This window comes from Deltaproteobacteria bacterium (assembly GCA_029210625.1).
In the GTDB taxonomy this organism is placed as follows: domain Bacteria; phylum Myxococcota; class Myxococcia; order SLRQ01; family SLRQ01; genus JARGFU01.
The window spans coordinates 1-57,671 of record JARGFU010000008.1 but is presented as its reverse complement, the minus strand read 5'-3'; the positions used below and the strand labels follow the sequence as shown (position 1 = coordinate 57,671).

The window sequence follows — 57,671 nt, the reverse complement described above, 5'->3', positions numbered from 1 at the left end:
ACGAGCAGGCCAAGGCCTGGGAGGGCGCCGCCCGCTGCGCCGAGTTCCTCGGCAAGGAGGAGGAGGCGGTCGAGCACTACTACCGGGCGAACCTCCCGGATCAGGCCGAGCGGGTGAAGCTGCACGGCACCTGCCAGGGGCCGGGTGCCCCCGAGCCGCCTCCGGCGCCGGCGAAGCCGGAGGGCACGCCGGACGAGGGGGAGCCGCAGGCCAAGAAGAAGCGGCGGCGGTCGCGCTCCCGGAAGAAGAGGCCGGCCGGGGAGGCGAGCGCCACCGCCGAGGAGCGGCCCGCCCGCGAGGCGAAGCCCGCGGACGAGGGGAGGGTGACCCTGGGGGATGCGCTGGCCGGCAAGGTCGCCGTCGAGCCCGTGAAGGCTGACGAGGCACCCGCCGGTGAGTCCGATCCCTCGGGGGCGGCCGGAGACAGTGACGGGAACGGTGACGGTGCGCGCGAGAGCGAGGCCGACGCGTGAGCGAGATCCGGCACGACTGGCGGGTCTCGGAGATCCGCGCGATCCACGACCTGCCCCTGACCGAGCTGGTCTACCGGGCGCGCGAGATCCACCGGCGCTACCACGACGAGGATGCGGTGCAGCTCTGCTCCCTCCTCTCGGTGAAGACCGGCGGCTGTACCGAGGACTGCGGCTACTGCTCCCAGTCGATCCACCACGAGACGCCGGTGAAGCCGGAGCCCCTCCTGAAGGTGGACGAGGTGGTGGCCGCGGCCCGGGAGGCGAAGGAGCAGGGCGCGACCCGCTTCTGCATGGGCGCGGCCTGGCGCGAGGTGAAGGAGGGGGCGGCCTTCGATCGGGTGCTGGAGATGGTGCGGCAGGTGCGCGGCCTCGGGCTCGAGACCTGCGTGACCCTCGGGATGCTCAACGACGAGCAGGCGGCGCGCCTCGCCGAGGCCGGCCTGACCGCCTACAACCACAACCTCGACACCTCGCCGCAACACTACGACCGGGTGGTGACGACCCGCCGCTTCTCCGATCGCCTCGAGACCCTCGACGCGATCCGGGACGCGGGCATCCGGATCTGCAGCGGCGGCATCCTGGGCCTGGGCGAGTCGGTGGACGACCGCTGCGCCATGCTGGCGACCCTGGCCGCGCGGGATCCCCACCCCGAGTCGATCCCGGTGAACGCCCTGGTGGCGATCGAGGGGACGCCGATGGCCGGGCGGTCCCCGGTGGACACCGTGGCCATGGCCCGGATGATCGCCACCGCGCGGATCGTCTGCCCCACCTCGATGGTCCGCCTCTCCGCCGGCCGGCAGCAGATGAGCGAGGAGGGGCAGCTGCTCTGCATCCTCGCCGGCGCCAACTCGATCTTCTTCGGGGAGCGCCTGCTGACCACGGGCAACCCCGGCTTCGAGGCCGACAAGGCCCTGCTGGGCAAGGCGGGCCTCAAGCCCCTGGCGCCCGATCCGGGCGCCGTCGGCACCAGCGACGCGGCCTAGAGGACGTGGGCGGCGAGGCCCCGGAGCGCATGGCAGCGACGGTCCTCAAGTACGATCCCACCCGGAACTGGGGGGACGCCCTCGCGCCCTGGCTGATCGAGCGGCTCTCCGGGGTGGCGCCCGAGGTGGTGCCGCTGCGGGAGCCCTGCGAGCGGGCGAACCTCCTCACCGTCGGCAGCGTCCTGCGGATGGCGGACGCCCGGACCACGGTCTGGGGGAGCGGCTTCATCAGCGCCGACGACGGCCTGGGCCTGCAGGACTGGGGGGAGGCCCGGGGCGAGGTGCGGGCCCGGCCGGCCGCGGTGCGGGCGGTGCGGGGACCGCTGACCCGGGAGAAGCTGCGGGCGATGAGCGTGGACTGCCCCGAGGTCTACGGGGACCCGGCCCTCCTCTTGCCCCGGCTCGTGCAGCCCTCGGCGAAGCGAAGCTTCGCGCTGGGCGTGGTGCCGCATTACACGGACCGGCGCCACCCGGCCCTCGAGGAGCTGCGGGCGGATCCGGCGGTGCGGGTGATCGACGTGCGGCTCGGCAAGCTGGGCCTCCTCCTCGGCCGGCCGGATCTGGAGCGCTTCATCCGGGAGATCACCCGCTGCGAGCGCATCGTCTCGAGCTCGCTCCATGGGCTGGTCGTCGCCGAGGCCTACGGGATCCCCTCGCAGCGCGCCCGCCTCGGGGACGGGGTCGTCGGGGGCGACTTCAAGTTCGAGGACTTCCTGGCCTCGGTCGGGCGGGAGGGCGAGGCGGCCCTCACCCTGGATCGCACGACGACCCGGCAGGCGATCCTCGATCGCTTCCGGGGAGGGACCGGAACCTTCGATCCGGAGCCGCTCCTGGCTGCGGCGCCCTTCGAGATCGTGGTGTAGTCTCTCCCCATGTTCGTGCGTCGGGGAGCCTTTTTCGTCGCGCTGGGGCTGGCAGGCCTGCTCCTGCCCTCCCCGGCCGAGGCCGCGCCCGCCCTGCGCCTGGTCCCCGCGCTGCGCCTCGGCGCCTCGCCGGTGTCGCAGGCGCCGGACCTGCCCCCGCCGCCGGTGAAGATCCCCGAGGCGAGCCCGCCCCCGGCGCCGCCGCCGCCGGACGACCCCACCGCCCCGGTGGAGGCGCTCCCTCCCGGCAGCTTCGTCCCGGCGCCCCCCGCCCCTCCGCCGCCGGCCGTCGAGGAGGCCCGCCCCAGCCGCTGGGCCGAGGACGTCGACACCACCGCCCACGAGGCGCCGCCCCAGTGGGACGGAAAGGTGCTCGGCATGCAGCTCCTCTCCCAGCTGGTGGCCACGGCGATCACCGCCGTCGGCTCCTTCGGCTTCGGGATGCTCTACTCGACCCTGATCAGCAGCGGGTGGGACGCCCTCGGGGCGGTCGTCATCAGCGGCATGGTCCTCGGCGTGATCCTCCACCCCCTGGCTGCCCACCTCGCGGGGCGCTGGATGGGGGCGCGCGGCAAGATCTGGGGGACCCTGCTGGGCTTCCTCGCCGGGGCGGCCGGGGCGGTGCTCCTCGCGGCGCTCGCCGCCTCGACCTGGGGCATCGTCTCGACTGTCCTCACCGTCGGCGCCCTCGCCCTCTTCTACAGCGGCTCCATCGTCGGCTATCACCTCTCCTACCCGCGGGAGGCGGCCGGGCAGGCGCAGGGGAGGCCGCAGGGGCTGCCGCTGGCGGTCGTCCGCTTCTAAACCTTCGTCAGGAAGCGACCTCGGTAGTCGGCGAAGAGCGCGTCGACCTCGGCGGCCTCGAGGCCGCACTCCTCCAGGCTGTACTCGTGCCGGCCGAAGCGGTGCTGCTGGCGTCCCTCCAGGTGCTCCTGCAGGCGCGCCTCGTCCGCCTCGCGCCAGCCCAGCCCGTGGTGCTCGTGCACCCGGCGGACCGTGCCGATCGGATCGGCGAGGAGCGCGTCGTAGTCGACGTCGAGGATCCGGTCGGCGTGCCGCTCGCGGGCCTCGAGGTGCTTCTTCATCATCCGCCCGAGCATCTCGAGGTTCGTGCGGCCGGTGCGCCGATCATCCACCTCCTCGCTCATCACCGAGTGGATGGTGTGGATGAGGCTGTTGGTGCTGCCGACCACCGGCACCGGATCCCGGTGCGTCTGCACCAGCTTCGCCTCGGGCACGGCGGCGAGGAGGGCGTCGAGGTGGCCGGTGTGGACCGGCGCCTTCAGGGTGAGGCGCCGACCCGGCGTCTCCGCCTGGAAGAGCTGCAGGTGCTCCCGGTAGCCCTGGTAGGCGACGTGGTGGTCCTGCTCGAGGTACCACTCGAGGTAGGCGTGGACGGGCGCGAAGACCCAGTAGGAGAGGCTCACGAGCGTCGTGTTGAGCAGCCACATGCACTCCTCGGGCTCCTCGGCGCCGAGGAAGTGCTTCACGTCGAGCGACGGGGCCATGCTCTTCAGGCGGGCGAACTCGGCGTCGACGAGCTGACGGCGGCGATCCTTCCCTTCGGGCGGGAAGGGGTGCTGGAGCTCGAAGGTGCGCAGGGGCCGGGCGCCCTCGGTCTGGCAGAGGAGGCGGTGGAGGAAGGTGGTCCCGCTCCGGGGCAGGCCGATGACGATCAGCGGCGCCGGATCGAGGGGCGCCTCGAAGACATCGGGCCGCCGCTTCTTCGCCTCCACCCGTTGCAGCAGGTGCTGGAGGGCGCGCGAGACCATGTTCTGCATGCCGATGCGGCCGATGAGCGAGAGCCGCGCGTCCTCCTCGAAGGAGCGGCAGAGCACCTCGAGGCCCTCCTCGTGGGGCCCCGGCCCGAAGTCGGAGAGGCCGGTGGCCCGCGAGGCCTTCGCGCGCAGGCGCTCGGGCTCGAAGCGCAGGGGCGTGAGGCCCAGGTTCTCGAGGGCCGTGCCGGCGCCGTTGATCAGCCGGAAGGGCAGGGGTGGGTGGAGGCGCTCCAGCATCAGTAGCCGGTCAGCTCGATGTAGGCCCGGCCGGTGGCGTCGCCGCTGACCGTCGCGGCGCCCTCCCAGTACCAGAAGAACATGGCGTCGACCTCCTGCTCGTCCATCACCGGCTCCACCTCGAAGGTCTCGTCGAAGACCGTGATCGTCCAGCCCAGGGGGTAGGTCGCCTGGTCGCCGTTGGGGCTGGTCCACGTCCGCTTGGGGGTGATGCTGAAGTCGCTCGGCCCGATCTCGGTCGTCTCGCAGTCGGCGCCGGTGAGCGAGCCGCCCACCAGGAGATCGCCGCTGAGATCTCGCACCACGAAGATCATGATCTCGCGGTCGTCGTCGAGCTGGAGGGCGAACCAGTCCCAGCCCAGATCGATGGCGTCGCCCAGGGGGCCCCACTGGTGGTCGAACCAGCTGGTGCCGGTCACCGGCAGGACCGTGCCGTCGGGGAGGGTGACCGTGCCCGAGGCGCTCATCCGCTCGCGGGAGTAGTAGTAGGTGTAGCCACCGAAGGGGTAGTCGACGTAGCCGACCCCGTGCTGGAGCACCGGCCGCTTGATGGCGTCGACCCTGAGGTCGAGGAGGTAGCCGTCGACCTCGCCGTGGAGGACGTCGTGGCCGCCGCCGCCCACCATGGTCTGGCCGTTCAGGGCGAGGTCGAAGCCGCCGGGCACCTCGGGCGGCACGCCGAGCTCGAGACCCGAGGTGTGGTGGAAGGTGCCGTCCTCGAGGTCGGTGAGCGCGTGGTGGACCATCGAGCCGCGCCCGCCGGGGGTGTCCTGGAGGAAGAAGGCGAACTCGAAGCCGAAGTAGCGCCCCTCGGCCGTGTCGAGGTGGCCCGTCCAGTACCACCACTCCGTGGGCTCGGCATGGGAACCGTCGTCCTGCGGGAGGGTCACCCGGCCGGCCGGAACGGGATCGTCGCAGGCCGTCTCCGCGCCACCGTCGCTGCCGCCGTCAGGCAGGGCGCCGCCGTCGCTGCCGCCGTCACCGCCGCCTTCGCCCCCGGGGCCGGGGCAGGCCGGGGTCAGGAGGAGCAGGGCGAGCAGCGAGGAGAGCAGCGTGGACCTTCCCATGAGGGCGTCCTAAACCAGGGATCGGGGCTGGCGAAAAGCCCCACCGGCGTGGCCCTCAGGGGCTGACGCCGGGGAGGCACTCGCCGAAGCGCTCCTGGCACTCTCCGAGGACGCAGGGACCCTCGCAGTCGCTGTCGCTGTCGCAGGGGCGGCGCTCGCAGGCGCCCGCCTGGCAGACGTGGTTCAGGCCGCAGTCGCCGTCGAGGCGGCAGGGCGGCGGCAGGCAGCGGGGGTGATCGGAGCAGGAGCAGTCGAGGCCCGGCGGGCAGTGGTCGAGGAGCCCGCAGGCCTCCTCGGAGGGGCAGCTCTCCCGGTGGGGGATGCAGCCCCGGACGCAGCGGCGCGCTCCGGTGCAGGAGCAGGGGATGGGCTCGCAGACCTCGAAGAAGCGGCAGTCGGCGTCCTCCTCGCAGTCGCCCCGGCCGCCGTCGCAGCCCTCGCAGCGCTCCTGCGTCCGGGGCGGCGCGCAGACATCCTCGGGGTGGGGGCACTCGGAGGCGTCACGGCAGCAGTCGGGCTGGGCGCAGGGCAGCACCGGGCAGCGCGGGGGGGTGGACCAGAAGGGGCGGCAGGCCCGGAAGAAGGGGGTGCAGGAGCAGAGGAAGCAGGTGTCCACCACGCAGTCGGGACGGATCTCGCAGGAATAGGGGTCGAGGTGGCTGCAGTCACCGAGGCGCACGAAGGCCTGCGAAGGTGAGGTCTCCACCGGCGGACCCGGCTCGAGGCAGGCGGCCGAGAGGAGCAGGCAGCTTCCCAGGACGAGCATCGAGCGGCTGGTCATCATGACGTCCTCCAGCGATCGACGGTTCAGGGGCTACCTCCACCTTCGGCACCGGCGCGGGCGCCGTCAGCCGGTGCGCCTGACGGTCCCGCCGGGGTCCTCCTAGGGTGGGGACATGGCGGTCGTCGGAGACGAGCTGCGCAGGGCGGTGATCCGCCGGGCGGTCCAGGTGCTCCTCACGGCGAGCCTGTGGTTCGTCGCCTTCTTCCTCGCGGCCGGGACCCTCTCCTGGCGGCGGGTGTGGTGGTACGCGGCGCTCTCCCTCGTGCTGCTGCTGGTGAACTTCGTCTGGGTGATGCCCCGGAACCCGGAGGTGATCGCCGAGCGCGGCCGGCTGCACGAGGGGACCAAGGGCTTCGACAAGGTCTTCACGGTCGTCTTCTCCCTCGCCCTGCTGGCCGCGCCGGTGGTGGCGGGCCTCGATGCGGTGCGCTTCGGCTGGAGCGTCCTCTCCGAGGGCTGGGCCGGGGTGGGCCTGGTCGTCGTGGCCCTGGGCAACCTGCCCATCACCTGGGCGATGGGAGAGAACCCGCATCTCGAGACCACGGTGCGCATCCAGGAGGAGCGCGCGCACCGCGTGATCGACACCGGGCCCTACCGGCTGGTGCGCCACCCCATGTACACCGGCATCCTCCTCCAGCAGCTGGCCGTCCCGCTGGTCTGCGGCTCGCTCTGGGCCTATCTGCCCGCCGGGCTGATCGTGGGGGCGCTGGTGGTGCGCACCGCCCTCGAGGACCGCACCCTGCAGGCCGAGCTGCCCGGCTACCGCGAGTTCACCACCCGCACCCGCTACCGGCTGCTACCCGGGCTCTGGTAGCCGGGGGCTCAGGGCTGGAAGTCGGCCGCCCGCACCGTGCAGGGCTCGCCCCCCTCGACGCCGGTGAAGCAGCCGACGACGACCGCCTGGGCGTCGGGGCGCTGGATCAGGCTGCCGTGCCAGTCGGTGCCCGGCACCTCGGCGGGCTTGGGGTATTGCAGGAGCAGCCGGGTGCCCACGCCGGCCTCGGTGGCGAGGTTGTCCGCGGCGGGCAGGGAGGCGGCCTCCAGGCCCGCGACGGGGTGGTCCTGCGGCTGCGCGAGCGCGGCGCCGAAGCCCCGGGCCCAGGCCTCGGTGGCCTCGGGGATCACGATGGCGTCGTCGATGGCCTGGAAGAAGAGGGCCGGCCTCGGCGCGGTGAGGGGATCCTCGGCGTGGAGGGCGTAGGCGAAGGCGTCGCCGCCCTCGACCATCAGCTCCATCAGGCTCAAGGAGGCGGCCCGCTCGACCGGCGGCCGCTCGAGGACGTCGAGGAGGAAGTACTTGAAGAGCCCGTAGTCGGCGAGGTCGCCGAAGCCCGCGCCGCCGACGAAGAGGGCCGCGCTCTGGATCTCGGGCGTCACCGAGAAGGAGAGGCTGCCCGAGATCGCCCCCATGGAGTTGCCCATGAAGTAGACCCGCGAGGCGTCGAGGTGGGGGCCGGCCCCGAAGACCGGCTCGAGGGCGCCGTCGAGGAGGCCGAGGCCGGTGATCACGGTGATCTGATCCGCCGAGGCCTGGCGCAGGGCGTCGCGGGTGGCCAGCGGGTTGGCGAAGTCGATCATGCTCATCAGGCCCGAGCCGTCGCTGCGGTCGCCGTGGAAGGGCAGGTCGATGGCGACGAAGGCGAAGCCGGCGGCCGCGAGCGGCGCGGCCACCGAGAAGAGGTGGTACTTGTTGCCCTCGGCCCCGTGCTGGAAGAAGACGACGGGGTAGGGCGCCGTCCCGCGGGTGGGCAGGGTGACGATGAAGCCCGGCTCGCTCACCGTGGCCGCGATCGGCAGGCCCTCCGCGTCGAGCTCGAAGAAGCCCTCGCTGCCCGCGTAGTCGGGCACCGAGAGCAGGCCGTAGGCGGTGGTGGGCTGGACGGCGGCGGCCACCGCCGGATCGACGGGGCCGGCCAGGTAGTCGTCGAGGGGGCGGGCGGTCATGCTGGAGATCGCCAGGGCCGGCGAGGCGACCAGGTGATCGTGCAGGCGCTGCAGCTCCTGGTGGACGCCCGAGAGGGGCATCGGCAGGGCCAGGGCCGCCTCGGTCTTCCTCGGCAGGCGCTTCTTCGCCTCGACGTAGTCGACGTGGATCAGGCCCTCGGCGTCGCAGGCCGGGAGGGGATCGACCGCGAGGGCGCCGGGGGCGATGACCAGCACCAGCTCCACCAGGCCGGCGGGCGCGGGCTCACGCCCCTTGACGATCAGGCTGCGGCCCTCGTCCTCCAGGGTGGCCTCGAAGAGGAGCGCCACCTCCTCGAGCTCACCGCCGGGCTCCCGGGCGCCGAGGAAGGTGAGGGCGCTGGCGTCGACCTCGGTGGCGGCCCCCGAGAGGGGGACGACGACGAGGGGGCGGCGAGGCCAGCCCCGGGGCTCGCCGAGCTGGTCGTACCACTCGGGCCAGGGGTGCGTGCCGTCGAGGAGGAGCTCGGCCGCGGCGTCGTTCGCCGGCGGGCCGAAGGCCTCCCCCGCGCCCCAGAGCGGGGTCGGCAGGGCGATCACCGAGGCGGTGTCGGCGCAGGGCCCGTCGCGGCCGTCGCCGCAGGCGGAGAGGAGCAGGAGGGAGAGCGCCAGGAGCGGGAGCGATGCCGTGCGAGCCATCTTCGGGTTATACCGCGACCATGGAGCTACCCGAGAACGTCACCGAGATGGTCAACGCCCACATCATGGGCTTCGACGCCACCATGGGCATGCGCTACCTGAAGGTGAGCGCCGACGAGCTGATCGCCGAGCTCACCGTCGGTGAGCAACACCATCAGCCCTACGGGCTGGTCCACGGGGGGGTGCACGCCGGCCTCATCGAGGCGGTCTGCAGCACCGGCGCCGCCGTGAACGTCATGCCGGAGGGCAAGAGCGCGGTGGGCCTCGACAACATGACCTCCTTCCTGCGGGCCAGCCGCAGCGGCACGCTGCGCTGCCGGGCGACCCCCATCCACAAGGGCCGCCGCTCCCACGTCTGGCAGGCCGAGGTGCGCGACGGCGAGGATCGCCTCCTGGCCACCGGCCGGGTGCGCCTGATGATCCTCGACGCCGGGGCCGCGGCGGCCGGCGAGACCGTCGAGCTCCAGGGCGGCTGATCAGTCGCAGACGCAGGTGGGGCCGCCCTCGCCGAGCCCGCTGCGGCAGACGGCGGCGGCGCCCTTCGTGAGGGGAGCGCCCTTGCGCGACTTCAGGGTGCTCAGGGTGAGGATCCGCTCGAAGAGCGCCTCGTAGGTGTAGTCCGAGATCCACTGGTCGTCGCAGTAGCCCATCATGTCGGCGTAGAGCGCGGGATCGAGGAAGACGTCCCGCCGCCGGTCGTAGCCCCAGACCCCGAGGGTGCCGCCGGCGTGGGGGTAGTCGGCGTCCCAGCTGTCCACGCCGCAGGGGGCGTGGAAGCGGCCGTGCATGTGGCCGAGCTCGTGGACGAGGGTCCAGGCCCAGCGCTCACCGGAGTAGCCCATGCCGCCGCCCACCCGGTAGTTGCCGTTCTCGGGGTCGGTGACGGCGAAGGCCTGGCCGGTGGTGCAGGAGCGCCCGCAGTAGTCGGCGAAGGTCGCCGCCGGCTGGACCAGGGCGTAGTAGTAGGTCGTGCTCGGCGCGCCCTCCGCGATCTTGAGATCCTTCAGGTAGGTGTTCAGGTCGCCGAAGTCGAAGTTGCGCGTGAAGAGGGTGAGGGGGTCGCTCCAGTCGATCGGCGCGTGGACGTCGATGCTCACCGACTCGATCGGGTAGAGGGCCAGCAGCAGCTCCTCGATGATGGCGAGCTGCTCGGGGCTGGTGTCCGGCAGCCTCCCCGAGCCGTCGGCCTGGTAGCGCAGCGGCACCAGGACCAGGTCGACGCCGCCCTCGTCGCGCTCGGTGGGCAGGGGCAGGCTCGAGCCGTCCCGGGGATGGCGCCCGGGGTGATCGACGCCCGCCTCGGTGGGGGTGCCGGTCTCGGTGAGCAGGCGCAGGGCATAGTGGGCGTCGAGGCCCAGCTGCTCCGCCGGCACGGTGAGGTCGAAGGGGAGGGCGCGGTCGACCCCGAGAGTCAGGGAGAGCGGCTCGATCGTGCTCCCGGGAGGGCCGACCTCGAGCTCCAGGGTGACCGGCCCGGCGACCCAGCCGGCCTGCGGCTCGACCCAGATCCGCATCACGGACTCCCGGTCGGCGATCAGGGGGACGCCGGTCGGGGCGGCGGGGACGCCCTGGATCATCAGGGGGATCTGCAGGGTCTGGAAGATCTCCACCGAGGTGATCGCGAGGTCCTCGGCCAGGTGGGGGAGGAGGGGGAGGGGCTCGCCCGCGTCGCCGCCGCCGTCCTCTGCGCCACCATCGGGGAGCGCGCCCCCGTCGGTCACGGCGGAGCCATCGGGCAGCCCGCCGTCCTCCCCCGGGAGGCCGCCGCCCCCGCCGCCCTCTCCTCCCGGGCAGGCCGCGCAGAGGAGGAGGGTCAGGGAGAGGGTGAGGAGGCTTCGCATCGGGCGGGATCGTAGGGAGGCGCCCCCGCTCGAACAAGGTGCCGGGGGGACGTGTAAGGGCCAGCGGAGGCCTGCACCCTTTTGGGCCCTCCCGGGCTCCCACCCGCGATCCCAAAACCAACCGGCCGGTCCTTCCGGCCGCAACGAGAAGAGGAACGCACCATGCTCCACACCAACCTCCAGCACATCCTGAGCGACGAGGACTTCCAGGAGGTCCTGCAGAACAACGACGAGGTCATGATCTGCTGCGGCCGCATGGGCCCGATGTGCCTGCCGGTCTACGACGTCATGGAGAAGCTCGAGGAGAGCTACTCCCACGTCGCCTTCCGCGATCTCTGGTTCGACGGCCCGGCCTCCCACAACATCCGCTCCCTCCCCGAGACCCGGAACTTCATGGGCCTGCCCTTCGTCGTCTACTTCAAGGGCGGCAAGGTGGTCGCCGCCACCAGCGGCATCCAGAACAAGGCGCAGGTCAAGGAGATCCTCGACCGCGAGTTCGGCACCCCCGAGAGCAAGGTCGCCTAGCCCGCCCCGGGCGCTCCCACCCCGAGACAGGAGGTCGTCATGTCCGACACCGAGAAGAGAAGCAGCGAGTACGACGTCCTGATCCTGGGGGCGGGGGCCGCCGGCCTGACCGCCGCCATCTACCTCGCCCGCGCTCGCCGCCGGGTGCTGGTGGTCGACACCGGCACCGCCGGCGGGCAGATGGTCCTCTCCTACAAGGTCGCCAACTACCCCGGCGTGGAGGAGGCCTCGGGCCAGGAGATCGGCCTGACGATGCTGCGCCAGGCGCGCAGCTTCGGGGCCGAGGTGATCACCCAGGCCGAGGTCGTCTCCCTCGAGCTCGAGGGGGAGGTGAAGCGGATCGTGGTCGAGGACGAGGGCACCTTCACCGCCCCGGCCGTGATCCTCGCCGTGGGCGGCCTGCCCCGCCGCCTGGGCCTCCCGGGCGAGGCGGACTTCGAGGGGCGCGGGATCTCCTACTGCGCCACCTGCGACGGGGACTTCTTCACCGGCAAGGAGATCGCCGTCATCGGTGGCGGCAACTCGGCGCTGGAGGAGGCGGTGGCGCTGACCCGCTACGCCTCGAAGGTCACCGTCCTGCACGAGTTCCCGCACTTCCAGGCCCAGTCCTGGATCGTCGACGAGGCCCGCGCCAACCCGAAGATCGAGTTCCTGCTGGACCAGCGGGTCGAGGCCTTCGAGGGCGAGGGCAGCCTGCAGGCCGTCACCTCGGTGGACAAGGCCACCGGTCAGCGGCACCGGGTGCCGGTCGAGGGCTGCTTCGTCTTCGTGGGCTACGTGCCCAACACCGGGGCCTTCGCCGGTCAGCTCTCCCTGAGCGAGCGGGGCGAGGTGGTGACCGACGAGACCCTCCAGACCAGCCTCCCCGGCGTCTTCGCCGCGGGCGACGCCCGGCAGAAGCGCTACCGCCAGATCACCACCGCGGTGGCCGACGGCACCGTCGCCGCCCTCTCGGCGGTCGACTTCCTGGAGAGCCGGGCGAAGGTCTCCCACGACCAGGCCGCCTGATGAGGAATCCCCGATGAGCTTCGTCTACGTCGCCCTGGGAGTGGTGGCCCTCTTCTTCGGTCTGCAGATCTTCCTGGTCCTCAAGATGCGGGCGGCGAAGGGCAAGCCGGCCCCCGCGCTGCCGGGCAAGCTCGGTGAGCGCATCGCGAAGGGAGAGCGCCTGCTCTTCTACTTCTACAGCCCCACCTGCGGCGCCTGCCGGGCGATGACCCCGGTGGTGCAGCGGATGGGCAAGGCGAGCTCGAGGGTCCAGGCCATCGACATCAGCCAGGACATGGAGACCGCGCGGGCCTTCGGCATCATGGGCACCCCCGCCACCCTGGTGGTGGACGGGGGCACGGTGACGGAGCTGCTCATCGGCGCCCAGCCCCAGTCCCGCCTCGAGGCGCTGCTCGCGGGCTAGCCGCGCAGGGCGTCGAGGAGGATCGAGGAGAGCTTCGCCATCGTCGGGCGCCGGGTCATCTCGGCGAGCTTCGGCCCCAGGCGGTGGATCGTCTTGTGGTTGCAGAACCAGGCGGGCTTGGGGCTGACCCGGAAGGGTCCGCGCACCACTGACTTCTGGGGGCGATCGAAGAGGTAGGTGTTGTGCACCACGCCGCGGCCCGAGCGGATGTCGTGGTCCTCGTGGCCGGGGAAGGCGCCCCAGGTCGGGGAGGTGAAGGCGTAGGCCAGGGCCGGCCAGTGGTTCACCGCCACCGCGCCGGCGCGCAGGTCGGCCACCGCCTTCTCGACCGCGGCCTTCACCGCCGGGTCCTTCAGCGACTTGGGGTGGACGATGATCGCGGCGTTGAGGGTGCCCCAGAGGGTGTCGTTCACGAAGTCGACGGCCTTCTCGATGTACTCGACCACCGAGCCCGCCGAGAGGGCGGTCTCGGAGGTGACGGCGCAGAAGGCCTCGGTGGTGAAGCAGATGTCCTCGACCGCCTCGGGGGCGACGCCGGCGACCAGGGTCCAGGGCAGCTTGCCCTCCCCCTGCCGGCCGACCTGCCGGGCGTCGGGGTGGGCCTCGACGAAGGCAGCGTGGCGCTGGAGGGCGCCGGGGTAGTAGGGCTCGCGCTGGGGCGCCTGGGCGAGGCCCCGCTCGATGGCGTCGAGGAGGGCGTCGCGCTGCCCCCACTGCCGGTGCTGGATCACCACCCGCGTCGCGTTGCAGTTGAAGCCGGCGTTGTTGGTGAGGGAGGAGGCGAGGTTGAGGCCCTGGAAGTCGATGTCCGAGCGGCTCCAGGGGCCGGGGACGACGATGATGCCGCTGACGTTGCCCAGCTCGCTGGTGATCCGCCGCGCGTTCCGCCGCTCGCGCCGGGCCTTGCGCTCGGCGCCCTCGCTGCCGGTGCCGTAGACGATGGCGTCGTGGGTCTTGTCGGAGCCGGTGATGTGGATCTCCTCGACCTCGGGGTGGTTGCAGAGGTACTCGCCCTCGGCGGCGCCGCCCTGCACCACCCGCAGGAAGCCCCGGGAGATCAGCTCGGCGAAGCCCTCCTCGATGAAGGGGCCGAGGTAGGCGTTCACCGGGTTCATCTTGAGGACGGCCACCTGCCCCTCGACGAAGAGCTTGTAGAGGGCGTCCATCGGGCCGATCGAGGAGACGTTCCCCGCGCCCAGGACCAGGGCGACCTTCCCTCCCTCGGGCGGGTCCCGGTAGAAGGCCGCCTGGGTGGAGGGGAGCTCGGCCAGGCTCACCTCGGGGTCCATCCAGACCTCGGCGGTGAAGCCCTGGTACATCAGCTTGTCCCAGGTGTCGGTGGGGAAGACCGGGGCGACCACCTGCCCGTCGGGGCGCGCATACGCCTTGCCCGGCAGCTGCGGGTTGCCCTTGCGGGCGATGTCGGTGAGGGAGCGGATGAGCAGCATGATGTTGCGCATCAGCGGGACGGGGCCCGCGATCCACTCCTCGCCCTCACCCACGGTGCCGGGCGTGATGCCCTTCGCCTTCAGGGCGGCCTGCACCCAGCGCGGCGAGGCGGCCAGGGTGGCGTCGGCGAGGCGCTCCAGGATCCTCACCCGCTCGACGAGGGTCAGGGCGACCCAGTCGTCCTTCTTCGCCGAGAGCGCGGTGAGGGCGGCGTCGATCTCCTCGCGGGAGGTGGGCGGCAGCTGCCCCTCGGCCTCGGGGATCTTCGCGGAACCGGACAGGACGGCGGCGGGCTGGCTCATCTTCTCTCCCCCGAAAGGTGATGGTTCGGCCCCGAGGATGCCCGCCTTCAGTCGGGAGGGCCAGCCTCCCCGGCGACCGGCAGCCCCACGGCCTCCATCAGGGCCAGGGCGTTGCTGCGCTCGACGACGCCGGGGCGGCGCCGGTAGTCGAAGCGCAGCCGGCCCTCGACCAGCTCGTCCTCGAAGTGGACGTTGGTGGCGCCGGGCAGGGTCTCGGCGATCTCGGTGAGGGCCAGGTCGTGGGTGGTGCAGAGGCCCACCGCGCCGCGCTCGAGCAGGCCGCGCAGGAGGTGCCCGGCGCCGATGCGCCGGTCGTGGGAGTTGGTGCCCGAGAGCACCTCGTCCAGGAGGAAGAGGAGGCCGCCCTCTCCCTCGCAGAGATCGACCAGCGCCTTGAGGCGCTCGAGCTCGGCGTAGAAGCGCGAGGCGCCCTCCCGCAGGGAGTCCTGGATCCGCAGGGTGCCGCCGGGCAGCAGCGGCGAGACCTTCAGGGAGCGGGCGCGCACCGGGGCCCCGCAGCGGGCCAGCACGAGGTTGATGCCCACCGTGCGCAGGTAGGTGGTCTTGCCGCTCATGTTGGAGCCGCTGACCATGAGGAGGGGCCGCGCGCGATCGAGGTGGAGGTCGTTGGGGATGCAGACCTTCCGCGGCAGCAGGGGGTGGCCGAGCGCCTCGCCCTCGTAGAGGGGCCCCTCGCTCGCCTCCACCAGCTCGGGGAAGGGATCGCCGGGGTTCTCGAAGGCGTAGGCGGAGAGGGAGAGGATGGCCTCGAGCTCCCCGGTGGCCGTGAGCCACTCCGCGAGGCGGGGGCCGTGGCGCCGGCGCCAGGCCTCGATCGCCAGGGCCACCTGCGGGGTCCAGAGCAGGAGCAGGTCGAAGGGGACGAAGGCCTGGTTGTCCCGCGCCGCCGCCATGTCGACCAGGCGGCGCAGCTGGTGGATCCGCGCGGAGGCGGACTGGCCCTCGTCCTGGAGCCGGGCCTGCAGGTCCTTCAGGAAGGGGGCCTCGAAGGGCTCGCGCTCCAGGCGCTCGATGATCCGCGCCAGCAGATCGAGCTCCCGCCCCGGCCGGCTCACCGCGCCGAGCACGAGGCGCAGGCGCGGCTCGAGGCGGCCGCGCAGGGCGACGGCGAGGGCGCCGAGGGCGACGAAGACCCAGGGAGAGAGCGAGAGGAAGATCGCCGCGAGGCCCGCGAGCGCGACCGCGCCGGCCAGGCCGGGGAGGGCGAGGCGCAGGGCGCCGCTCACCGCCAGGGGCGGGCGGGCGGCCCAGGCCTCGAGGTGCTCGCGCTCCACCCCGGCGCGCACCTCCTGGCCGAGGCCGTCGAGGCCCTCTCGCAGGTCGAGGTTGCCGGCGAGCTCGCGCACCGCGGCCTGGCGGGCGCGGGCCGTCGCGGGATCCGCGGGGGTCTTCAGCCAGCGCGCCAGGGCCTCCTCGCCGGGGGCCGTGCGGGCGGTGCAGAGCAGCTCGAAGAGGGAGCCCTCCCCGAAGAGGTCCAGGTCGGCGGCGAAGGGGTGGGGCCCTTCCGCGAAGCGCTCGCCCGCCTCGCCCTGGCCGGCCCAGGCGTCGTCGAGGCGCGCGAGGCCGCGCTCGTAGTGGCGCGTTGCCCGCAGCGCCGCCAGTCGCCGGCGGTCGATCCCCTCGTGGAGGATCACCAGCGTCAGGAAGAGCCCGACCGGCAGCAGGGTCCAGAGGCCGCTCACGCCCTCGACGCTCAGGGCGGCGACGCCCACCGCGAGGAAGAGCACGAAGCACAAGCCCCGCAGGCTGCCGACGCGGGCGAAGGTGCGCTCCTCCCGGGCGTGCACCTGCCGGCGCTCCTCGAGGCGCCGCTCGTAGCTCTGGCGGGGGTCGGTCACGGGGGCGGCATCATCGCAGAGACCCCGGTGGGATTCGAGTCAGCTCCGGGTCGGGAAGGGCTGGCCCTTCAGCCAGCGGCGCACCATGCGGTCGGTCAGCAGCCTCCCCAGCACGTGGTAGTCCGAGAGCATCGCCGGATCCTTCGCGGCGTCGCGGCAGAGGGCGTGCCCCGGCGGGAGGACGGAGCTGTGGCACATCTCGATCTTGCCGCCGCGGTTCACCAGGAAGCCCACGTGGTAGTCGAGGCCGATGAGGTAGAGGCCCTCGCCCTCCTCGCGGACCCGGGCCAGGACCTCGCTCACCGGCCGCCGGCGGAAGCGCCAGATGTGGGCCTCGTCGGTGAGGGTCTGGATGATGCGCTCGGAGGCCTGGCGGGCCAGCGCCACCCGCTCGACCCCGAGGCCGGCGTCGCGCAGGACCGTGCTCACCAGGTAGCCGCAGGCGATCTCGCCCTCGCCCGGCGTCTCGCTGGTGCCGTGGAAGGCCCAGGGGGTGCCCTCCCAGGCGGGCAGCAGCTCGCCGGCGATGGTCTCCAGCAGGATCCTCCGGGCCAGCGCCAGCTCGGTGGGCCCCAGGCGCTCGGATCCAGCGAGCACCTGGCGGCGGGCCTCCAGGTCGGCCTGGGCCTTCCGGTAGCGGGCGAGCCCCTCGGCCCGGAGGAGGCCGGGCGCGGTCAGCAGGAGCGCGCCGAGGAGGAGGGCGAGGCGGCGGGGCATCGGTGGCGACAACCGCCGGCCGGCGCGCCTTCTTCCCCCCGGTGATCCTCAGGCCTCGGGCGGGGTCGAGGCCTGCTTCTGGCGGTTGCTCCTGGCCGCCCGGACCAGCAGGTCCTTGATCTCGTTGGCGCCCTCGCAGGCGAGCAGGGTCTGCACCAGCTCGGGCTGGCTCAGGATGACGCTCAACGAGGAGAGGAACTGGATGTGGGCCCCGGTGGCGTTCCGGGGCGAGAGGGTGAGGAAGAAGACCCGGGAGGGCTCGCCGTCGACCGAGTCGAAGTCCACGCCCTCCTGCTTGATGCCGATGGCCACCATCAGCTCCTTCACGCCGTTCGACTTGCCGTGGGGGATGGCGATGCCGTGCTGCATGCCGGTGCTCATGGAGGCCTCGCGCTCCATCACCGCCCCGACGCAGTCCTCGACGTCCTCGACCCGGCCGTCGGCGGCCAGCATGCCGATGAGCTCCTCGATGATCTCCTGCTTCGTCTCCCCCTTCAGGGCCAGGGAGATGCACCCCTCGGGGATCAGCTTGAAGAAGTTGCCCCGCACCTTGCCCTCGTCGATCTCGGCGAGCTCCTTCTTCATGGTCTCGGGCCGGGCCAGGGTGCGCAGCTTCTCCACCGTGTTGTTCAGGGCGAGGAGGGCCTCGTAGACCACCGTCTTCAGGTAGTGGACGTCCTGAGGATCGCAGACCACCTCGAAGTTCTCTTCGTACTCGTGGAAGGTGAAGAAGACCGACTCCTTGCGGGCCTGGTGGACGGGGTGGTCGAGCTCCATGTTGTGGATGTAGAAGCCCTCGGCCCGCAGCGCCGCGCCCACCTTGGAGAGCGCCAGCAGCTTCATCTCCGGAGAGGGGAAGGCGAAGTCGTTGACCACCAGGCTCGAGCCCCGCATCTCGGTGCGCGTGCCCCGGCGCTCGGAGCGCAGGAGGGCGGTGAGGATCGGGGGGGGCACCAGGGTGGAGACGAGGGTCATGAAGACCGCGACCCCGAACTGGGTGGAGTCGAGGATGCCCGCGGCGATGCCGATGCCGGCCATGATCAGGGCGACCTCGCCCCGGGGCACCATGCCCACCCCGATCCGGGTGGCGCCGAGGAGGTTGAAGTTCATCGCCAGGGAGGGGAGCCCACAGCCCGCCAGCTTGGAGACGATGCCGACCACGCTGAAGAGCAGCCCGGCCAGCAGCACCTCGGGGCGCAGGAAGTCGTTCACGTTCACCAGCATGCCCATCACGCAGAAGAAGACGGGCACGAAGAACTCCTGCAGGGGGTGGAGCTTGTCCTGGATCACGAAGGAGAGATCCGTCCGCGAGAGGGAGAGCCCCATCACGTAGGCGCCGATGATCATGGCGAGGCCGGCCATCTCGAAGATGCCGGAGAGGAGCAGGGCCAGGCCGAGGCTCATCACCGCGATGGAGGTCTGGCTGCCGAAGATCCGCAGCGCCTTGCCGATCTTCCGGGCGAAGATCAGGCCGAGGGCGGTGAAGCCCAGCCAGACGCCGACCGCCTTGAAGGCGATGCCGCCGATGGCGCCCCAGTCCACCGAGCCGCCGCCGGCCGAGAGCACCGAGACGATGCCCAGGACGATGGCCAGGACGATGATGCCCAGCACGTCGTCGATCACCGCGGCGGCGAGGATGGTCACGCCCTCGGGGGAGTCCATCCGGCGCTGGTCCGAGAGGATCCGGGCGGTGATCCCCACCGAGGTGGCGGTGCTGATCACGCCGAGGAAGAGGTTCACCGGGGCGTGGAGCGGCTGCTCGGTGAAGAGCGTGCCGGCCCAGGCTCCGGCCGCGAAGGAGGCGACGACGCCGCCCACCCCGATGACCGCGCCCTTGGCCGAGAAGCGCAGGAAGAGGGGCAGGTCGGTCTCGAGGCCGGCGTGGAAGAGCAGGATGATCGAGGCGAGGGTGGCGATGCCGTAGAGCTCGGGGGAGACCGGGAAGCCGGAAGGGGGCAGGGGGAAGAGGCCGCCCGCGAAGCCGGGAAGGTGGAGGCCGCCCAGGAGGTAGGGGCCGATGACGATGCCCATCATCAGCTCGCCGAGCACCGAGGGCATGTCGATCTTCTTCATCAGCCAGCCGCCGAGGCGTGCCGCGAAGAGGATGACGCCGATCTGGAACGCCAGCTCCATCATCCGGTGGGTCAGCGAGCCCTCACCGCCTCCAGAGGCGAGCGCGGGGGTGGGGAGGGCGAGGAGGAGAGCGAGGAGGGCGGGGTGTCTCATGATGTCGAGCCTGCTCGGGAGGTCGCGGCGCGCACCGACGGGGAGCCGGGGCACCGGTCGCATATCACGGGGGATGAGGGTTCCGGTATCCGGGGGGCAACCCTCGGTCCGGCCGCGGCGGGGAGAGCCTGCCGACGCGGTCGATGATAGGGTGCCGCTCCATGGAAATCCGATGCGACGCCGTCATCCCCTTTCCCCGAGACCTGGTCTACCGGACCTACCGTGACCGGCTCCCGGAGATGCTCCCCTACCTCCCCAACGTGAAGACCATCGAGGTCGAGAGCCGGAAGGAGGAGGGCGACCACGTCCACCTGGTCAACATCTGGAAGGGGGGCGGGGACCTCCCCAAGGCGGTGCAGGCCGTCCTCTCGGAGTCGGCCCTCTCCTGGACCGACCACGCCGACTGGTACGGGGACAAGTGGGAGTGCCACTGGCGGGTCGAGCCGCACACCTTCCGGGAGGCCGTCTCCAGCGAGGGCACCAACTTCTACACCGAGGTCGAGGGCGGCACCCGCCTCGAGATCCGCGGGGAGATGACCCTCGACGCGAAGAAGATCCGCGGCGTGCCCAGGCTCCTCGCCGGCAAGGTCGGCCGCCTGGCCGAGGAGTTCATCGTCAAGGCGGTGCAGAAGAACCTCGAGGACGTGAGCAAGAGCCTCACCCGCTTCCTCGAGGACGAGTCGAAGAAAGGCTAAGCACATGGCCATCGTCTTCCGCAGGACCCGACAGCTCGAGGCGCAGTTCGACAACTTCCTCGATCGTGTGCTCACCGGCGGGCTGCTCTTCCGGCAGGGCGTCGAGCACTACCTCCAGCATCGCTTCGAGGAGTGCCGGCACAGCATCGAGCAGCTCGACAAGGTCGAGGGCGAGGCGGACACCCTGCGCCGCGACATCGAGGCGAGCCTCTACACCGAGACCCTGATCCCCGAGTCCCGGGGCGACGTGCTCGGCCTCCTCGAGGCCACCGATGGGGTGCTCAACCGGGCCGAGGAGCTCCTCGACCGCTTCGCCGCCGAGCACCCGGAGATCCCCGTCGAGCTGCACGAGAAGCTGATCGCCCTGGCGGCCTCCTCGGCCAACGCGATGGAGGCGCTGGTCGGCGCCCTGCGGGCCTACTTCCGCGACCCGGCCGCGGTCCGGGACCACATCACCAAGGTCCTCTTCTACGAGCAGGAGGCGGACGACACGGGCAAGGCCATCGTGAAGACCCTCTTCGACTCCGACATCGAGCTGGCGAGGAAGCTCCACATCCGCTTCTTCGTCGAGCAGATGCTCTCGGTCTCCGACCGGGCCGAGGACGTCACCGATCGACTCTCGATCGCCGTGATCAAGCGATACGACTGAGGGGGCCCCCTAGCGCATGATCTGGTTCTTCCTCTCGAGCGGGCTCTTCCTGGGGTGGTCCCTGGGAGCCAACGACGCCGCCAACATCTTCGGCACCGCCGTGGGGACGCGGATGGTGCGCTTCCGCACCGCTGCCATCGTGACCTGCGTCTTCGTCACCCTCGGGGCGGTGATCAGCGGCGCGGGCGCGAGCCACACCCTGGGCAAGCTCGGCGCGGTCAACGCCCTGGCGGGCTCCTTCACCGTCGCGCTGGCGGCCGGCGCCACCGTCGCCTGGATGACCCGCGCGAGGCTGCCGGTCTCGACCTCCCAGGCGATCGTCGGCGCCATCGTCGGGTGGAACCTCTTCACCGGCTCGTCCACCGAGTGGAGCACCTTCTCGAAGATCGTCTCGACCTGGATCATCTGCCCGGTCCTGGCGGCGGTCTTCTCCTACCTGATCTACGGGGTGAGCCTGCGGGTGCTGCGCCGGGTGCACGTGCACCTCCTCAAGGAAGACGCCCTCGTCCGCTGGAGCCTGGTCGTGGCGGGGGCCTTCGGCGCCTACAGCCTGGGGGCGAACAACATCGCCAACGTGATGGGCGTCTTCGTCCCGGCGAGGCCCATCGACGACCTGAGCTTCGGGGACTTCACCTTCACCGGGACCCAGTCGCTCTTCGCGCTGGGGGCGATCGCCATCGGCTTCGGCGTGGTGACCTACTCGCGGCAGGTCATGTCGACGGTGGGCAGCGACCTGCTCAAGCTCTCGCCGGTCGCGGCCCTGGTGGTGGTGGTCTCCCAGTCCCTGGTGCTCTTCCTCTTCGCCTCCCGCGAGCTCGAGGCCTTCCTCGCCGGCCACGGCCTGCCGACCATCCCCCTGGTCCCGGTCTCCAGCTCCCAGGCGGTGATCGGCGCGGTGATCGGCATCGGCTTCACCAAGGGGATCCGGAACCTCGACTTGAAGGTGCTCGGCCGGATCGCCTCCGGCTGGATCACCACCCCGTTCTTCGCCGGCCTGCTCTCCTTCGTGGCCCTCTTCTTCGTGCAGAACGTCTTCCAGCAGCAGGTCGTGACCCCGGCTCCGGAGCCGGGCGCCGCCGTGGTGTCGGTGGAGCACGAGGCGCAGGAGGCCGTCGTGGTCCCACCCGCGCCGGAGGTCGAGCCGCAGGCCGAGCCTGAGGAGGAGGCCGTGGCCGAGCCTGCGCCGGAGGCTGAGGCTGACGCTGAGGCTGAGGCTGAGGCTGAGGCTGAGGCTGAGGCTGAGGCCGAGGAGCCGGGGGACTAGGGAGTCTTCGGCTCGACGCCGAGGTGGGCGAAGAAGAAGGCGAACTCGTCGACGTACTGGGCGATCTGCTCGTCGAGGGGGGTGCCCATGCCGTGCCCGGTGTCGAGGCTGGTGCGCAGCAGGATCGGCGCGTCGCCCGCGGTGGCGGCCTGCAGGCGCGCCGCCATCTTGCGGGAGTTCAGGGCGTCGACCCGGGGATCGTTCATCCCGGTGAGCAGCAGGGTGGCCGGGTAGGCCGTGCCGTCCACCACCCGGTGGTAGGGCGAGTAGGCGTGGAGGGCCCGGAACTGACCCTCGTCCTTCACCGTGCCGAACTCGGTGACGTTGAAGGCGCCGTTGGGGTGCAGCTCGACCCGCAGCATGTCGTAGATGCCGACGTGGGAGACGCACACCCGGGCGAGCTCCGGGTGCTGGGTGATCGTCGCGCCCATCAGCAGGCCGCCGTTGCTGCCGCCGCGGATGCCCAGGCGCTCGGAGGAGGTGTAGCCGCGGGTGACGAGGTGCCGGGCCACCGCCTCGAAGTCGTCGAAGACGTTCTGCTTGTTCTCGAGGTTGCCCTGCCGGTGCCAGGCCTCGCCGAACTCGCCGCCGCCGCGGATGTTGGCGACGGCGTAGAGGATGCCGTTCTCGAGGAAGACGCTGTTGGTGGTGCTGGAGTAGGGCTCCATGTTCACCCCGTAGCCGCCGTAGCCATAGAGGATCAGCGGATGCGAGCCGTCGAGCTCGATGCCCTTCGGGGCGAGGATGTTCACCGGCACCTTCGTGCCGTCCTTCGAGGTGGCGAGCTCCCGGATCACCTCGACGCCCTCGTAGCTGGCGGGGTTGACTGCCCGCAGCGCGGTGGCCGCCGTCTTCCCGCTCTTGCCGTCGAGGTGGAAGACGGTGGTGGGCTCGAGGAAGGAGCGAGCGGAGAAGAAGAGGTCGTCGCCCTTCGCCGCGTTCACCGGGGTCAGGTCGCCCACCGAGGCGACCGGCAGCTGCTCCGGCGTGGGCAGGGCCTTGCCCCGGTGATCGAAGACCCGGATCTGGGAGGGGCCGCCGAGCTGGTAGGTGGCGTAGAGGCGGCTCTTGGTCAGGACGATCGAGGGGGTGCCCCAGAAGCTGGGCACCAGGGTGTCCTCGCCCTCGGGGAGGAGCTCCACGGCCTTCGCCGGATCCAGGCTCTTGATCGGCATCCGAAGGAGGCGTCCGCGAGGCGAGCCCTTCAGGGAGACCAGGTAGAGGTCGTCCTTCAGGCCGAAGACGGCCTGCACCAGTCCGTCGCCGAAGGTGCTGAAGGTCCGCCACTTGCCCTTCTTCTCCCGGAGGTGGAGGGAGAACTCGCCGCCGTCACCGTTCTGCACCGTGCAGAGCACTCGGCCCGAGCGGCGATCCACCCGCAGATCGATCTCGGCGATCTTGGGGAAGTCCTTGCCGAGCTCGTAGCGATCCTTCTCGGTCGGCGTGCCGAGGCGGTGGAAGTAGACCTGCACCCAGAAGGCCTTCTCGTCCTCCGGGCGCTCGTCGCCGCGCGGATAGCGCGTGTAGTAGAAGCCGCGATCGTCGGGCGCCCAGGCGACGCTGCCGCCGGCGGTGCCGCCGTTCACGCCGGGGATCACCTCGTGGACCTGCTTGCCGGTCGCGGTCTCGAAGACGTGGAGGTCGCCCTTCTCGGTGCCGCCCTTCGCCAGGGAGACCGCGAGGAGCTTGCCGTCGTGGGAGGGGAAGAACCAGTCGATGGAGGTGCCGCCGCTCGGATCGAGGACGTTGGGGTCCACCACCACCCGCTCGGCGCTGGAGTCGTTCCAGTCGTCGGTGACCACGATGAAGGCCTGCTGCTTCGGCGGCTCGACCTTGAAGGAGAAGAGGTGCCCACCGGCGAAGGCGAGGCCGCCGTACTGGGTGCGCTTGCCGCGCATCAGGGCGCCGATCCGCTCTCGCAGCACGGGCACGCCGGGCAGGGCGTCGAGCTTCTCGCGGGTGAAGGCGTTCTGCGCCTCGACCCACGTCATCACCTCCGGCTGGGAGGCGTCCTCCAGCCAGCGGTAGTCCTCGGTGACGGTGACGCCGTGGTAGGTGTCGCTCACCGGCGCCTTGCGGGTCTCGGGGTAGGCCGGGGCGGGCGGGGCCTCCGGCTCGGCGGCCGGGGCGGCCTCGGCCGGCGCCTCGATCGGCGCCTCCGGCTTCTCGGGAGCACCGCTGCAGGCGGTCAGGAAAAGAGCGAGCGCGAGGAGGAGCGATGGGGTCTTCATGGCCCCGCGTGTTAGCCCGGGGCCGCGTGCCTGAGAAGCCTTCAGGCCACCGCCAGGTAGTCGGGGCCCTCGCGCCAGCCGGCAGCGGCGAGGTGGGCGCGGATCTTCTCCCGGGCGCCGCGGCTGCCCACCGCGGCGAGCAGGAAGGCCTCGCCGGGCGGGGGCAGCGCTTCGAAGGAGAGGATCGGCGGCGAGGCGTCGGGCTTGAGCTTGCGCGGATCGACGTCGACGAAGAGGCGGGTGCGCACGCCCCCGGCCTCGAGGTCGCGGGAGAGGGCCTTGCCGAAGCGGCCGGCGCCCCACACGAGGACCTCGGAGCGCCCGGCCAGGGGGCCGCGCAGGAGGTGGTGCACCTTGCAGGCCCGGAAGGCCTCGGGCCGGTAGCGGGGGTGGGCGCGGGTGGCGCGGCCCGGGTGATCCCGCCAGCGCACGAGCACCTCGGGCAGCTTCGCCAGCCGCTGCCCGGCGCGCAGGCAGCGCAGCCAGAGGTCGTGGTCCTCGGGCCAGCCCCGCTCGCGGTAGCCGCCCACCGCGAGGATCGCCTCCCGTCGGAACATCACCGTGGGGTGCGCCAGCGGGCTCTCGACGAAGGCCTCCCGGGCGATGGCCTCGTGCTCGAGCAGGCCGTTGAGCCAGGCGTCGTAGCGGGCGAAGCCCTCGCCGATCGGGGCCTCCTCGCTGAAGCTCTCGACGCCGCAGCCCAGCACGGTCAGCGAGCGCGGCGCGCCCTCGAAGAAGCGGAGCTGGCGCTCGAGGCGCTCGGGCAGGATGCGGTCGTCGGCGTCCACCCGGGCGACGAGCGGGGCACTGCAGGCCTCGAGGCCCCGCTGGAGGGCGCCCGGCAGGCCGAGCGCTCCGGGGGAGAGGAGGAGCAGGTCGAGCCCGGCCTCGGCCGCGAGGGCCGAGAGCAGCGGGCCGCCCCCGTCCCGGGAGCCGTCGTCCACCGCCACCAGCTGGAAGGCGCGGTGGGTCTGGGCGCAGAGGTCGGCCACCAGGGTCGGCAGGTGGGCCGCCGCGTCCCGGAAGGGGAGGAGGAGCTGGAGCCTCCTCGATGTACTACAGTCAATCACTAAACTATGAAACGCTTGACCACCGGGTTTGAGGAGCCCATACTCCCCATATCGGGCCAATACCCCGAAAGAGCGGAGTGATAGCGATGTCCTATTCGGCCAGTGAGTTTATCGAATCAGTAAAGAAGAGCATCCGCGAGATCGACGTGGAGAGCCTGCAGCGGCGGCTCTCGGCCGCGAACCCGCCCCTGCTCCTGGACTGTCGCGAGGCCGACGAGTTTGCGCAAGGGATCATCGAGGGGGCCCGCACCGTGCCGCGGGGCCTGCTGGAGATGAAGATCGAGTCCCTCTCGCCCGACCGCGGCGCCCCGGTGGTGATCTACTGCGCCGTGGGGGCGCGCTCGGCCCTGGCCGCCAAGAGCCTCCAGGACCTGGGCTACACCGACGTGGTCTCGCTCGCCGGCGGCATCGGCGCCTGGAAGAGGGCGGGCCTTCCCCTCCACCGCGAGTGGCAGCTCACCCCCGAGCAGCGGATGCGCTACGCCCGCCACCTCTCCATGCCCGAGGTCGACGAGGCCGGGCAGAAGAAGCTGCTCGAGGCGCGGGTGCTCTGCATCGGCGCGGGGGGGCTCGGCTCCCCGGCGGCCCTCTACCTGGCCGCGGCCGGGGTCGGCACCATCGGCATCGTCGACGACGACGTGGTGGACGAGTCGAACCTCCAGCGGCAGGTGCTCCACAACACCGAGCGGGTCGGTCAGCCCAAGGTCGAGTCGGCGAAGGCGACCCTCGAGGCCCTCAACCCGGACGTCCGGGTCGAGATGCACCGGACGCGCCTGACCTCGCAGAACGTGATGGAGCTCTTCGCGGGCTACGACCTGATCCTGGATGGCTGCGACAACTTCCCGACCCGCTACCTCGTCAACGACGCCGCCGTCTTCCTGAAGAAGCCGGTGGTGCACGGGTCGATCTTCCGCTTCGAGGGGCAGTGCACCGTCTTCCACCCCGATCACGGTCCCTGCTACCGCTGCCTCTATCCCGAGCCGCCGCCTCCGGGGCTGGCGCCCTCCTGCGCCGAGGCCGGGGTCCTCGGGGTGCTGCCGGGGCTGGTCGGCAGCATGGAGTGCCTGGAGGCCATCAAGCTGATCCTCGGCATCGGCGAGGGGCTGGTGGGCAAGCTCTGGGCGGTGGACACCCTCTCGAACACCTTCCGCACCCTGAAGCTGCGCAAGGATCCCGACTGCCCGGTCTGCGGGGAGAAGGCGACGATCACCGAGCTGATCGACTACGAGGCCTTCTGCTCCCTGGCGGCCTGAGGCGGGACGACGACTACCGGGCTGGGGGCCCTGGACGCCGGAGCCTCGGGGGGGGCTCCGGCGTCCCTTTTGGTTCCACCGCTCGCTCGGAGGCCGCGCCTCGTGCGATAGTCCTCGAAGATGTAAGGCAGCGCGGGAGGGGTCTCGACGCCGCCTTGCAGAGGAACTTCGAGCGAAGGAGGCACGGGAAGGGTGTCACGGATCGGTGCCCAGGGGGGAGCGCCCCCGCCGGGGCGTGAGGAGGATCTCCGGGCGATCCTGACCCTCCTGGACGAGCACCGGGTCGTCGGGGTGGTGGCCGGCCGGGGCATGGGCCGGACGATCCTCCTGGAGACCATCGCCGATCTCTACGGTGTCCCCTGCTTCCGGGGCCGGCCTCCCGAGGAGGTCGAGGTGGGCGACCTCGTGGTCCTCGACGACGCCCAGAACCTGGGCCGCCGGGCGCTCGGCGCGCTGCTGCGCCGGGTGGTGGAGGCCGACGGCCGGGCGCTCATCGCCCTCTACTCGGTCACCCAGGCGCCGCGCCGGGTGAAGCCCTACCGCCTCACCACCCTCGGGGAGGAGGCGAGCTGGGGCCTCCTCGAGGGCCGGAGGGGGCTGCGGACCGCGCAGGCCAGCGCGGTCCTGCTGCGCTGCGCCGGGCACCCGGCCCTCCTGCGCCGGGCCGGGCGCTGGCTGGGGCGCGCGCGCCGCGACCAGAAGATCGAGGTCCTCGACAAGGTGCTCGCCGGAGAGGTGCAGGGCGCCTACCTGGAGCCGCTGGGGAGCGCCGCTCACCGGGAGGCCGCCCTGCTCGCGGCGGCCGGAGGCTGGCTCCCCGACGGGCTGCCTCTGCGCGGCTTCACCAGCGGGACCGGACAGCTCGTCGAGGCCGGGCTCGCCGAGCGGGTGGACGGCGCGCTGGTCGCCAGCCCCCTGCTGCTGGTGGCGCACTGGCCTGAGCCCACCGAGGCCCGCCGCCGCACGGCCCTCGCGGAGCTGCGCCGCCGCCGGGTCCTCGACCGCAGCCTGGTCCGGCTGGCCGAGGCGCACCTCTTCCACGGTCTCGGTGCGCCCGAGGAGGCCCTCGAGGCCGCCCGGGAGGCCCAGCGCGCCAGCCGCGGCAAGGTCGCCTCCATCGTCTTCCAGCGCGCCATCGAGCGCCTGGCCCTCGAGGCCGACGGCGCCCTCGGCGCCTGCGCCGGCCTCGCCAGCGTCGCCCTCGCCTTCGGGCGCCACCACGACATCCGGCGGACCCGGGGCGAGATCACGGCGCTGCAGAAGGAGGGCGCCTTCGCGCCGCCCGAGCACCGTGAGGCGGAGACCTTCCTCGGCTTCCTCCTCCTCGAGGAGCGCAAGCTCGAGGAGGCGGCCCTCGCCCTGCGGCAGAGCGCGGCCCGGGCGGCGAAGGAGGGCGACGCCTACGGCGAGGCCTATGCCCTGCTCTGGGAGGTGTGGGCCCGGATCACCGGGGACGAGCTGCAGGCCGCCGAGCCCCTGGCCCGCCGCGCCGCGAGCCTGGCCCGGGAGTGCTCCGCGCCGGCCCTCGAGGTGCGCGCGCTCCACGTGCAGGCGCGGATCGAGGCCCTGGAGGGTGAGATCGACTCGGCGCTGCGCCACCTCAAGCCGGCGCTGAAGCTCGCCCGGCGCCACAACCTCGACGACGATCAGCTGATCGTGCTGGGCACCCTGGCCGAGCTCTCGGGCCGGCAGGGCCGGCCGAGCGAGGCGGCCGACTGGCTCGAGGCCGCCGACGCCATCCTCGCGCGGGGGCACCCCACCCAGCGCCGGGGCAACCTCGCCCTGACCCGGGCCGAGATCGCCCTGCGGCGAGGGCACGTGCGGGAGGCCCAGCGCATCCTCGCCAGCGCCGCGGCCGGGCTCTCCTCGATGCCCTGGACCAAGGACCAGCTCGAGGTCGAGGCCTCGCTCGCCGCGGCGGACTACGCCGGGGCGGCGCACCTGCTCGCCACCGCCGTGCCCCACCCCGGGCGGAGCCGGGAGTGGATCCGGCGCCGCGCCGCTGCGCTCGGGGTCCTGCAGCGCGAGGGTCTCTCGCCCCGGATCGACCTCGGCGAGTTCGAGGGCGATCCCCTCTCGGTGCTCATGCTCCACCGCGCGCGGGCCGAGCTCGCCGAGGCGGGGGAGCTCCTCGAGGAGCTCGAGAGCCGGCTGCCCCGGGAGGATCTCTCGGCTCTGCCTCTCCTCCACGCCGAGTCGATCGCCGTGCGCCTCCTCCAGGGGCGGCTGCGCGAGGCCGCCGAGAGCGTCGCCCTCCTGCGCGATCACTTCGCGGCCGAGGCGGCCTCCACCGCGGCCATGCTCCTCCTCGAGGGCGTCGTCGAGCTGATCCGGGGCCGCCCGGCCGAGGCCGCCCGTCGGGCGCTGCGGGCCCACCGGGCCGGGATGCAGCTCGGCCAGCTCCGGATGGGGCTCTTCGCCCTCGAACTGCTCGCGGTCGCCCACCTCACCCTCGGCCGGGACCGCGGCCTCGGGACGGTCCTCGGCCGCGCCCGCCGCCTGGCGGACGGGGCGCGCAGCCCGGCGCGCTGCGCCCGGGTGGCGGCCCTGCGCGTCGCGCGGGCGCTGCGCCGGGGAGAGGAGCCGGCCACGGCCGATCTGCGGAAGGTCGAGAAGGGGCCCGACGCCCTGGCGCGCGCCCTCTGCGACGGGCTCCTGGGCCGGGAGGTGGACGCCTCCCTCCAGCCCATCGTCGAGGCCCTGCAGGGGATGGTGGCCGCCTCGGCGCCGGCGAGCGTGCCCTGGGCCCCCGAGCACGCGGGCACCGCCGAGCTGGAGCTGCGGGTCGCCAGCCGCGAGGTGAAGCTCGCGGGCGGCCGCACCGTCTCCTTCGCGCGCCGCCGCGTACTCTGGCGGGTGCTCACCGAGCTGATGGAGGCCGGCGGGGAGGCCGTCGAGCCCGAGAACCTCTACACCGCGGCCTGGCAGCTACCCTTCAACCAGAGCCGCCTCAACTCCCTCTACGTCGGCATCCGGCGGCTGCGCCTGCTGGTCGAGCCCGACCCCAGCGCGCCCCGGATCATCCTGGTGGGCCCCACCGGCGGCTACTACCTCGACACCGCCCGCGTCGAGCTGCGCTAGCCGGGAGACCTCCCCCCGGGTCAGCAGAAAGCGATGCCCAGGAGGATGGCGGTGAGGGCGAAGCCCCCGAGCAGCCAGACGATCGGCAGGTTCGCGTAGCTATCCGTCGGCTCGCTGCGCGGCGGCGGCCGGTAGGGATCCGAGGCGGGAGAGGGCAGCGGCGCCACCCCGCCCTCACCCGCGAAGGAGAGGGCGTGGGGATCGACGCCGGTGGGCTCGTCGTCGATCTCCTCGGCGAGGGTGTGCGCGGTCTCGCCGGAGGCCGAGTCGTCTCCCGGCGGGCGAAGGGAGGTGTGGGTGGCCACGTCCGAGTAGATCTCGGAGCCGTCCTCTTCCTCCTCGGCCTCGAGGCGCAGCCGGGCGTCGGCCGCGTCCGGCAGGGGCCTCGGCGGGCGCCGCCGCCGGGCCGAGTGGCTCAGGGCGTCGGCGGGCACCGGGGGCGGCAGCGAGCCGGGGCCGTCGAGGACCTCGCCGGGGAGCGTGTCCACGTCGGAGATCTCGACGGTGTGGGTCTCGGTGGGGGTGTGCTCCTCGACCTCGTCCTCGTCGTCGGGGAAGGGCGTGCCCAGGCGCGTGTCGTCGGAGGTGCTCGAGCGCCGCGGCTTCTGGCCGCTCTTCTTCGAACGCCGCGAGCGGGAGGGGGCGCGCTTCGGCTCCGGCGGTAGCTCGGGGACCTTCAGTCCCGTCGGGGTGTCGATGGAGTCGAACTCCGAGGCGGCGATGTAGTGCGAGGCCTCGCGGGCCGCGGCCAGATCCTCGGGCTCGCTCTGCAGGCGCCGGGCCGCGTCGGCGGCGTGGGGGAAGAGCTCGCCCATCCGCTCGCGCAGCTGCCGCTCGCCCCCCACCCAGCGGTGGTCGGCCATCACCCCCTCGAGCTCACCGAGGAAGGCGTCGGCGGTGGCCGGGCGCAGATCGGGGCGCTTCGACATGGCCCGCAGGATGATCACCGAGAGGTCGTCGTCGATGCCGCGCCGGACCAGGTGCGGCGGCGCCGGGGACTCCTGCACGATGCGCCGGAAGGTCTCCTCGTCGTTCCCCGAGACGCGGAAGGGGTGGCGCCCCACCACCAGGCGGTAGAGGAGCACGCCCACCGCGAAGATGTCGGCGCGCGGATCGATGGCCTGACCGAGGACCTGCTCGGGGGCCATGTAGGAGGGCTTGCCCTTGATGAAGCCCGGCTCGGTGACGATGGCCCGCATCTCCCCGCGGGCGATGCCGAAGTCCACCAGCTTCACCGTGCCGTCGAAGCCCAGGATGATGTTCTCGGGGGAGACGTCCCGGTGGACGATGCCCAGGTTGCGGCCGTCGGGGCCGGTGCGGTTGTGGGCGTGGGAGAGGCCGGCCAGCACCTTGGTGACGATGTGGACGGCCAGCGCCGGGGGCAGGGCGGCCTGCGCCTCCTGCTGGTGGAGCACCTGCAGCAGATCGCGGCCGGGGTTGTAGTCCAGCGCCAGGTAGGGGACGCCGCCGACCTCGCCCACGTCCAGCACGTGATCGAGGTTGGCGTGGTAGAGGTTGGCCAGCACCCGCGCCTCGTCGAGGAACATGCCCACGAAGGTCGGGTCGGTGGCCAGGGCCGGCAGCACCTGCTTGAGGGCCACCAGCCGCCGGGTGCCGGGCATCGCCTCGTAGTCGGCGAGGAAGACCTCGGCCATCCCACCCCGCCCCAGGGATTCCAGGAGGGTGTAGTTGCCGAAGGCCATGGGAAAGCGGGTGTCGATCAAGGGCTGCCTCTTCTACCGATGGTCTACCCCAGAAGGGTCCGCAATCCCACGGCTGCCAGGAAGAGCAGGGCCGCGGCGAGGAGGGCGGCCGCGCCGAGCACCGCCGGGGAGCGGTAGGCGGCGGGCAGGTGGTTCCAGTGATCCTCGAGGCTCCAGGGCTGGGCGCGCCGCGAGGGGATCGGCGGCAGCGGGAGGATCGGACCGGGATCCGGCTCCGGGGGCAGCTCCCGCCGCGCGTCCCGGGCGGGGCGGCCGGAGGGCGCGGGGAGGGGCCGCTCGCCCCGGGCCCGGTGCTCGGGGATGCGCTCGAAGCGGGTGGCGGCGCGCTCGAGCGCCTCGGCGCCGCCGTCCTCCGGAGTGGGCACGCGGGCCCCGATCACGGTCGCCATCTCCGGCGGCTCGTCGTCCGGAGCCTCGTCCTCCTCGGCCGCCGCGAGCTCGGGCACGGTGGCCAGCGCGGTGGCCGGCTCGAACTCGTGGTCCTCGGTGGCGGCGGCGCTCGGCTCCGGCTCCGGCCGGAGGGCCTGGGCCGTGACGGTCGCCGGCTCGGGCAGCTCCTCCGGCTCGTCCGGCTCGGGGTCGTGGGCCTGCTCCACCGCCGGGCTGCCCACGGTCACGTGGTAGGAGGTGGTGAGGAGGGCCTCCTCGTCGAAGGGATCCTCGGAGAGGGCCGCCCGGGCGTCGGCGGCCTCGGGGAAGAGCTCGAGCAGCCAGCGGGCCATGCCCTTCGGGGAGATCATCAGCTCCAGCCGGGCGGCGAGCGCCTCGAGCTCGCCGAGGAAGGTCTCGGCGCTCTGGGGCCGATCCGCGGGATCCTTCTCCATCAGGCGCGAGACCAGGATCGAGAGCTCCTCGGGGAAGTCGCCCTCCACCCGGTGCATGCTGCGGGGCGTGTGCTCGACCACCTTGTGGAAGACCCGCTCGGGGCTCGAGCCGGCGAAGGGGTGCCGGCCGGTCCCGGCCCGGTAGAGGAGGGTGCCCAGGGAGAAGAGGTCGGCCCGGGCGTCCACCTGCTCGCTCAGGATCTGCTCCGGGGCCATGTAGGGGGGCTTGCCCTTGAGGGTGCCGGCCTGGGTGCGGGCCACGCGCCCCTCGGCCACGGCGATGCCGAAGTCCACCAGCTTCACCTGGCCGTCGAAGGTGAGGATGACGTTGTCGGGCGAGACGTCGCGGTGGACGATGCCCCGCGGCCGTCCGTCGCCGGAGAGGCGGGTGTGGGCGTGGTCGAGGGCGGCGGCGACCTTGCGGCCGATCTCGCACCAGATCTCCAGGGGCAGGAACTCGTCCGCGGACTCCAGCCGCTGGAGCACGGTGGCCAGGTCCCGGCCCTCGATGTGCTCCATCGCCAGGAAGTAGCGGCCCTCGATCTCTCCCACGTCGAAGATGTGGCCGATGTTCGGGTGGTGCAGCTCCAGGGCGATGCGCAGCTCGTCGAGGAACATCTGCACGAAGCCCTCGTCGGCCTGCAGCTCGGGGTGCATCCGCTTCACGGCCAGGAGGCGAAGCACGCCCTCCATCTCCTGGCTGGCGAGCCAGACCTCCGCCATTCCCCCCTCGCCGAGGCGCTCCAGCAGCCGGTAGGGCCCGAAGCGCCCGGGTCGCGCTGATTCCGAGCCCGGCACGGGCGGGATCTTACCTCAATCCTCCAGCCCCATGAGCTTGAGGATCATCCGGTCGGTCTGCTCGAGCTTCTTGGAGACCCACTCGCCGGCGGTGTCGGGGTCCTCGTCGGCGATGGCCTGCACCACCGCGCGCCAGCCGTCGGCGAAGGAGGGCGGGGTGATCCACAGCCCCGGGTAGGCGTCGAGGAGGCTCAGGGTGACCTTCTCCAGGCTGTTGAAGAGCCAGAGGCCCCCCACGCTGTGGCTGGCCTCGGTGATCGCCCGGTAGAGGGCCAGCTCGAGGCGGGGCACCTGCACCCGGTCCTCGCGCTCGGCGGCCTCGAGCATCTCCGCGAGCAGCTTCTCGATCCGGACGACCTCGCCCGGGGTGGCGCGCCGGGCGGCCAGCACGACCGCCTCGCGGGCGACGAGCCGGCGGATGCGCAGCATGTCCGCCAGGAGCCGCGCCCGGTCCTCGCCCTCGGCGGCGAGGAAGAAGGGGGCGATGAGGTTGAGCTCCCCGGTCTTGCGGAAGTCGAGCACCCGCACCCCGTCGCCCTGGCGGGCCTTGACCAGCCCCTGGGCCTCGAGGGCGCGCAGCGCCTCGCGCAGGGTGTTGCGGTTGGTCCCCAGCTCGGCGGCCAGCTCCCGCTCGGGCGGCAGGCGCTCGCCCACCGGGATCGTCCCGCTCAGGATCTTCCTCTGCAGGTGCTCGATGATCTCGTCGGGGAACTTCTTCTTGTTGCTGCCGTCGTCGGTCATTCGCGCGTCCGGATCCTTCGGTGAGAATGTAGCCTCGATCGGCGCTCGCTGCAGGAGGGGGCTACTCGCCCCCGCCGCTCGTCGTCTCGGCGTCGCCCTCGCCCTCGTCGTCCGAGGGGGCCGGCGGCGCGCTCATCCGGGAGCGCAGCACCCGCAGGTCGTCCTCGAGGGTCTGCACCGCCCCCTCGATCTTCTCGCCGACCACCTCGCCCTCCCGCTTCAGGCGGGCGGCCAGGTCGTCGCGCATCTTCTCGATGCGCTCGAGCTCCGGAGCGAAGCGCCGGGAGGTCGTCTCGGGGAGGGTCTGGAGCTCCTGGCCGAGCTTCTGCAAGCGGCCGTTCAAGGTCGAGGTGTCCGCGGCGGGCTCCGCGGCCGGCGCCGGCGCCGGCGGAGGGGCGGGGGGCGCCTCGGCCTCCGGGACGGGACGCGCGCGAGCGCAGCCGGTGGTGCCCGATCCGATCACTCCGGCGGCGAGGGCGATCGCTGCGAGCAGGCTCGAAATGGTCTGACCGATCGGGCGGAATCGAGTGACGGGGGTCGTGTCGCGCATCGGGCTCACCTCGTGGAAACGCGCACTTTACCTCTACTTTCGCCTCCGAGGGGAGCCGTTCGGGGGAGGGAGAAAAGTTGACCCCGGAGGTGACCCCGCACACCATGCAATGTGTGGTCATGACCTGACCATGAGGTGCACGTGGTCGACTGTCCCGCAACTTATCCACAGCTGTGGATGGCCCCCTGTGGGCCGGGAGAGCCCCGACTTTCCGGGAGCTTGCCCGCGGCGCCCCTCCGCTCGTCCACAGGACGACCCACAATACCTGGGGGTGGGGGTGGGCTAAGCCACGATATTTGGTGCAGTTTTGCCTTGACGGGCGAGGCTCCGAATCGCTACATCCTGCCGCTACGTTCGAGCCGGGGCGTGGCCGCGGGCACTCCAGGAAAGGCCCTGGAGAGACCTCTCGAGGACGGGAAATCGAGGGTCTGCCGGCGGTCGGAACATCAATATTCGCGGGGCGAGGCTGGAGCGCGACCCCGCGGGCGGTCACGCCGATCCGGTGACGAGCTCCAGGCGAGCGGATGGGAAGCGAATCCATGACGGTGCGCGCCACGCAGGAAGAGGTCGTCGTGTCCGAGAACCAGCAGGCCGAGGGTCAGGAGGCCGCCAAGAAGGGCGGGAAGGCCAAGGTCCTCGCCAAGAAGGGGCTCACCTTCGAGCGGGTCTTCACCACCGAGGGGGTCGATCCCTTCGAGGAGGTCGACTGGACCCGCCGGGACGCGGTGATCCTCGACGGCAAGGGCGGCACGGTCTTCGAGCAGAAGGACGTCGAGGTCCCCCGCCACTGGTCGGTGATGGCCACCAACGTCGTGGCGTCCAAGTACTTCCGGGGCACCGAGGGCAGCCCCGATCGCGAGAGCTCGGTGCGGCAGCTCACCACCCGGGTGGTCGACACGATCACCGCCTGGGGCAAGAAGGGTGGCTACTTCCGCACGGAGAAGGACGCGGCGATCTTCCGGGACGAGCTGGTCCACCTGATCCTCGAGCAGAAGATGGCCTTCAACTCGCCGGTCTGGTTCAACGTCGGCGTCGAGGACGAGCCCCAGTGCTCGGCCTGCTTCATCAACTCGGTCGAGGACTCGATGACGAGCATCCTCACCCTCGCGCGCACCGAGGGGATGCTCTTCAAGTACGGCTCCGGCACCGGGACCAACCTCTCGACCATCCGCTCCTCCAAGGAGCTGCTCGCCGGTGGCGGCGAGGCCTCGGGCCCCGTCTCCTTCATGCGCGGCTACGACGCCTTCGCCGGCGTCATCAAGTCCGGCGGCAAGACCCGCCGGGCCGCCAAGATGGTCATCCTCAACGCCGACCACCCCGACATCGTCGAGTTCGTCGAGTCGAAGGCGCGCGAGGAGAAGAAGGCCTGGGCCCTGATCGACGCCGGCTACGACGGCTCCTTCAACGGCGAGGCCTACAACTCGGTCTTCTTCCAGAACGCGAACCACTCCGTCCGGGCCGACGACGACTTCATGCAGGCCGTGCTCGGCGACGGGGAGTGGACGACCCACGCGGTCACCGACGACTCGCCCCTCGAGGTGCACAGCGCCCGGGGCCTGATGGAGAAGATCTCCGACGCCGCCTGGATCTGCGGCGATCCGGGGATGCAGTTCCACAGCACGATCAACCGCTGGCACACCTGCAAGGACTCCGGCGAGATCAACGGCTCGAACCCCTGCGCCGAGTACATGTTCCTCGACGACAGCGCCTGCAACCTCGCCTCCCTGAACCTGGTGAAGTTCCGGCGCGAGGACGGCGAGCTGGACGTCGCGGCCTTCGAGGCCGCGGTCGAGGCGACGGTCACCGCGATGGAGATCATCGTCGGCGAGGCCTCCTACCCCACCGAGGCGATCGGCAAGAACAGCGAGGAGTACCGGCCCCTCGGGCTGGGCTACGCCAACCTCGGCGCCCTCCTGATGGCCCGCGGCCTGCCCTACGACTCGGAGACCGGCCGGGCCTACGCCGCGGCGATCACCGCCCTGATGACCGGCCGGGCCTACGCGCGCAGCGTCGAGCTGGCGAAGGTGAAGGACCCCTTCGAGCACTTCGTGAGGAACCAGGACTCGATGATGGGGGTCATGGGCCTGCACCGCGCCCACATCGAGATGATCGACGGCCGCGACACCCTGCCGGAGGATCTCCTCTTCGCCGCCCGCCACGCCTGGAACGAGGTCGTGGAGGAGGGCTCGGTCCACGGCATCCGCAACGCCCAGTCCACCGTGCTGGCCCCCACCGGCACCATCGGCTTCATGATGGACTGCGACACCACGGGCATCGAGCCGGACATCGCCCTGAAGAAGCACAAGAAGCTCGTGGGCGGCGGCGTGCTCGAGTACGTGAACCGCACCGTCCCCGAGGCCCTCGGGCGCCTCGGCTACACCCCCGAGGAGACGCAGGCCATCTGCGATCACCTCGACGAGAAGGGCACCATCGAGGGCGCGCCCTCCTTGCGCCCCGAGCACCTGCCGGTCTTCGACTGCGCCTTCGCCGCCCCCGGCGGCGGCCGCTCGATCCACTGGCGGGGCCACGTGAAGATGATGGCCGCGGTGCAGCCCTTCCTCTCGGGCGCCATCTCCAAGACCGTGAACATGCCTCACGACACCACGGCCGCGGAGATCTCCGACGCCTACATCGAGGCCTGGCGCCTCGGCCTGAAGGCCATCGCCATCTACCGTGACGGCTGCAAGCGCACCCAGCCCCTCTCCTCCGGCGCCGAGCAGAAGAAGGCGGAGAAGAAGCCCGAGGAGAGCGCCCCCAAGCGGCTCGACCGCCGGGAGCGCCTCGCCGACGAGCGGCAGGCCCTCACCCACAAGTTCTCGGTCGGCGGCCACGAGGGCTACCTCACCGTCGGGCTCTACGAGGACGGCCGGCCGGGCGAGATCTTCGTCACCATGTCCAAGGAGGGCTCGACCATCTCGGGCCTGATGGACGCCTTCGCCACGAGCATCTCGATGGCCCTGCAGTACGGCGTCCCCCTGAAGGTGCTGGTGGACAAGTTCACCCACACCCGCTTCGAGCCCTCGGGCTTCACCGGCCACCCGGAGATCCCCCTGGCCAAGTCCATCACCGACTACATCTTCCGGTGGATGGCGCTGAAGTTCTACACCGCCGACGATGCCCGCGCCGTCGGGGCGCGCCGCCCGAAGGCCGAGACCGAGCCGGCGGCTTCCTCCGAGCCCTCTCCGAAGGAGCCGGTGAAGGAGGCCCGGGGCGAGAAGGCCAACGGGAACGGGAAGGGCGGCGCCGCGCGCCGGGCCCCGGCCGAGATCCCCACGGCGCTCTTCCAGAGCGACGCCCCCCCCTGCATGGGCTGCGGCTCGATCATGGTGCGTAACGGGGCCTGCTACAAGTGCCTCAACTGCGGCTCCACTTCCGGGTGTAGCTAGGTCCCCTTCCTCCGTGCTAGGAGAGCGAGAGCCCGACTCGATGAGCCACCCCGCATCCCAGACCCAGACCCACCTCCGGCCCCTGGCCGAGGTCCACGACCTTCGGGCCTACCGCCAGGACCGGATCGAGGCCGCCCTCGAGGAGGCCCAGGAGCGGATGACCCGGGGGCATGAGGACGAGGCCCTCGAGGCGACCTTCCGCGCCCTCTCCCTCGACCCGCGCTCCTACGAGGCCCTCTCCCTGGCCGGCACCCTCCTGGCGATGCTCGGCGACGCCAAGGCCTCGGCGGTCTACACCCGGGAGGCCATCCGGGTGAAGCCGGGGAAGGCCGACGCCTACTACGACCTCGGCGCGACCCTCCTGGAGATCGACCAGGCCGACGAGGCCCTCGAGTGGCTCGACGCCGGCATCGAGAAGGCGGAGGGGAGGGACGACGACCTCACCGAGTTCCTCCACAGCGCGCGGATCGAGGCGCTGGTGCAACTCGGCCGCATGGACGAGGCCCAGTCCGCCCTCGAGACGGCCCGCACGCGCACCCGCGACGCCCTCGGGCTCCTCGAGGGCTGCGAGCAGGCCATCGCCCAGGGGCAGAAGAAGCCCCGCCTGCGCGTCGTCTAGGGTCCGCCCTCGTAGCGGCGAGGGACGCGCGCTGGCGCCCCTCGCCCCGCGGGCGGTCTAGAGCAGGTCGATCCAGTCGACGTCGATGTCGCCGTCCTCGAAGTAGAGGCGGACGACGTGATCGCCGGCGGAGAGGGGGATGTCCGGTCCGGTCACCGTCTGGAAGGTGTCGAAGTCGCCGGTGTTCGGCGCCACCAGCACGCCCGCCGCGTCGGCGCCGTCCACCTCCAGGCGCAGGTTGCCGCCGACCGGGGAGGCGACCGAGAGCGCGGGGGTGAAGGTGCCGGCGGTGCCGACCGAGACCCGGTACTCCAGCCACTCCCGGGCCTGGGTGTCGGTCACCTGGTAGCAGCCCGGCGCGGCGCAGGCCCGCACGTCCACGTCGTCCACGCGCACCTCGCCGCCAGAGTTGCCCCGGCTGCGGTCGAAGTAGGCGATGCCCAGATCGCCGTGGTCATAGGCCTCGGCCTGGAGCCGGCCCGGCAGCGGGTGGCCGCCCTCGAGGTAGGGCTGGCGGGGGAGGAGCTCGATGTCGGTCCGGGCCCCCACGTGGGCGCGGGTCGAGGAGAAGTTGTTGTTGACGAAGAAGACCGATCCGTCTCGCTCATCGAAGGCCACCCAGCGCCCGGTGGTGCGGTTGGTCGTGGCGGCGGTCCCCGAGACGATGGCGCCGGCCCGGCGCCACTGGTCGGGCATGTAGCACTCGTCGGCGCAGCTCCAGAGGCTGATCTTCCCGCCGAAGCGACCCTCCTGGTACGCGAGGTAGCGCTCGCCCCCGTAGCCGTGGATCACCTCGACGTTGGTGTCGTTGTAGGTGCTGAAGGCGCTCACGTCCCGCAAGACCCAGCTCTGCGGATCGCCGCAGCGGGAGAGGGGGGTCGCGCAGACGCCCAGGTAGAGGACGTCGTCCCACGCCGTGGCGAAGGAGGCGCCCTCGGCGGGATCCTCCGGGCTCGTGGCGAGGGTCGGGTGGGGCAGGTCGGGGAACACGCCGGTCGTCACCAGGGTGCTCTGATCGAAGTCCGCCGGAGCGTCGCAGCCGGTCGAGGTGCCGTCGCAGTGGAAGAAGCGCACCGAGTCGTCCATCGAGCGGAGGATGACGACCTCCCAGGTGGAGCCGGTCTCCACGGCTCGCAGCGTCGCCCCGAAGCGGGTGTTGGGCGTGGCGTCCACCGTGAGGGTGGTCCAGTTGCCCGCGGCCGCGCAGCCCGTGGACTTCAGGCACTGACTCACGACCATGGCGCCGGCGCCGTCGCGGTGGGTGACCCAGACGCGGCTGCCGCGGGCCTCGAGGGAGACCATCGGGTAGGAGTCCAGCCCCGTTCCCAGGGTGACGGCCGGGCTCCAGTAGGCGTCCGCATCGCAGCCCGTGGAGAAGTCGCACCGGGAGAGGTGCAGGTCCCCGGCGTCGGAGCGGGCGGCGACGTAGAGGGCGCCCTCGTCCACCCCGACGGCCACGGTCTGGTAGGGGGCGGTGGCCACGAGGGGTGAGGTCAGGGTCCAGTCCCCCGAGACCTCGCAGTCGCTCTGGTGGCGATCGCACCACCAGACGTAGGGCTGGTCGAGCGTGCCCTGCGCCAGGGCCACGGCGAGGCGGCCGTCATGCGCGTCGGCCGTCCGGGAGTTGCTCCCCGAGGACGTCAGGATGACCCGGCGGGCGCTCCGGACGAGGCTGGAGCGGGGGGCCGAGGATCGCTGCCCGTCCGCGAGGAACGACTTGACGGAGGCCCGATAGGTCGTGCCGGAGAGCAGGGGGACGGCGATGTTGGAGGTCACGGAGGGATCGCCGATCAGGATCTCGCTGTCCCAGCCCGGGCTCAGGGCCCAGGGGTCGTCCAGCAGGATGTAGTGTCCGGCCACGTCCGGGGGGGAGGCGTCCCAGCGGAGGTTCAGCTCCCCGGTGGAGCTCCCCGCGCCGGCGGCGACCCGGAAGCCCTCGGGCGAGAGGGCGGTGGGCAGGATGAGACGCATGCGCCGATCCTCGTCACGCCACCCGGCGATCACGTCGGCACCCCGCGCGGTCAGGCCGACGCGCGGGCCTCCCGAGGCGAGGGAGAGGGCGGCGACCGACCAGTCGGCGTTCACCACGCACCCGGTGGTGTCGCCGCTCTCGCAGATGGAGAGGCGGATCTCGCCGCTGCCATCGTCGACGCCGATGACGTTGACCTTGCCGGCCAGCACCTCGAGCTCGACGGAGCTGAGGTCACCGGAGATCCACGCCTCGTGGGTGGACCAGTTGGCGGCGACGGCGCAGTCCGCGTTCAGCGGGCAGCGGCGGACGGAGGGGTTGTCGATGTACTCCCCGAGCTCGTGGAGGTAGCGGTTCGACTTGGCCAGGAAGAGCTCCTCCTTCCCGAAGTCGTCGCAGCTCGGCCCCGTCCAGTCGGCGAGGAGGTCACAGCCGGTGGAGAGCTGACAGCCCACGTGGCAGATGCCGGCGTTGGCGCTGAACGCCCCGACGATCTGGGTGTCGGTGGCCACGACGGCGATCTGATCCCCCTGGTTGACCGCCTGGGTGTTGATCGGGCTGGGCACCGCCACGGTCGACCAGCTGGCGGCCTGACTGCAGTCGCTGCCGTGGTGGCAGGTGGAGATGGCCAGGGAGCGGTAGATCCCGGGCCCCACGGAGGCGATGATCGTCCGGTCGGGCGCGACATCGGCCCGGATGGAGGTGTTCCGGAAGGTGCCCGAGGAGTAGCCGGTGCCCCCGAAGGGGATGAGCTCCACGAAGATCCAGCTCGAGGCCAGCGTGCAGTCGCTCTGGCGGGAGCAGTGCCAGAAGCCCACCCGGGGCGAGCCGTCGTCGGCCGGGTTCTCCACGGTGGGGATGATCAGCTCGTCGGGGGTGCCGACGAGCTCGATCCGCCGGGCCCGGTTCCGGTAGCCCGTGTCGAGCCGGAAGTGCTGCCAGTCGCCGGCGTCGCTGCAGTCGTCGAGGACGAGGTCGCAGGAGGCCACCACGATGTGCTCGAGCCCGGTGGAGGGATCGACCTCGTTCGCGGGCCACCAGAGCCGGCCCTGGGCGTTGGTGAGGGTCGCGTCGATCCGATCACCGGCCGCCAGCGGGGCGCTCAGGAGGTGCTGGCGATAGCCCGGCGTCGCCTCGATGCTCGTGGACCAGGTGCTGGTCCGGCCGGCGCGGTCCACCGAGCGGACCGAGATCGAGTAGGGCGTGCCGTTTCGAAGCCCGGTCACCACACTCTCGGGCTGCGAGGTCTGGAAATACTGGGCGGGAGGCGGAGACATGACGGCCTCTCGAACCAGGATCTCGTAGTAGGCGATGCCGCTCTGCGCGTCCTGGGCCGCGAACCAGGAGAGCGAGAGCTGCTCGCTGCCCGAGACCGCGACCAGGCCGGTCGGCACCCCCGGCGCGGTCAGATCGAGGATCACCGAGCGGCGGAAGGGGAAGGCCGTGATGTTGCCCGCCGGATCCGCGAGGCAGACCTCGATCGGCTTGGCGCCCTCTCCGGCGGAGAGGGAGCGGGAGTAGGTGGCGCTCGTGCAGCCGGAGAGGCCGCAGATGGCGTCGACCCGGCCGTCCCAGGCGCTGTAGTCGAGCGTGTTGCAGTCGATCGGGCCCTCGAGGATCTTGAAGCGGTAGCCCGAGGCGTCGGGCTGATCGTCGTAGGCGTCGACCACCACCTGGACCGAGGTGCTGATCACCGCGTCCAGCGGCGCGTTGGGGAAGGAGATGCCGGTGATGGTCGGGGCGATGTTGTCCAGCCCGAGGGTGTCCGAGTCGCTGCCGTCGAGCACGCTCACGTTGCCCGCGGCGTCGCGGACCTGGGCGTAGACGGTCTTGGTGCCGCCCGCCGAGGAGAGGACCAGGTTCTCGGTGAGGGTGGTGGCGCCGCTGTGCACCAGCCAGGGCGCGCCGGAGAAGTCGCTGGCCTCGGAGAGGCGCAGGCCGGTGATCCCCGAGCCGCTGCCATCGCTGGCGGAGACGGTCACGGCCACCAGGGTGTTGCGGGTCATGGCGGCCCCGCCGTCGATGACCACGCTGCTCACGGTGGGGGCGATCCGGTCGAGGACGATCGTGTCGGTGGCGGTCGCCCGCAGGCCGGCGGCGTCGCGCAGGCAGACGGTGACGGTCTTCGTCCCGTCGTTGCCGGTGTTGTCGGCCGGATCCAGGTCCCAGGAGGCCACGCTGGTGGCGTAGGGCTGGTCGATGGTCTGGCTGGCGCAGGAGACCGTGCCGTTGAAGACCTTCATCTGGGTGGTGTCGCCGGTGGCCGAGACGATGAGGTCGACCAGATCCGAGCCGGTGACCGCGAGATCCCGGGCGATGGAGAGGCTGCCGCCCGGGGGGCTGCGGTCGAGCACGATCGAGTCGGCCGCGCTCGCGGTGTTGCCGGCGGCGTCCCGGAAGCAGACGCTGACGGTGACCAGCCCGTCGGGGCCGGTGAGGGTCCGGGAGAGGCGGTGGGTGAGCGGGTAGGCCGAGTAGGCGGCGCTGGAGCAGTCGAGGGTGGAGCCGTTCGCCACGGCCACCTGCAGGGTGGAGAGATCCTCGCCGCCCGGGGCGGTGAAGGCCAGGCTCACCGAGGTGCTGGTGGCGTAGTCGTCCTCGACCCCGTCCACCGGGGAGCTGGAGTCGATGACGAAGGCGCCGGCCGGCCGGGAGGTGTCCAGGCCGATCCGGTCGGTGTCGCTGGCGGTGCGCCCGGCGCGGTCCTTGAAGCAGACCACCACGTCCTTGTCGCCGTCGCCGGCCGGGAGGGTCCAGGGGAGGACCGAGGCGTAGGGCTCGTAGGTGGCCGAGGCGCAGGAGAGGGTCGTGCCGTCGGCGACCGCCATGGAGACCACGTCCGAGGGCGCGGTGAAGGAGAGGACGACGCTGCGCCGGGTGGCCCAGGCCGCGCCGCCGTCGATCGCCACGCTGCCGGTGGGGTTGGTGGTGTCGAGGGTGACGGAGCCGCTGAGGGTCCCGAGGTTCCCGGCCTGGTCCCGCACGCAGGCCACGACGGTCTTCGCGCCGTCGCCTCCGCCGAGGGCCTGGTTCGTGGTGGCGCTCGAGGTGCCCACCAGCACCGGCGTGTAGGTGGCGCTGTTGCAGTTCAGGCTCGTCTGCGCCACGGCGTAGCCGTTCACGTCGTTGGGGAAGGAGACGGTCACGCTAACCGGGCTCGTGGTGGAGAAGCCGCTGCCGTCGCCGATCACCAGCTTGGGCTCGGGCTCCAGGGTGTCCAGGATGATCTCGTCCTGGAGAGAGGCGACGTTGCCGGCCCCGTCCTTCAGGCAGGCGACGACCCGCCGGGTCCCCTCACCCAGCCCGAGGGTCCAGGCCAGGGGGCTGCTGATGCCCCCGTAGGAGGCCGTCGAGCAGTCCAGGCTCTCGTTCGCGATCGCGATGCTGCTCGCGTCGGCGGAGGCGCTGACCGTCAGGGTCACGGTGTTGGTGTCGGTGTGGGTGTCCACGCCGTTGATGGCGAGGGTGCCGGTGGGCGGCAGGGTGTCGACGTTGATGGCGTCCGTCGCGCTGCCGGTGTTGCCGGCGGAGTCCCGGAAGCAGACGGCCACGCTCCGGCTGCCCTCGCCCGCGGCGAGGGTCCAGCTGCGGGTGGCGACCCAGCCGCCGTAGGAGGCGGTCGTGCAGTTCAGGCTGGTGCCGTTGACCAGCGCCACGCTCACGGTCTCGCTGGCGGTGAGGGAGATCGTGACGGTGTGGCTGCGCGTGTCGGCGGCCCCTCCGTCGATGCTCACGGTGCCGGTGGGCGCCACCCGGTCCAGGAGGATGACGTCGGTGGCGCCGGAGCGGAGCCCGGCGCCGTCCAGGAAGCAGGCGGTGACGGTCACGCTGCCGTCGTTGGCGGTGTCGTCGGCGGGGTCGAGATCCCAGCTCGCCACGCTGGTGATGCGGGGGCCGTCGATCGTCGCGCTGGCGCAGTCGACGACGCCGTTGAAGATCTTCATCGCGACGGTGTCGGCGGGGGAGTCGAGGGCCAGGTCCACGAGATCGCTGCGGGTCGTGGTCGCGCCGCCGGCGATGACCACCGAGCCGGCGGGCGCGCCGGTGTCGAGGATGATGGAGGCGGAGGCCGTGGCGCGGTTGCCGGCGGCGTCCTGGAAGCAGGCCACCACGGTCTTGGCGCCGTCACCGGCGCCGAGGAGGTGCCCGGCGACGGTCGTGGTGGTGGCCCCGCCCGGCGGGGCGTAGCTGGCCGTGGCGCAGTCGAGGAGCTCGTTGGCCACGGCGACGCCGGTGGTGTCCGAGGGGTGGGTGAGCAGGACGTCCACGCTCGCCGAGGTGGCGTGGGTGTCCGCGGCGGCGTCGCCGTCCGCGTCGAGGACCACCGTGCCGGCCGGCAAGGTGGTGTCCAGCACGATCGAGTCCGTGACCGAGGCGGTCCGCCCGGCGGCGTCGCGCAGGCAGGCCGTGACCTGCTTCGTCCCGTCCCCGCTGGGGAGGGTCCAGGCCCGGGTGGAGGAGAAGGCCTCGTAGCTGGCCGTGGCGCAGGCCAGGCTGGCCCCGTCGGCCAGGGCGAGGGAGGCGACGTCGGCGGGGGCGGTGAGGCTCAAGAGCACGCGGGGGTTGGTGGCGTGGCTCGCGCCCTTGTCGATGGTGAGGCTGCCGCCCGTCGGATCCTGACGATCGAGAGAGATGCCGTCGGAGGTCGAGGCGATGTTGCCCGCGGCGTCCCGCAGGCAGACCACGACCGTCTTCGCGCCGTCGCTGCCGCCGTCGAGGGTCCAGTTCGGTGCGGCCGCGAAGGCCGTCCAGGTCGCGGTGTTGCAGTCGAGGCTGCCGTTGCCCAGGGCCATGTCCCGGGTGTCCGCCGGGGCGAAGATGCGCACGACGACGCCGGTGCCGAGCGCCCACGCGTCCTCCTGGCCGTCGGCGTCGGCGTCGATGAAGGCGGTGCCCGCCGGGGCGCCGGTGTCGACCTCGATGCCGGCCACGGAGTTCGCGATGTTGCCCGCCACGTCGATGACTCGCAGGTAGACGGTGCGCGAGCCCTCGCCCGGCGTGAGGGCCCAGCCGGTGACGGTCTCGCTGCCGGTGCCGCTCCAGGTCACGGAGGTGGGCGCCGAGAAGCCCGGCTCGCTGGAGAGCAGCACGCTGGCGATCCCGCTGGTGGCGTCGGCGGCGCCGACGACCACGTCCACGCTCCCATCGGTGCTGTAGGTCGCCCCGCCGTCCAGGGTGAGGCTCAGGGGCTGGGGCACGGTGCGATCGAGGGAGACGCTGGCGCTGGAGGTGTCGAGGTTGCCGGCCGAGTCCCGCACCCGGACGTGGACGGTCTTCGCCCCGTCGCCGGGATCGAGGGTCCAGGCCAGGGGCGTGGCGTAGGGCTGCCAGAGCGCCCCGGCGAAGTCGGCGCGGTTGGAGACCTGCAGCTCGGTGGCGCCGGTGGCGACCACGTCGAGGGTGAGGGCGGTCTCGGTCACCCAGGGCGCGCCCCCGGCGAGGGTGACCAGGGTGATCTGCGGGGCGGTGTCGTCCCACTCGACGTCCACGCTCCGCGGCGCGCTGGTGTTGCCAGCGGCGTCCCGGAGGGTGACGTGCACCCGCTTGACACCCCGGGGGGCGGCGAGGGTCACCGGCTGAGTGGGGTTGAAGGGGCCCCAGATGCCCTGCACCAGCCCGCCGGAGGCGACGTCCTCGACGTCGACCTTCATCTCGTGGGCGTAGGCGGCGCCGGCCACGGCCTGCACCAGGAGGGTGACGTTGGGGGTGGAGACCGCGGCGCCCTCCACGATGGAGGCCGAGGCGATGACCGGGGCGTCCCGGTCGAGGGTGACCGCGGCGTCGAGGCGGACCGTCTCGTTGCCGGCGGCGTCGCGGTACTTGCCGTAGAGGACGTAGGGGCCGTCGGCGTCGGGGAGCTGGAGGGTGGTCGAGACGTCGTAGCTCTCCCAGGCCACCGGGTTGCCCGCGAGGTCGGTGAAGTCGGGTGCGAGGGAGACCACCATCTCGCTGGCGCCCTGCGCGCCGGTGGTGAGGGTGAGGTTCCGGCTGCCCGCGTAGGGGGCCTGGTCGATGGCGAGGCGGGCGCCGGTCGGGCCGACCGTGTCCAGGGTGATGCCGTCGCTCACCGGCGCGGAGACGTTGCCCGCGGGATCGCGGAACTGGGCGAAGACCTGCTTGGCTCCGTCGCCGGGGGAGAGGAACCAGGTGATCACGCTCTGGTAGGGCTGCCAGACCGCGCCGCTGAAGCCGCTGTCACTCGCCAGCCGCATGGTGAGGCCCGCGGCCTGGTTCTCGTCGGCGGCCGTGAGGCCGACGCTGACGATCGCGGTACGCGACCAGGTGGAGCCGCCCTCGACCTCCACCACCGTCCCGTCCGGGGCCTCGCGGTCGAGCACGACCTTCGTGTTGGCCGAGGCGGACCAGTTGCCGGCCCGGTCCTGGAAGCGGACCCAGACCTCCTTCTCCTCGTCCACCGAGGGGCGGAGCATGGGGAAGTCGAGGCTGCGGTTGTAGGGCTGCAGGGTGGCCAGGTCCCAGGCGCTCTGGGCCGGCTCGCTGCAGGCGGCCGGGGCGCAGGCCTGAACGTCGGTGGTCAGCACCTTGTAGGCGGCCAGCCCGCTGGTCACGATGGTGCTCCCGAGGGGCGGGGCGTCCGAGGCGGTCAGGGTGAGGAGCAGGACGCCGTCGGGGTCGCGGGACCAGCCGCTGTCGTCCTCGACCACCACCCGGGGATCGGTGGGGGCGGTGAGGTCGAGGATCACGACATCGGAGACCTTGGCGCCGACGCCGCTGCTGCCGCGCACCTGGGCGAAGACCTTCACCTCGCCCTCCGGGCCGGCGAGATCGTAGGTGCCGTTGGTGGCGTAGGGCACCCAGCCCTCGTCGGCGCGGGCGGGATCGTCGAAGAGGGTCTCGTCCTCGCCGATGCGCATCTCGGTGGTGCCGGTGGGGGCCTCGAGCTGGTAGGCGACGGTACGCAGGTTGGCGAAGGCGTTGCCCGAGTGGAGGACCAGGCCGCCCTGCTGGCGGGCCAGCTGCAGCTCGCCCACGTCGACGACCCCGCCGGCGGTCACGGTCACCCCGCCCACGGACTGCTCGATGAAGCCGTCCCGGCGGGCCATGAGCTGGTAGTTGGTGCCGGCGCAGACCCCCTCGAGGAAGAAGCTGCCGTCCGAGCCGGTGAAGGCCACGAAGGGGGTCCCCTCGATCTGCACGAGGGCGCCGGCGTGGTTGGTCTCTCCGGTGAGGGTCACCCGGCCGGTGACCCCGCCCTTCGCGGCGGGCAGGAGGAGCGGCTCGGGGAGCGTGGTGCTCCGGCCGCCGCGCACGGTGAGGCCGTTGACGGTGACGCTCTCGTGGCCGTCGAGGGAGACGCGGACGGCGTAGCTGCCAGCGGAGAGGCCGCCGAGGACGAAGGCGCCGGTCGGGTCGGCGACCGTGGTGCCCCCCGAGGGGAGGGCGGCGGCCAGGGCGCCCTCGGCCGGGAGGATCACCTCGTTGCGCGGGTCGGCCTCGCAGGTCTGCCGCTCGACGATGCCCTCGATGCTCCCCGGGTTGGCCAGGAGCACGACCGGATCCAGCTGGAGATCGGCTGCCCGGGGCACCACGGTGCCGGAGAGCAGCACCGGCTGGTAGTCCGCCGCGCTCATCTCCAGGTCGTAGGTGCCCTCGGAGAGGCGCATCGACCAGCTGCCGTCGGGCGCGGTGAGGGTCTGGAAGGGGCGCCCCACCATGCGGATCAGGATGCCCTCGTGGCTCGGGGCGCCCTCGAGGGTGGTGACGCCGCTCAAGGTGCTCGCGTCGTCGGTGGTGGACAGCGGCACCAGGTAGATGGAGCCCAGGTCGCGCTGGGTGGCCACCGGGAGATCGATGACCGGCAGGGAGGCCGGCTGGTAGCCGACCGCCGTGACCAGCAGCTGGTACTCCCCCGGGGGCAGGCCGTCGAAGGAGAAGGCGCCGGCCGCGTCGGTGGTGGCCGGGGTCACGGCCTCCGGGCTCTTGCTCACGGTGACGGTGGCGCCCGCGATGGGCTGCGCGACGAGGTTGCCGCTGCTGTCCCAGCTCGTCTCGGCCACCACGCCCTGGATGAGGCCGGGGGCCGGGGCGATGGACTCGGGATCGTAGGGGTTGCTCCAGGTGGTGACGTCGGCCGGGCAGCCGACGAGGAGCACGGGGATCAGGGCCAGAGCGAGCGCGAGCCTCTTCACGAAAGCCTCCAGAAAGTGGGCACGAGGGCGCAGGTGGAGATCTCCCTCCCCCTGCCTCGGACCCTTGCTATTTGGGGGGCGGGGGCAGAGGAGTCAAGCCGCTGCAAACACGTTCAGGCTTGGGACCCGGGCGCCTGGTCTGGCACCCCGGTGGCTGGTGGGCCGGCTCGGGCTTCCGTACTAACCTGTCCCGATGCAGATCGACCTGGAGGGAGCGGCCATCGTCACCGGCGCCGGACGGGGCATCGGCGCGGCCATCGCCCGGCGGCTGGCCGCCTCGGGGGCGAGCGTGGCCCTCGCCAGCCGGACCCCCTCGGAGGTCGAGGCGGTGGCGGCCTCGATCCGAGAGGCCGGGGGAGCGGCCCGGGCCTTTCGCGCGGACGTCACCGACGAGGCCCAGGTCGAGGCCCTCTTCGCCGGTGCGGTCGAGGCCTTCGGCCCCTTGCGCTACCTCGTCAACAACGCCGGCAACGCGCCGGTGGGCCCCACGGCCGACTTCAGCCTCGCCGACTGGCAGCACTGCCTCGGCGTGAACCTCACGGGGGCCTTCCTCTGCAGCCGGCAGGCCTTCCGGACGATGCCCGCCGCCGGCGGCGGCGCGATCGTGAACGTCTCCAGCGGTGCCGGCAAGCACGGCAAGGCCATGTGGGCCGCCTACTGCGCCGCCAAGAGCGGCCTCCACGGGCTGGCCCGGGCGCTCGCCGCCGAGGGGACGCCCCTGGGGATCCGGGTGAACACCGTCTGCCCCGGCGGGACCCGCACCACCCTGCGTGCCTCGATCTTCGGCGAGGAGCCCGAGGGGAAGATCCTCGCTCCCGAGCAGGTTGCGGACGCCGTGCTCTTCCTCCTCTCCGACGCTGCCGCGGACATCCGGGGCGCCGAGCTCGATGTGAGAAAGCCCTGATGAAGCGCGCCTCGATCCTTCTCTTCCTCCCCCTCTCGCTGGTTCTGCTCTGGCCGGTGGAAGCCGCGGGGCAGGTCTTCGTCTACCCCCGCCGCCCCGACAAGAGTCTGGTGCGCCACTTCGACTTCGACTGGCAGCACTCGGATCTGATCATCGATGTGGACCTGACGAAGCCGGAGGGAGAGGAGAAGCAGGAGGAAGGTGACGAGGAGAAGGTCGAAGAGGCTCCGGACGCCGTTCCCGTCTCCGAGGGTTCCGGAGGTGAAGAGGGAGAAGACGGAAAGGGTGACGGTGACGGAAACGGGGACGCACCGGTCGAGGCCGAGGTCTCCGGCGCTGGTTCTGGCAGGACCCTGAAGGCGGCGGTGACGCCTGCGGACGGTGCCGAGGGTGAGCCGAACGCGCCCGCCCCCGCACCCGCGCCCGTCGCGGAGCCGGCACCGCCGACGGTGGTCGTCGATGCGCCGAAGCCGGAGGGGACCGATGGAGCCGTCGCGCCGCCGGCCCGCCCGGTGCCGCAGAAGCATCCCGACGCCGGCGCCCGCGCGGTGGCCGGCCTGGGCAAGCCCGCCGACCGGGGGGCGAAGCCGGAGGACGCGGCGAGCCAGCTGCGGGGCGCCGGGAGGGTGCGGCTCTACTTCTACGAGCGAGAGCGCGAGGTCGCCGAGCGGGCCTCGGTGCTCGTCGAGGGCTCCTACCGCTACCTCTCCGAGCGCTTCGACTTCATCCCCCGGGAGCAGATCCCCTTCATCCTCTACAGCTCCTACCAGGAGTTCCTCCAGACCAACCTCTTCCCTCTGCAGGAGGGGGTGCTCGGCGTCACCTCGCCCCGCGACCTCAAGATGACCCTGCCCTACTTCGGGGATCACCGGCTCTTCGACGAGGTGGGGACCCACGAGATGGCCCACCAGTTCACCATCCAGAAGGTGCGGGCGGTGGCCAAGCAGGCCGACCTCTGGGGGGATCCCCTCGAGAACATGCCCCTCTGGTTCATCGAGGGCCTCGCCGAGTACTACGCTCAGCGCGGCGTCGATCCCGAGGCCGAGATGCTGGTGCGGGACATCCTGGTCAACCCCAGCTTCCAGCGGGGCTACGCCATGCTCGGCTTCTTCGAGGACCGGCCCTACTCGGTGCTCTGGACCTACAAGGTCGGGCAGGTGCGCTGCGCCTTCCTCGAGGACCACTACGGTGCGGGCACGATCCAGAAGATCCTCGACCGCTCCCCCCGCCTGGTCGGCGCCTACGAGGGGCAGCGCCAGGTCGACGGCTTCGCCCGCCTCATCGAGGAGCTCACCGGGGACGAGCCGCGCAAGGTCGCGGCCGCCTTCTCCGACTGGCTCAAGCGGCGGGCCTTCCCCAGCTACCTCGACTCGGCGATCGGCGAGGCCGAGCTCGAGCCCCTGAAGATCGGCCTGGAGAACGTGGACGCCCTGGCCGCCTCCCCCGACGGTCAGCTCGTCCTGCTGCGCAGCATGGACGGAGACACCGGCCGCTCTCGCCTGACCCTCCTCGATCCGCGGGCGCCCAACCTCTCGCGGACCGTGGTGGCCGACGGCGTCCCCGGCGCCGAGTCGCTCCACCCGGTCTCCGGCCGCAACTTCGACGTCCGGGCCGATGGGATCACCTACGTGGCGCAGGTGCGGGGCCGCGACCACCTCTACTGGCGCCCGCTGGTCCACCTGGCCAAGGAGCGCACCGCCCGGCCGGGGCAGCCCACCGAGGGGCGCGGCGCCTCCCTCCACGAGCCGGGGAGCTGGACCACCAAGCTCGAGCTGGGGAGCCGGGTCTCCCTGCCGCTGCCCGAGGGGATCCTCGCCGTGGGCTCGCCGGCCTTCTCCCCCGACGGGCGGCGCATCGTCTTCATCGCCCTGAACGAGGCCGGGCAGAAGGACGTCTACGTCGTCGACGTGCACGACGGAAAGCCTGCCCGCGCGCTCACCGACGACCTCTGGGCCGAGCGCGAGGTCAGCTGGGGCCTGGCGGGCATCGTCTACACCTCGGACGCCACCGAGACCGGCCACTACAACCTCTTCAGCGTGGCCCCGGAGGGGGGAGAGCCGACCCGCCTCACCTTCGAGGCGCGCGACGCGCAGGACATCAAGGTCCTGCCGGATGGACGCATCGTCTACGTGGCCTTCGACCAGGCCCGGGCGGACATCTACGAGGTCTCCGCGGCCGGCGTCCGCGCCCTCACCCTGATGGACACCGGGGTCTTCGATCCCTCGCCCGCCGGGAAGGGGGACCTCTGGGTGCTCTGGCACAACGCCGGGCAGCGGATCCCGGTGAAGCTGCCGGCCTCGGCCCTGACGCCGGCCGAGCCCACCGCGCCGGCCGAGGCGGGGCGTCCCCGCACCCTGGCCTCCCAGCCGCTGGTGGGGGCCACGCCCTACGATCCCCTGCGCCCCCGGAACTGGGAGCTCGGCAACCTCTTCGGGCTCTTCGGCGCGGGGGGCAGCGGCGTCTTCGGTCAGCTGATGGCCAGCGGCTCGGACAAGCTGCGCAACCACGCGGTGCTGCTCAACCTCTTCATCTTCGGCAGCTTCGATCTCACCGACGGCTTCGCCGTCTACGTGAACCAGGCCGGGCGGATGACCTGGGGCACCGGCGTCTTCCAGTCCCTGCTCTTCCGCACCGATCAGACCCCGGGCATCGCCGACCTCGGGGTGCAGGTGACGACCGCCGAGCGCTACTACGGCGCGCTGGGCAGCCTGCGCTACCCCTTCGACACCTACCACCACGTGCAGGGCGATCTCTCGATCGGCGGCACCACCTACTTCCTCCTCGAGGACGCCGAGCTGATCCTGGGCGACGGCGAGCTCAACGGCACCCACCGCAACCTCCTGCAGCTCTGGCGGGACGCGAACGAGGGCGCCCGCCTGCAGGGCGAGGTCACCCTGCGCTACGGCTACGACACCATCCGCTACCACCGGGCCACCGGCCCCCTGGCCGGCTCCTCGCTGATGCTGGAGTCCACCACCACCGTGCAGCCCCTGGACGGGGAGCTCTTCGGCAACGTGCGGGTGGACGCCGAGAAGTACCTGCCGCTCTGGGGGCGGGCCAACGTCTTCCTGCGGGTCGGCGCGGGCACCGCCTTCGGCTCGCGCTTCGCCCGGCAGTTCTACCTCTCGAGCTTCGACACCCTGCGCGGGGTCCCCTTCGGCGACGCCGACTTCCTGCGGGGGCAGCACTTCGCCTACGGCACCCTGGAGCTGCAGTTCCCCCTCAACGCCATCGTGCGGCTGATCCTCTTCACCGACATCGAGGGGGTCCTGGGGGTGGACTTCGGGGCAGTGGGCAACGAGCTGTCCGAGCTTTGGAACAAGCGGGTCCTGGACGTGGTGCTGGGCGTGAACTTCGGCTTCGGGCCCCTGGTCTTCCGCCTGCACTTCGCCAAGCCGGTGGACGTCGGGGCCAACCCCACCCTCGTGGGGGTGGAGCGGGGGCTCCCCAACAACGGGCAGTGGGTCACGAACTTCAGCCTGGGCTGGGTCTACTTCTAGAGGAGCGCCACACGTCTCGGCGCGCCGGACCATCTCCGCTAGGATGAGGTGTGCCCGACTTCGACGATCTCGGCCCCGATGACGAGCTCGACGACCTCCTGGACGACGAGCCCGAGGGCCACGCCCCGCGAGGGCGCTTCGCCCGGCTCATGAAGCTGGGGGGGCTGACCACCTCGGTGGGCGCCTCCCTGGTGGGTGACCGGCTGGTGGGCCGCATCCTCCCGGACTCGGTCCGCGAGGCGCGCACCAAGAAGATGATCGAGAAGAACGCGGCCAAGATGGTCCGCACCATGGGCGAGCTGAAGGGCGCGGCCATGAAGCTCGGTCAGATCCTCTCCATGGCGCCGCTCCAGGAGGAGCACATCCCGGAGGAGCTGCGCGACGCCCTGGCCGTGCTCCAGCGCTCGGCGCCGCCCATGGGCTGGAAGATGGTCTGCGACCAGATCGAGGAGGCCTTCGATCAGCCGGTGGAGAGCCTCTACCGCTTCTTCGATCCCGCGCCGCTGGCCTCGGCGAGCATCGGGCAGGTCCACCGGGCCGAGCTCTTCGATGGCACGCCGGTGGCCGTGAAGGTGCAGTATCCGGGGGTCGAGCAGACCCTGGTGGCCGATCTCAAGAACATCGCCACCATGGCTCAGATGGGGCGGCCCTTCGCCTCCGCGAGGAGCATCGACGAGGTGCTCGAGGAGATCCGGGAGGTGCTCGCCCAGGAGAGCGACTACCGGGTGGAGGCCGACAACCTCCGGGCCTTCCACGAGGCCCTCGCCGGGCGGGACGACGTGCGGGTCCCCCGGCCCGTCGGTGAGCTGACCCGGAAGACCGTCCTCACCATGGAGCTGATGGAGGGCCGGAAGCTCGATCACTGGCTGCTCGAGCGGGCCCCGGAGAAGCGCTCCGAGGTCGTGCGGCACTTCATCGACCTGGTCGCCTGGCTCTTCTACGAGAAGCAGCTGCTCCACGCCGATCCCCACCCCGGCAACTACCTCATCGACGCCGAGGGCAAGCTGGTCATCCTCGACTTCGGTGCGGTGCGGACCTACGACCCCGCCTTCACCGACGACCTCCTGCGCCTGCTGGTCACGGTCTGGGAGGGGAGGGTGGACGAGCTGCCCGCCCTCTTCGCCCGGCTGGGCTTCGGCGAGGGAAAGGTGACGGTCTCCGGCGAGGTCCTCGACGAGTGGCTCAAGCTCGTGGTGGCGCCCCTCTTCCACGAGGGCCCCTTCGCCTTCGGGAAGTGGAATCCCCACAACGACACCAACCGCTTCATGCTGCGCCACCCCAGCCTCATCGGCCTGACCCCGCCCCGGGAGATGATCTTCTACGGGCGCACCGCCATCGGCATCTGGGGGTTGATGCAGCGCCTCGACATCACCATCGACGTGAAGCAGCTCTCCCGGGAGATCATCGCGAGGCGGGGGCTGCTCTAGGAGCGCCATGGCCTACGACCAGCTCGCCTTCCATCAGCTGATCTTCGACCGCTCTCCCCTGGGAAAGGTCGTCTGCGACGCCGAGGGCAACGCCATCCTCGCGAACGAGGCGATCGGGAAGATCGTGGGCGGGAGCCGGGAGCAGATCCTGGCGCAGAACTACCACGAGCTCGAATCGTGGAGGGCCTCGGGGCTGACCCAGGCCGCGGACCAGGCCATGGCCAGCGGCCAGTCCACCTCGATCAAGCTCAGCCTGACCTCCAGCTTCGGCAGGGAGCTCACCGGCAACGCCCTCTTCCAGCCGCTCGTCTTCGAGGGAGAGACCTACCTGCTCTGCATCTTCGACGACCTCTCCGAGCTGAAGAAGGCCGAGGACGAGCGCGAGCGCCTCATCGGCCAGCTGACCAAGGCGATCGAGGAGATCAAGAGCCTGCGGGGCATCCTGCCGCTCTGCTCCTTCTGCAAGAAGGTCCGCGACGACCAGGGCTACTGGCAACAGGTGGACGTCTACATCCGGGATCACCTCCTGGCCGACATCAGCCACAGCATCTGCCCGGAGTGCGTGAAGAAGCACTACCCCGAGCTCTGAATCGGCGGGAAAGCCCCTGAAAAGAGGGGCGAAATGCCTCCTGGTTCCGCAGCGGCTCGGTTTGGACTAGGGTGCGCGGCTCCGCAACACCCGACGACCCTCCCTGCGAAGGAGCAGCCAGCATGTCCCTCGTCCCCGTCCACGGCGGCCTCAACGAGCCCGTCGATCGCATCCTCCCCCTCTCCCAGCGCAAGGCCCTCCTCGCCGAGGCAGAGGGGATGTCCTCCTTCGAGGTGAACGACGCCGACCTCTCGGCCGTCTACCGCTTCTCCGACGGCACCCTCTCCCCCCTCGAGGGGCCGATGAACGAGGACGAGTTCAACCAGGTCCTCGACACCCGCACGATCACCCGCGGCGGAAAGAACTACGTCTGGGGCATCCCCATGTCCCTGCCGGTCACCGACGCCGAGGCGGCGAAGCTCGAGGTCGGCAAGAAGGCCGTCATCAAGAACAGCGCCGGTGAGGTCGTCGGCGTCCTCGAGGTCGAGAGCCTCTTCGACTGGGACAAGAACCGCTACCTCGAGAAGGTCTACGGGACCGACCGCCACGATCACCCCGGCGGCGACATCGTGATGAACGACCCCCGGACCAAGCTGGTGGGCGGCAAGATCCAGACCCTGCCCCAGCCCAAGAACCCCGACTTCGGTCAGTACGTCCTCTCGCCCCGGCAGACCCGGGCGATGATCGCCGACCGCAAGTGGGAGGCCGCCCTGGCCTTCCAGACCCGCAACCCGCTGCACCGGGCTCACGAGTACGCCCTGGTCTACGGGGTCGAGACCCTCACCCGCGAGGGGCTCCACGCCGGTGTGGTCCTCAACCCGCTCGTCGGTCAGCTCAAGGGCGACGACGTGGACGCCGCCACCCGGATGGAGACCTACGAGGCTCTCCTCAAGGGCCGCCTCCTCGGCCAGGGCGACTCGGACACCGCCCTCTGGGCCGAGACCGGCTACGATCTGAACGACGTCTTCGCCCTCGTGGGCCTCGACATCAAGATGTTCTACGGCGGCCCTGCCGAGGCGCTGATGCACGCCATCTACCGGCAGAACCATGGCTTCAGCCACATCGTCATCGGCCGGAAGCACGCCGACGCGCCCTTCCACGACAACTCCCCCATCTGGGGCGACTTCGACGCCCAGGAGGTCTTCGACGACCTGCCCGGCGAGCTGCACACCAAGCCGGTGAAGGTCGGCTTCGCGGCCTTCTACGAGAGCCTCGGCCGGGTCGACCTGATGGCGAACCACGCCGAGGAGAAGCCCTTCTTCATCTCGGGCACCAAGGTGCGGGAGCTGCTCGTCTCCGGCGAGCGCCCCTCCGAGAAGATCATGCGGCCCCAGACCGCCGACGTGCTCATCGAGGCCTACAAGGCCCAGGGCGCGTAGCGCTCTCCACCGCGGAGCGCTCGAGCGAGGAGCCCCGTCCGGTCGTCCGGGCGGGGCTCTTCTCGTTGGTGCTAGCTGGCGAGGGCCTGGCCACTAACTGGCCAGGTAGGCCTCGATGGCCTCGGCCAGGTTGTCGATGATCTGGTCGAAGAGCTCCTCGTCCTTCTGCAGCAGGGTCATCCGGAAGCCCTGGAGGTGCGTGCCGAAGCTGGAGAGGGGCACCACGCAGATGCCGGTGGAGGCCAGCAGGGTGTAGACGAAGCGCTTGTCCAGGCTCACACCCTCCTTGTCGACCAGGCCCTCGACCAGGGCCTTCACCTCGGGGTTCTCGATGGGGAGGGTCTGCTTGTCGTGGAGGACTCCGTCCTCGAAGACCACGCTCTTGTAGAAGGCGCCGTTGGTGCGGTTGCACTTGATGCCCTTCACCTGCGAGAGGCGGTCCTGGGCCTTCTGGGAGTGCCGGGCGTAGCGCTGCCGCCGCTCCTCCAGCCAGCCCTCGTACTCGGGGTGGGAGTAGAGCTTCGGGATCGCGGCCTGGGGCAGGGTGGTGGAGCAGACCTCCACCATCTTCGAGTTCAGGAGGGAGCGGGCGTAGGTGTCGAAGACGGGATCCTTCTCCCGGTTGTAGAACTCGATCCAGCCGCAGCGGGAGCCGGGCCAGGGCACCTCCTTGGAGATGCCCTTCATGGCGATGGCGGGGACGTCGCCGATGATGTCGCCGATGGGGCTGGTGGTCTCACCGTTGTAGATGAGGTTCATGTAGATCTCGTCGGCGATCAGGAAGAGGTCGTACTCCCTGGCGATCGCCACCATCTCCTCGAGGGTCTCCCGCGGCCAGACCGAGCCCGTCGGGTTGTCCGGGTTGATGATCAGGAGCCCCGAGATCGCGGGGTTGAACTTCACCGAGAGGCGGAGGTGCTCGAGATCCGGGAACCACTTGTTGTCGGGATCGAGGCGGTAGCTGACCGGGTGCTGTCCGGCGTGGGCGGCCTCCGCCGACGAGTGGGTGGAGTAGGTGGGGGAGGGGCCCAGCACCCGGCACTCCCGGCGCAGCAGGCCGTAGACCTTCTGGATCGCGTCGCCCAGGCCGTTGAAGAAGAGGATGTCGTCCGCGCCGATCTGGATGCCCCCCCGGGCGTTCGTGCGCTCGGCGAGGAAGGTGCGGGTGGGCAGGAGGCCCCGGGTGGGGCTGTAGCCGTAGCTGCTGTCCTCCCGGGCCAGCTCGCAGACGATGTCCTTGATCCAGCCGGGGAGCTCCTCGCCCTTGGCGATGGGATCCCCGATGTTCTCCATGAAGGTCTGGAGGCCCAGGGCCTGCATCCGGTTGGCGACCTCGACGATCGCCCGGATCTCGTAGGTCAGCTCACCAGCTCCGATGTGCACGATGTTGTTGCGCATGGCGGGGCACCCTAGCAAAAGCGCGGCGTCCTTTCGAAGTCGAAATGGTGGCAGGATGAGCCCGATGGCGGCGGGGAGCCCGATGAGCAGGGGAAGCGGAGCCGGGCGAGCGGTGGCCATCGCGGTCGTCTTCGCGCTCTCCGGCATGGCTGGCCTGGCCTACGAGATCGTCTGGGTCCGGCAGATCACCCTCCTCATCGGGAGCACCACCTGGGCCGTGTCCCTGACGGTGGCCGGCTTCCTCCTGGGGCTGACCCTCGGGGCGCTCCTGGGGGGGAGGCTGGCGGACCGCTCCCGCCGCTGGCTCTTCCTCTACGGGGCGATGGAGGTGGCGGTCGGGATCTTCGGGGTGGC

Annotated in this window: 39 protein-coding genes (1 of these 39 running past the window's edge); 22 read left to right on the top strand and 17 right to left on the bottom strand. The window is 71.7% G+C overall.

The window, feature by feature from the left end; translation table 11 throughout:
- The 4 genes in view from P1V51_09130 to P1V51_09115 are tightly spaced (at most 29 nt apart) and all read left to right on the top strand, a layout consistent with a single transcriptional unit that may run on beyond the window.
- Positions 1 to 473 carry the 3' portion of a hypothetical protein gene (locus P1V51_09130; protein ID MDF1563194.1) on the top strand. The gene continues 1,078 nt to the left of window position 1, outside the view, so the window shows 473 of its 1,551 coding nt (coding positions 1,079–1,551); the start codon falls outside the window, past its left edge; the stop codon is at positions 471 to 473.
- On the top strand, positions 470 to 1,456 hold the full coding sequence (gene bioB / locus P1V51_09125; GenBank protein ID MDF1563193.1) for a biotin synthase BioB: 987 nt from the start codon (positions 470 to 472) through the stop codon (positions 1,454 to 1,456). Before P1V51_09130 ends, bioB begins: the two co-directional genes overlap by 4 nt.
- A 29-nt stretch (positions 1,457 to 1,485) precedes the next feature.
- Positions 1,486 to 2,319, top strand: coding sequence for a polysaccharide pyruvyl transferase family protein (locus P1V51_09120; protein MDF1563192.1), 834 nt, complete (start codon positions 1,486 to 1,488; stop codon positions 2,317 to 2,319).
- Between the two features lie 9 nt (positions 2,320 to 2,328).
- Positions 2,329 to 3,123 carry an MFS transporter gene (locus tag P1V51_09115; protein ID MDF1563191.1) on the top strand — a complete coding sequence of 265 codons (795 nt, stop codon included), beginning with the start codon at positions 2,329 to 2,331 and terminating at the stop codon, positions 3,121 to 3,123.
- Here P1V51_09115 and P1V51_09110 read toward each other — a convergent pair.
- The 3 genes from P1V51_09110 to P1V51_09100 are packed head-to-tail and all read right to left on the bottom strand — an operon-like array spanning position 3,120 to position 6,185.
- On the bottom strand, positions 3,120 to 4,334 hold the full coding sequence (locus tag P1V51_09110; GenBank protein ID MDF1563190.1) for a sulfotransferase: 1,215 nt from the start codon (positions 4,332 to 4,334) through the stop codon (positions 3,120 to 3,122). The genes P1V51_09115 and P1V51_09110 overlap by 4 nt on opposite strands.
- Positions 4,334 to 5,401, bottom strand: a complete 1,068-nt coding sequence (locus P1V51_09105) for a lipocalin family protein (GenBank protein MDF1563189.1) — start codon at positions 5,399 to 5,401, stop codon at positions 4,334 to 4,336. Before P1V51_09105 ends, P1V51_09110 begins: the two co-directional genes overlap by 1 nt.
- A 55-nt stretch (positions 5,402 to 5,456) precedes the next feature.
- Positions 5,457 to 6,185 carry a hypothetical protein gene (locus P1V51_09100; protein ID MDF1563188.1) on the bottom strand — a complete coding sequence of 243 codons (729 nt, stop codon included), beginning with the start codon at positions 6,183 to 6,185 and terminating at the stop codon, positions 5,457 to 5,459.
- A 112-nt stretch (positions 6,186 to 6,297) separates the two neighbouring features.
- On the opposite strand from P1V51_09100, the gene P1V51_09095 reads away from it, so the two are divergent.
- Positions 6,298 to 6,999 (top strand): isoprenylcysteine carboxylmethyltransferase family protein, encoded by a 702-nt coding sequence (locus tag P1V51_09095; protein ID MDF1563187.1) that lies wholly within the window; start codon positions 6,298 to 6,300, stop codon positions 6,997 to 6,999.
- Between the two features lie 8 nt (positions 7,000 to 7,007).
- On the opposite strand, the gene P1V51_09090 is transcribed toward P1V51_09095, so the two are convergent.
- Complete coding sequence (locus tag P1V51_09090) at positions 7,008 to 8,786, bottom strand: hypothetical protein (protein ID MDF1563186.1); 1,779 nt, start codon at positions 8,784 to 8,786, stop codon at positions 7,008 to 7,010.
- Positions 8,787 to 8,806: 20 nt separating this feature from the next.
- Here P1V51_09090 and P1V51_09085 point away from each other — a divergent pair, with 20 nt between their 5' ends.
- The gene (locus P1V51_09085; GenBank protein MDF1563185.1) at positions 8,807 to 9,262 is read left to right on the top strand and encodes a PaaI family thioesterase; all 456 of its coding nucleotides are present in this window, start codon (positions 8,807 to 8,809) and stop codon (positions 9,260 to 9,262) included.
- On the opposite strand, the gene P1V51_09080 is transcribed toward P1V51_09085, so the two are convergent.
- Positions 9,263 to 10,627: a M66 family metalloprotease gene (locus P1V51_09080; GenBank protein MDF1563184.1), complete on the bottom strand. Its 1,365-nt coding sequence runs from the start codon at positions 10,625 to 10,627 to the stop codon at positions 9,263 to 9,265. It abuts the gene before it with no gap.
- 162 nt (positions 10,628 to 10,789) lie between these two features.
- Between P1V51_09080 and P1V51_09075 the strand changes: the two genes are divergently transcribed.
- From P1V51_09075 to P1V51_09065, 3 genes are read left to right on the top strand one after another with little or no spacing between them, the layout of a single operon-like run.
- A complete protein-coding gene (locus P1V51_09075; GenBank protein ID MDF1563183.1) occupies positions 10,790 to 11,152 on the top strand; it encodes a thioredoxin family protein in 363 nt (120 codons plus the stop codon).
- 39 nt (positions 11,153 to 11,191) lie between these two features.
- A complete protein-coding gene (locus P1V51_09070; protein ID MDF1563182.1) occupies positions 11,192 to 12,160 on the top strand; it encodes an FAD-dependent oxidoreductase in 969 nt (322 codons plus the stop codon).
- Positions 12,161 to 12,173: 13 nt separating this feature from the next.
- Positions 12,174 to 12,563, top strand: a complete 390-nt coding sequence (locus P1V51_09065; protein ID MDF1563181.1) for a thioredoxin family protein — start codon at positions 12,174 to 12,176, stop codon at positions 12,561 to 12,563.
- Here P1V51_09065 and P1V51_09060 read toward each other — a convergent pair.
- The 4 genes from P1V51_09060 to P1V51_09045 are packed head-to-tail and all read right to left on the bottom strand — an operon-like array spanning position 12,560 to position 19,116.
- The gene (locus P1V51_09060; protein MDF1563180.1) at positions 12,560 to 14,314 is read right to left on the bottom strand and encodes an aldehyde dehydrogenase family protein; all 1,755 of its coding nucleotides are present in this window, start codon (positions 14,312 to 14,314) and stop codon (positions 12,560 to 12,562) included. The two genes, P1V51_09065 and P1V51_09060, sit on opposite strands and share 4 nt — an antisense overlap.
- Before the next feature lie 47 nt (positions 14,315 to 14,361).
- Positions 14,362 to 16,173, bottom strand: a complete 1,812-nt coding sequence (locus tag P1V51_09055) for a DNA mismatch repair protein MutS (protein MDF1563179.1) — start codon at positions 16,171 to 16,173, stop codon at positions 14,362 to 14,364.
- Between the two features lie 39 nt (positions 16,174 to 16,212).
- A complete protein-coding gene (locus P1V51_09050; protein ID MDF1563178.1) occupies positions 16,213 to 16,890 on the bottom strand; it encodes a hypothetical protein in 678 nt (225 codons plus the stop codon).
- Positions 16,891 to 16,938: 48 nt separating this feature from the next.
- Positions 16,939 to 19,116, bottom strand: coding sequence for a cation:proton antiporter (locus tag P1V51_09045; GenBank protein ID MDF1563177.1), 2,178 nt, complete (start codon positions 19,114 to 19,116; stop codon positions 16,939 to 16,941).
- Positions 19,117 to 19,277: 161 nt separating this feature from the next.
- Here P1V51_09045 and P1V51_09040 point away from each other — a divergent pair, with 161 nt between their 5' ends.
- From P1V51_09040 to P1V51_09030, 3 genes are read left to right on the top strand one after another with little or no spacing between them, the layout of a single operon-like run.
- Positions 19,278 to 19,811 (top strand): hypothetical protein, encoded by a 534-nt coding sequence (locus P1V51_09040; GenBank protein MDF1563176.1) that lies wholly within the window; start codon positions 19,278 to 19,280, stop codon positions 19,809 to 19,811.
- Between the two features lie 4 nt (positions 19,812 to 19,815).
- Positions 19,816 to 20,460: a DUF47 family protein gene (locus P1V51_09035; protein MDF1563175.1), complete on the top strand. Its 645-nt coding sequence runs from the start codon at positions 19,816 to 19,818 to the stop codon at positions 20,458 to 20,460.
- A gap of 16 nt (positions 20,461 to 20,476) precedes the next feature.
- Positions 20,477 to 21,724 carry an inorganic phosphate transporter gene (locus tag P1V51_09030; GenBank protein MDF1563174.1) on the top strand — a complete coding sequence of 416 codons (1,248 nt, stop codon included), beginning with the start codon at positions 20,477 to 20,479 and terminating at the stop codon, positions 21,722 to 21,724.
- Here the strand turns inward: P1V51_09030 and P1V51_09025 are convergent.
- Positions 21,721 to 23,955, bottom strand: coding sequence for a prolyl oligopeptidase family serine peptidase (locus tag P1V51_09025; GenBank protein ID MDF1563173.1), 2,235 nt, complete (start codon positions 23,953 to 23,955; stop codon positions 21,721 to 21,723). The two genes, P1V51_09030 and P1V51_09025, sit on opposite strands and share 4 nt — an antisense overlap.
- Before the next feature lie 41 nt (positions 23,956 to 23,996).
- Positions 23,997 to 25,025, bottom strand: a complete 1,029-nt coding sequence (locus P1V51_09020; protein ID MDF1563172.1) for a glycosyltransferase — start codon at positions 25,023 to 25,025, stop codon at positions 23,997 to 23,999.
- Positions 25,026 to 25,111: 86 nt separating this feature from the next.
- On the opposite strand from P1V51_09020, the gene moeB reads away from it, so the two are divergent.
- Positions 25,112 to 26,278: a molybdopterin-synthase adenylyltransferase MoeB gene (moeB, locus tag P1V51_09015; GenBank protein MDF1563171.1), complete on the top strand. Its 1,167-nt coding sequence runs from the start codon at positions 25,112 to 25,114 to the stop codon at positions 26,276 to 26,278.
- 192 nt (positions 26,279 to 26,470) lie between these two features.
- Entirely contained in the window at positions 26,471 to 29,359 is a 2,889-nt protein-coding gene (locus tag P1V51_09010; GenBank protein ID MDF1563170.1) for a winged helix-turn-helix domain-containing protein, read from the top strand.
- Between the two features lie 20 nt (positions 29,360 to 29,379).
- Here the strand turns inward: P1V51_09010 and P1V51_09005 are convergent, their stop codons facing one another.
- The 4 genes from P1V51_09005 to P1V51_08990 form a co-directional block, all read right to left on the bottom strand.
- On the bottom strand, positions 29,380 to 31,083 hold the full coding sequence (locus tag P1V51_09005; GenBank protein MDF1563169.1) for a protein kinase: 1,704 nt from the start codon (positions 31,081 to 31,083) through the stop codon (positions 29,380 to 29,382).
- 23 nt (positions 31,084 to 31,106) lie between these two features.
- Complete coding sequence (locus P1V51_09000; GenBank protein ID MDF1563168.1) at positions 31,107 to 32,705, bottom strand: serine/threonine-protein kinase; 1,599 nt, start codon at positions 32,703 to 32,705, stop codon at positions 31,107 to 31,109.
- A gap of 15 nt (positions 32,706 to 32,720) precedes the next feature.
- Positions 32,721 to 33,446 (bottom strand): GntR family transcriptional regulator, encoded by a 726-nt coding sequence (locus P1V51_08995; protein MDF1563167.1) that lies wholly within the window; start codon positions 33,444 to 33,446, stop codon positions 32,721 to 32,723.
- Between the two features lie 61 nt (positions 33,447 to 33,507).
- Positions 33,508 to 33,996 carry a hypothetical protein gene (locus P1V51_08990; GenBank protein MDF1563166.1) on the bottom strand — a complete coding sequence of 163 codons (489 nt, stop codon included), beginning with the start codon at positions 33,994 to 33,996 and terminating at the stop codon, positions 33,508 to 33,510.
- 524 nt (positions 33,997 to 34,520) lie between these two features.
- On the opposite strand from P1V51_08990, the gene P1V51_08985 reads away from it, so the two are divergent.
- A complete protein-coding gene (locus tag P1V51_08985; GenBank protein ID MDF1563165.1) occupies positions 34,521 to 37,382 on the top strand; it encodes a vitamin B12-dependent ribonucleotide reductase in 2,862 nt (953 codons plus the stop codon).
- Positions 37,383 to 37,422: 40 nt separating this feature from the next.
- Positions 37,423 to 38,001 carry a hypothetical protein gene (locus tag P1V51_08980; GenBank protein ID MDF1563164.1) on the top strand — a complete coding sequence of 193 codons (579 nt, stop codon included), beginning with the start codon at positions 37,423 to 37,425 and terminating at the stop codon, positions 37,999 to 38,001.
- A gap of 57 nt (positions 38,002 to 38,058) precedes the next feature.
- Here P1V51_08980 and P1V51_08975 read toward each other — a convergent pair whose 3' ends face one another.
- Positions 38,059 to 48,120: a carboxypeptidase regulatory-like domain-containing protein gene (locus tag P1V51_08975; protein ID MDF1563163.1), complete on the bottom strand. Its 10,062-nt coding sequence runs from the start codon at positions 48,118 to 48,120 to the stop codon at positions 38,059 to 38,061.
- 193 nt (positions 48,121 to 48,313) lie between these two features.
- Between P1V51_08975 and P1V51_08970 the strand changes: the two genes are divergently transcribed.
- The 5 genes from P1V51_08970 to P1V51_08950 all read left to right on the top strand — a co-directional run bounded on the left by P1V51_08970 (position 48,314) and on the right by P1V51_08950 (position 55,919).
- Entirely contained in the window at positions 48,314 to 49,024 is a 711-nt protein-coding gene (locus P1V51_08970; GenBank protein MDF1563162.1) for an SDR family NAD(P)-dependent oxidoreductase, read from the top strand.
- Positions 49,024 to 52,524 (top strand): tolB protein precursor protein, encoded by a 3,501-nt coding sequence (locus P1V51_08965; protein ID MDF1563161.1) that lies wholly within the window; start codon positions 49,024 to 49,026, stop codon positions 52,522 to 52,524. The genes P1V51_08970 and P1V51_08965 overlap by 1 nt, the downstream gene beginning before the upstream one ends.
- Positions 52,525 to 52,574: 50 nt before the next feature.
- The gene (locus tag P1V51_08960; GenBank protein ID MDF1563160.1) at positions 52,575 to 53,951 is read left to right on the top strand and encodes an AarF/ABC1/UbiB kinase family protein; all 1,377 of its coding nucleotides are present in this window, start codon (positions 52,575 to 52,577) and stop codon (positions 53,949 to 53,951) included.
- A gap of 7 nt (positions 53,952 to 53,958) precedes the next feature.
- Entirely contained in the window at positions 53,959 to 54,540 is a 582-nt protein-coding gene (locus tag P1V51_08955) for a PAS domain S-box protein (protein MDF1563159.1), read from the top strand.
- A gap of 122 nt (positions 54,541 to 54,662) precedes the next feature.
- Positions 54,663 to 55,919 carry a sulfate adenylyltransferase gene (locus P1V51_08950; GenBank protein ID MDF1563158.1) on the top strand — a complete coding sequence of 419 codons (1,257 nt, stop codon included), beginning with the start codon at positions 54,663 to 54,665 and terminating at the stop codon, positions 55,917 to 55,919.
- Positions 55,920 to 56,012: 93 nt separating this feature from the next.
- Here the strand turns inward: P1V51_08950 and P1V51_08945 are convergent, their stop codons facing one another.
- Positions 56,013 to 57,317, bottom strand: a complete 1,305-nt coding sequence (locus P1V51_08945; GenBank protein MDF1563157.1) for a pyridoxal phosphate-dependent aminotransferase — start codon at positions 57,315 to 57,317, stop codon at positions 56,013 to 56,015.
- A gap of 82 nt (positions 57,318 to 57,399) precedes the next feature.
- Between P1V51_08945 and P1V51_08940 the strand changes: the two genes are divergently transcribed.
- A partial coding sequence (locus P1V51_08940; protein ID MDF1563156.1) for a spermidine synthase occupies positions 57,400 to 57,671 on the top strand: 272 nt, incomplete at its 3' end.

Bases quoted from the DNA above. Each gene is read 5' to 3' on its own strand.
- P1V51_09070 (MDF1563182.1), top strand. From the start codon at position 11,192: ATGTCCGACACCGAGAAGAGAAGCAGCGAGTACGACGTCCTGATCCTG.
- P1V51_09030 (MDF1563174.1), top strand. From the start codon at position 20,477: ATGATCTGGTTCTTCCTCTCGAGCGGGCTCTTCCTGGGGTGGTCCCTG.
- P1V51_09095 (MDF1563187.1), top strand. From the start codon at position 6,298: ATGGCGGTCGTCGGAGACGAGCTGCGCAGGGCGGTGATCCGCCGGGCG.
- P1V51_09035 (MDF1563175.1), top strand. From the start codon at position 19,816: ATGGCCATCGTCTTCCGCAGGACCCGACAGCTCGAGGCGCAGTTCGAC.
- P1V51_09025 (MDF1563173.1), bottom strand. From the start codon at position 23,955: ATGAAGACCCCATCGCTCCTCCTCGCGCTCGCTCTTTTCCTGACCGCC.
- P1V51_09045 (MDF1563177.1), bottom strand. From the start codon at position 19,116: ATGAGACACCCCGCCCTCCTCGCTCTCCTCCTCGCCCTCCCCACCCCC.
- P1V51_09120 (MDF1563192.1), top strand. From the start codon at position 1,486: ATGGCAGCGACGGTCCTCAAGTACGATCCCACCCGGAACTGGGGGGAC.
- P1V51_08970 (MDF1563162.1), top strand. From the start codon at position 48,314: ATGCAGATCGACCTGGAGGGAGCGGCCATCGTCACCGGCGCCGGACGG.
- P1V51_09110 (MDF1563190.1), bottom strand. From the start codon at position 4,334: ATGCTGGAGCGCCTCCACCCACCCCTGCCCTTCCGGCTGATCAACGGC.
- P1V51_09105 (MDF1563189.1), bottom strand. From the start codon at position 5,401: ATGGGAAGGTCCACGCTGCTCTCCTCGCTGCTCGCCCTGCTCCTCCTG.
- P1V51_09080 (MDF1563184.1), bottom strand. From the start codon at position 10,627: ATGCGAAGCCTCCTCACCCTCTCCCTGACCCTCCTCCTCTGCGCGGCC.
- P1V51_08980 (MDF1563164.1), top strand. From the start codon at position 37,423: ATGAGCCACCCCGCATCCCAGACCCAGACCCACCTCCGGCCCCTGGCC.
- P1V51_09050 (MDF1563178.1), bottom strand. From the start codon at position 16,890: ATGCCCCGCCGCCTCGCCCTCCTCCTCGGCGCGCTCCTGCTGACCGCG.
- P1V51_08945 (MDF1563157.1), bottom strand. From the start codon at position 57,317: ATGCGCAACAACATCGTGCACATCGGAGCTGGTGAGCTGACCTACGAG.
- P1V51_08985 (MDF1563165.1), top strand. From the start codon at position 34,521: ATGGGAAGCGAATCCATGACGGTGCGCGCCACGCAGGAAGAGGTCGTC.
- P1V51_09065 (MDF1563181.1), top strand. From the start codon at position 12,174: ATGAGCTTCGTCTACGTCGCCCTGGGAGTGGTGGCCCTCTTCTTCGGT.
- P1V51_09085 (MDF1563185.1), top strand. From the start codon at position 8,807: ATGGAGCTACCCGAGAACGTCACCGAGATGGTCAACGCCCACATCATG.
- P1V51_08965 (MDF1563161.1), top strand. From the start codon at position 49,024: ATGAAGCGCGCCTCGATCCTTCTCTTCCTCCCCCTCTCGCTGGTTCTG.
- P1V51_09090 (MDF1563186.1), bottom strand. From the start codon at position 8,786: ATGGCTCGCACGGCATCGCTCCCGCTCCTGGCGCTCTCCCTCCTGCTC.
- P1V51_08990 (MDF1563166.1), bottom strand. From the start codon at position 33,996: ATGCGCGACACGACCCCCGTCACTCGATTCCGCCCGATCGGTCAGACC.
- P1V51_09040 (MDF1563176.1), top strand. From the start codon at position 19,278: ATGGAAATCCGATGCGACGCCGTCATCCCCTTTCCCCGAGACCTGGTC.
- P1V51_09115 (MDF1563191.1), top strand. From the start codon at position 2,329: ATGTTCGTGCGTCGGGGAGCCTTTTTCGTCGCGCTGGGGCTGGCAGGC.
- P1V51_08995 (MDF1563167.1), bottom strand. From the start codon at position 33,446: ATGACCGACGACGGCAGCAACAAGAAGAAGTTCCCCGACGAGATCATC.
- P1V51_08950 (MDF1563158.1), top strand. From the start codon at position 54,663: ATGTCCCTCGTCCCCGTCCACGGCGGCCTCAACGAGCCCGTCGATCGC.
- P1V51_09075 (MDF1563183.1), top strand. From the start codon at position 10,790: ATGCTCCACACCAACCTCCAGCACATCCTGAGCGACGAGGACTTCCAG.
- P1V51_08955 (MDF1563159.1), top strand. From the start codon at position 53,959: ATGGCCTACGACCAGCTCGCCTTCCATCAGCTGATCTTCGACCGCTCT.
- P1V51_09100 (MDF1563188.1), bottom strand. From the start codon at position 6,185: ATGATGACCAGCCGCTCGATGCTCGTCCTGGGAAGCTGCCTGCTCCTC.
- moeB (MDF1563171.1), top strand. From the start codon at position 25,112: ATGTCCTATTCGGCCAGTGAGTTTATCGAATCAGTAAAGAAGAGCATC.
- P1V51_09060 (MDF1563180.1), bottom strand. From the start codon at position 14,314: ATGAGCCAGCCCGCCGCCGTCCTGTCCGGTTCCGCGAAGATCCCCGAG.